Annotated in this window: 43 protein-coding genes and 1 other RNA gene (2 of these 44 running past the window's edge); 18 read left to right on the top strand and 26 right to left on the bottom strand. The window is 45.4% G+C overall.

All coding sequences use genetic code 11. The features are described from left to right. Nucleotides 1–5529 carry the 5' portion of a T9SS type A sorting domain-containing protein gene (locus ACEW9O_RS27195; protein WP_373553382.1) on the bottom strand. Its footprint begins 492 nt before the window's first position, so only the first 5529 of its 6021 coding nucleotides appear in the window; it begins with the start codon at nt 5527–5529; the stop codon falls past the left edge of the window. Between the two features lie 170 nt (nt 5530–5699). Between ACEW9O_RS27195 and ACEW9O_RS27190 the strand changes: the two genes are divergently transcribed. Together ACEW9O_RS27190 and ACEW9O_RS27185 are read left to right on the top strand one after the other, a co-directional pair. Continuing rightward, complete coding sequence (locus tag ACEW9O_RS27190) at nt 5700–6200, top strand: hypothetical protein (protein WP_373553381.1); 501 nt, start codon at nt 5700–5702, stop codon at nt 6198–6200. Between the two features lie 176 nt (nt 6201–6376). Beyond that, the gene (locus ACEW9O_RS27185) at nt 6377–9616 is read left to right on the top strand and encodes a hypothetical protein (RefSeq protein ID WP_373553380.1); all 3240 of its coding nucleotides are present in this window, start codon (nt 6377–6379) and stop codon (nt 9614–9616) included. A 162-nt stretch (nt 9617–9778) separates the two neighbouring features. Here ACEW9O_RS27185 and ACEW9O_RS27180 read toward each other — a convergent pair whose 3' ends face one another. From ACEW9O_RS27180 to ACEW9O_RS27140, 9 genes are all read right to left on the bottom strand, one after another. After that, the gene (locus ACEW9O_RS27180; RefSeq protein ID WP_373553379.1) at nt 9779–10495 is read right to left on the bottom strand and encodes a hypothetical protein; all 717 of its coding nucleotides are present in this window, start codon (nt 10493–10495) and stop codon (nt 9779–9781) included. A 124-nt stretch (nt 10496–10619) separates the two neighbouring features. Further along, nucleotides 10620–10865 (bottom strand): hypothetical protein, encoded by a 246-nt coding sequence (locus tag ACEW9O_RS27175; RefSeq protein ID WP_373553378.1) that lies wholly within the window; start codon nt 10863–10865, stop codon nt 10620–10622. 22 nt (nt 10866–10887) lie between these two features. Beyond that, complete coding sequence (locus ACEW9O_RS27170) at nt 10888–11307, bottom strand: HNH endonuclease (protein WP_373553377.1); 420 nt, start codon at nt 11305–11307, stop codon at nt 10888–10890. Further along, a complete protein-coding gene (locus ACEW9O_RS27165) occupies nt 11304–11540 on the bottom strand; it encodes a hypothetical protein (RefSeq protein ID WP_013763469.1) in 237 nt (78 codons plus the stop codon). Before ACEW9O_RS27165 ends, ACEW9O_RS27170 begins: the two co-directional genes overlap by 4 nt. A 127-nt stretch (nt 11541–11667) precedes the next feature. Next, nucleotides 11668–12081, bottom strand: a complete 414-nt coding sequence (locus tag ACEW9O_RS27160) for a hypothetical protein (protein WP_373553376.1) — start codon at nt 12079–12081, stop codon at nt 11668–11670. Between the two features lie 107 nt (nt 12082–12188). Beyond that, the gene (locus ACEW9O_RS27155) at nt 12189–12611 is read right to left on the bottom strand and encodes a PIN domain-containing protein (protein ID WP_373553375.1); all 423 of its coding nucleotides are present in this window, start codon (nt 12609–12611) and stop codon (nt 12189–12191) included. Beyond that, the gene (locus ACEW9O_RS27150; protein ID WP_373553374.1) at nt 12608–12853 is read right to left on the bottom strand and encodes a hypothetical protein; all 246 of its coding nucleotides are present in this window, start codon (nt 12851–12853) and stop codon (nt 12608–12610) included. The genes ACEW9O_RS27155 and ACEW9O_RS27150 overlap by 4 nt, the downstream gene beginning before the upstream one ends. 292 nt (nt 12854–13145) lie before the next feature. After that, nucleotides 13146–13661: a pyridoxamine 5'-phosphate oxidase family protein gene (locus ACEW9O_RS27145; protein ID WP_373553373.1), complete on the bottom strand. Its 516-nt coding sequence runs from the start codon at nt 13659–13661 to the stop codon at nt 13146–13148. Between the two features lie 191 nt (nt 13662–13852). Beyond that, nucleotides 13853–16729, bottom strand: a complete 2877-nt coding sequence (locus ACEW9O_RS27140; protein ID WP_373553372.1) for a leucine--tRNA ligase — start codon at nt 16727–16729, stop codon at nt 13853–13855. A gap of 299 nt (nt 16730–17028) precedes the next feature. On the opposite strand from ACEW9O_RS27140, the gene tnpA reads away from it, so the two are divergent. Further along, nucleotides 17029–17481: an IS200/IS605 family transposase gene (gene tnpA, locus ACEW9O_RS27135; protein ID WP_373553371.1), complete on the top strand. Its 453-nt coding sequence runs from the start codon at nt 17029–17031 to the stop codon at nt 17479–17481. A gap of 13 nt (nt 17482–17494) precedes the next feature. Here the strand turns inward: tnpA and ACEW9O_RS27130 are convergent, their stop codons facing one another. Beyond that, a complete protein-coding gene (locus ACEW9O_RS27130; RefSeq protein ID WP_373553370.1) occupies nt 17495–18784 on the bottom strand; it encodes an asparagine synthetase B in 1290 nt (429 codons plus the stop codon). Nucleotides 18785–18905: 121 nt separating this feature from the next. Here ACEW9O_RS27130 and ACEW9O_RS27125 point away from each other — a divergent pair, with 121 nt between their 5' ends. Next, nucleotides 18906–19229 (top strand): TfoX/Sxy family protein, encoded by a 324-nt coding sequence (locus tag ACEW9O_RS27125; protein ID WP_373553369.1) that lies wholly within the window; start codon nt 18906–18908, stop codon nt 19227–19229. Between the two features lie 76 nt (nt 19230–19305). Here ACEW9O_RS27125 and ssrA read toward each other — a convergent pair. Then, nucleotides 19306–19699: a transfer-messenger RNA gene (ssrA, locus tag ACEW9O_RS27120) on the bottom strand. 534 nt (nt 19700–20233) lie between these two features. Between ssrA and ACEW9O_RS27115 the strand changes: the two genes are divergently transcribed. Beyond that, on the top strand, nt 20234–21178 hold the full coding sequence (locus tag ACEW9O_RS27115) for an ARPP-1 family domain-containing protein (RefSeq protein ID WP_373553368.1): 945 nt from the start codon (nt 20234–20236) through the stop codon (nt 21176–21178). Nucleotides 21179–21223: 45 nt separating this feature from the next. Here the strand turns inward: ACEW9O_RS27115 and ACEW9O_RS27110 are convergent, their stop codons facing one another. Continuing rightward, nucleotides 21224–22459: a hypothetical protein gene (locus tag ACEW9O_RS27110; RefSeq protein WP_373553367.1), complete on the bottom strand. Its 1236-nt coding sequence runs from the start codon at nt 22457–22459 to the stop codon at nt 21224–21226. Nucleotides 22460–22776: 317 nt separating this feature from the next. Between ACEW9O_RS27110 and ACEW9O_RS27105 the strand changes: the two genes are divergently transcribed. Continuing rightward, nucleotides 22777–23982: an NAD(P)-dependent oxidoreductase gene (locus ACEW9O_RS27105; protein WP_373553366.1), complete on the top strand. Its 1206-nt coding sequence runs from the start codon at nt 22777–22779 to the stop codon at nt 23980–23982. An 86-nt stretch (nt 23983–24068) separates the two neighbouring features. Here the strand turns inward: ACEW9O_RS27105 and ACEW9O_RS27100 are convergent, their stop codons facing one another. Both ACEW9O_RS27100 and ACEW9O_RS27095 read right to left on the bottom strand, forming a co-directional pair. Next, nucleotides 24069–25016 (bottom strand): phosphoribosylaminoimidazolesuccinocarboxamide synthase, encoded by a 948-nt coding sequence (locus ACEW9O_RS27100; RefSeq protein ID WP_373553365.1) that lies wholly within the window; start codon nt 25014–25016, stop codon nt 24069–24071. Between the two features lie 146 nt (nt 25017–25162). Next, on the bottom strand, nt 25163–25570 hold the full coding sequence (locus tag ACEW9O_RS27095) for a pentapeptide repeat-containing protein (RefSeq protein ID WP_373553364.1): 408 nt from the start codon (nt 25568–25570) through the stop codon (nt 25163–25165). Between the two features lie 316 nt (nt 25571–25886). On the opposite strand from ACEW9O_RS27095, the gene ACEW9O_RS27090 reads away from it, so the two are divergent. Then, nucleotides 25887–27125, top strand: coding sequence for a sensor histidine kinase (locus tag ACEW9O_RS27090; RefSeq protein WP_373553363.1), 1239 nt, complete (start codon nt 25887–25889; stop codon nt 27123–27125). Between the two features lie 8 nt (nt 27126–27133). Next, nucleotides 27134–27826, top strand: a complete 693-nt coding sequence (locus ACEW9O_RS27085; protein WP_373553362.1) for a response regulator transcription factor — start codon at nt 27134–27136, stop codon at nt 27824–27826. A 4-nt stretch (nt 27827–27830) separates the two neighbouring features. Here the strand turns inward: ACEW9O_RS27085 and ACEW9O_RS27080 are convergent, their stop codons facing one another. Beyond that, nucleotides 27831–28385: a YqgE/AlgH family protein gene (locus ACEW9O_RS27080; protein WP_373553361.1), complete on the bottom strand. Its 555-nt coding sequence runs from the start codon at nt 28383–28385 to the stop codon at nt 27831–27833. A 74-nt stretch (nt 28386–28459) separates the two neighbouring features. Further along, nucleotides 28460–29341, bottom strand: coding sequence for an ACP S-malonyltransferase (gene fabD, locus ACEW9O_RS27075; protein ID WP_373553360.1), 882 nt, complete (start codon nt 29339–29341; stop codon nt 28460–28462). Nucleotides 29342–29442: 101 nt separating this feature from the next. Here fabD and ACEW9O_RS27070 point away from each other — a divergent pair, with 101 nt between their 5' ends. After that, a complete protein-coding gene (locus ACEW9O_RS27070; RefSeq protein WP_373553359.1) occupies nt 29443–30516 on the top strand; it encodes a sensor histidine kinase in 1074 nt (357 codons plus the stop codon). A 12-nt stretch (nt 30517–30528) separates the two neighbouring features. After that, nucleotides 30529–31269, top strand: coding sequence for a LytR/AlgR family response regulator transcription factor (locus ACEW9O_RS27065; RefSeq protein ID WP_373553358.1), 741 nt, complete (start codon nt 30529–30531; stop codon nt 31267–31269). A 445-nt stretch (nt 31270–31714) separates the two neighbouring features. Here ACEW9O_RS27065 and ACEW9O_RS27060 read toward each other — a convergent pair whose 3' ends face one another. Continuing rightward, nucleotides 31715–34264 (bottom strand): Ig-like domain-containing protein, encoded by a 2550-nt coding sequence (locus ACEW9O_RS27060; RefSeq protein ID WP_373553357.1) that lies wholly within the window; start codon nt 34262–34264, stop codon nt 31715–31717. A 216-nt stretch (nt 34265–34480) separates the two neighbouring features. On the opposite strand from ACEW9O_RS27060, the gene ACEW9O_RS27055 reads away from it, so the two are divergent. Next, on the top strand, nt 34481–35902 hold the full coding sequence (locus ACEW9O_RS27055) for a hypothetical protein (protein ID WP_373553356.1): 1422 nt from the start codon (nt 34481–34483) through the stop codon (nt 35900–35902). A 3-nt stretch (nt 35903–35905) separates the two neighbouring features. Here the strand turns inward: ACEW9O_RS27055 and ACEW9O_RS27050 are convergent, their stop codons facing one another. The 3 genes from ACEW9O_RS27050 to mutS form a co-directional block, all read right to left on the bottom strand. After that, on the bottom strand, nt 35906–36988 hold the full coding sequence (locus tag ACEW9O_RS27050) for an endonuclease/exonuclease/phosphatase family protein (protein WP_373553355.1): 1083 nt from the start codon (nt 36986–36988) through the stop codon (nt 35906–35908). Between the two features lie 28 nt (nt 36989–37016). Next, entirely contained in the window at nt 37017–37733 is a 717-nt protein-coding gene (gene dapB, locus ACEW9O_RS27045) for a 4-hydroxy-tetrahydrodipicolinate reductase (RefSeq protein ID WP_373553354.1), read from the bottom strand. A gap of 301 nt (nt 37734–38034) precedes the next feature. Next, nucleotides 38035–40656 carry a DNA mismatch repair protein MutS gene (gene mutS / locus ACEW9O_RS27040; RefSeq protein WP_373553353.1) on the bottom strand — a complete coding sequence of 874 codons (2622 nt, stop codon included), beginning with the start codon at nt 40654–40656 and terminating at the stop codon, nt 38035–38037. 356 nt (nt 40657–41012) lie between these two features. On the opposite strand from mutS, the gene ACEW9O_RS27035 reads away from it, so the two are divergent. Then, nucleotides 41013–41360 carry a 4Fe-4S dicluster domain-containing protein gene (locus ACEW9O_RS27035; protein ID WP_373553352.1) on the top strand — a complete coding sequence of 116 codons (348 nt, stop codon included), beginning with the start codon at nt 41013–41015 and terminating at the stop codon, nt 41358–41360. 72 nt (nt 41361–41432) lie between these two features. Then, entirely contained in the window at nt 41433–43385 is a 1953-nt protein-coding gene (locus ACEW9O_RS27030) for an ATP-binding protein (RefSeq protein ID WP_373553351.1), read from the top strand. Between the two features lie 70 nt (nt 43386–43455). Here ACEW9O_RS27030 and ACEW9O_RS27025 read toward each other — a convergent pair whose 3' ends face one another. From ACEW9O_RS27025 to treF, 5 genes are all read right to left on the bottom strand, one after another. Beyond that, a complete protein-coding gene (locus ACEW9O_RS27025; protein ID WP_373553350.1) occupies nt 43456–44859 on the bottom strand; it encodes a SulP family inorganic anion transporter in 1404 nt (467 codons plus the stop codon). Nucleotides 44860–44864: 5 nt separating this feature from the next. Continuing rightward, complete coding sequence (locus tag ACEW9O_RS27020; protein WP_373553349.1) at nt 44865–45347, bottom strand: universal stress protein; 483 nt, start codon at nt 45345–45347, stop codon at nt 44865–44867. A gap of 119 nt (nt 45348–45466) precedes the next feature. Continuing rightward, nucleotides 45467–46843, bottom strand: a complete 1377-nt coding sequence (locus tag ACEW9O_RS27015) for an ATP-binding protein (protein WP_373553348.1) — start codon at nt 46841–46843, stop codon at nt 45467–45469. Continuing rightward, complete coding sequence (locus ACEW9O_RS27010) at nt 46840–47529, bottom strand: response regulator transcription factor (RefSeq protein ID WP_373553347.1); 690 nt, start codon at nt 47527–47529, stop codon at nt 46840–46842. Before ACEW9O_RS27010 ends, ACEW9O_RS27015 begins: the two co-directional genes overlap by 4 nt. Nucleotides 47530–47539: 10 nt before the next feature. Next, the gene (gene treF, locus ACEW9O_RS27005) at nt 47540–49153 is read right to left on the bottom strand and encodes an alpha,alpha-trehalase TreF (protein WP_373553346.1); all 1614 of its coding nucleotides are present in this window, start codon (nt 49151–49153) and stop codon (nt 47540–47542) included. Between the two features lie 315 nt (nt 49154–49468). Between treF and ACEW9O_RS27000 the strand changes: the two genes are divergently transcribed. The 5 genes from ACEW9O_RS27000 to ACEW9O_RS26980 all read left to right on the top strand — a co-directional run. After that, the gene (locus tag ACEW9O_RS27000; RefSeq protein WP_373553345.1) at nt 49469–50617 is read left to right on the top strand and encodes an FIST signal transduction protein; all 1149 of its coding nucleotides are present in this window, start codon (nt 49469–49471) and stop codon (nt 50615–50617) included. Between the two features lie 18 nt (nt 50618–50635). After that, complete coding sequence (locus tag ACEW9O_RS26995) at nt 50636–52144, top strand: ATP-binding protein (protein WP_373553344.1); 1509 nt, start codon at nt 50636–50638, stop codon at nt 52142–52144. Between the two features lie 111 nt (nt 52145–52255). After that, a complete protein-coding gene (locus ACEW9O_RS26990) occupies nt 52256–55201 on the top strand; it encodes a SusC/RagA family TonB-linked outer membrane protein (RefSeq protein ID WP_373553343.1) in 2946 nt (981 codons plus the stop codon). An 18-nt stretch (nt 55202–55219) separates the two neighbouring features. Further along, complete coding sequence (locus ACEW9O_RS26985; RefSeq protein WP_373553342.1) at nt 55220–56785, top strand: RagB/SusD family nutrient uptake outer membrane protein; 1566 nt, start codon at nt 55220–55222, stop codon at nt 56783–56785. Between the two features lie 139 nt (nt 56786–56924). Then, nucleotides 56925–57671: the 5' portion of a SusE domain-containing protein gene (locus tag ACEW9O_RS26980; RefSeq protein WP_373553341.1), read on the top strand. It continues 420 nt past the right edge of the window; only the first 747 of its 1167 coding nucleotides appear in the window; its start codon is at nt 56925–56927; the stop codon falls past the right edge of the window.

Genomic DNA, 57671 nt, shown 5'->3' with positions numbered 1-57671 from the left:
GATCGGATCTGGCTGGGGTACGGCATAAGTGAAAAACAAGGAACAATTGTCCGCATCACTCACCAGCAGGGAATACTGCCCGGCGCGTAGGTTGTTGATTTTGCGTACATCCAATCCCAATACCTGCCCTTGAGCATTTTGCCAGGTCCAGCGGTAAGGGGCTAAGCCACCGCTCAGGCCAATGGTCAATGCGCCCGAAGCGCCACCATTGCATTGTACAGCGGTAATGGTGTCGGCTACTACTATTCCCTTAATTGGTTCTGAGACCGTAAAAGGCCCAAAACTGGCTTTACAACTGTCTGAATCACTCACCAGCAGGGTGTATTCTCCCGCTTTGAGGTTGTTGATGCTGCTGTTGCCCAGTCGATTGTTCCAGGTATATTTGTAGGGTGCCCGCCCGCCCTGGATGTCTACGGTAATGACCCCACTGGCCTCACCCCGACATTTCGGGTTGGTGATGTCCAATGTGGCAACTTTTAAGGGTGCGTTGCCCTGAATACTGGCTGGGGGCAGGGAATCCCGGCACAGCCGCGCATCGTGGACGATGGCGTAATACGAACCTCCACCCACCTGGGTCAAATCTTCGGTATTGGCAATCGGGAGTTTGGTCGTAAAGTCGTACCAGGTGTAACTGTATGGCCGATTCCCACCTGAGCTGGAAACGTACACCCCTCCCCCAATCAGATTGCCACACATGCTATTGCGAATGCTATCGCGGCGAATCCGCAAACGTGCGGGTTCACTAATCGATTTCAGGACGGAAGTAACTTGACAACCTTTGGCGTCAACCACCAGTACCTGATAATCATTGTCGGCGGGCAGGTTGCTGATTTTAACGGTTGTTTGGGAAGTGCTGATGGAATTCACCACATTGTTGAACACGAACAAATAAGGGGCCGTACCGCCCGTAATGCTGGCACTCACTTCCCCATCTTTTTTCCCAAAACAACTAATGTCCGTGGCCACAAAAGCCGTCAATTGGATGGGGTCACCCGCATTGCGCAATTTGATGGTCGTAGGTTCTACGGTACAGCCATTTCCATCCGTAACGGTCACGCTGTAATCGTCGGCGGGTTGATTCACAATGGCACTTGTGCGCGCCCCGGTACTCCACAAGTAGCTATAAGGCAAGGTGCCTCCACTCGCGGTGACGCTCAATACATTGGAGCGGTCGCCCTGGCACACACTGCCTACCTGCACTTTTGTTTCCGCGTTCAGTTTGCTCGGTTGGGTGAGATTGTATTCGAGGTTGAGCGGGCAGCCATTGTCGTCCAGCACAAAAAGGCGGTAATTGCCCGCTGGAAGGCGATAGGCGCTAGGCCCAGTAGAAGTGCTCCCGATCCAGGAGTATTTGTAGGGCTTATTGCCGCCACTGACGGCTAATTCAATAAAGCCAGTAGAGTCGCCATTGCAATTGATTTGCCCCAAAGCCATTACTTCGTGGCTCAGTTTTGGTGGCGTACTGAGCAAAATGGAATCCTCTTTCCAAATACAACCTAAGCGATCGGTAATGGTCACCGAAAACAAACCTGGAGCTAAGTCACGGCGCTCCTCTAAGGTAGAGCCGTCGTTCCATTTAAAGCTGATGCCTGGGTTTTCTACCCGCAGCATTTGTACATTAATAAAACCATCCCGGGAGCCAAAGCACAAGGGTGGTACTGCCGTGATACTCGCCAAAAGCGGTTGTTTTTCCGGCTGTAAAACAAAGCTGGTGTCAAAAATACAGCCTTGCCCATCCCGAATCCGCACTTTGTGCTGACCGACTCCGAGGTTGAGCACAAAATTGGTGGTATCCCCTTTCTCCCAGGTGTAGCGAAAAGGAGCAGCACCTCGGGGTACGATGGTGACAATCCCATTTTCCAAACCCAAACAAGTCGGCGCGTTAATCGTGGCCGTCAGGGCTATTTTTGAACTGGCATTTAGCGCTACGTTGAAAGTATCTGCGGTACAACCTTTGACATCGCGCACCAGCACTTTGTATTGGCCAACGCCTAAACTAAGTAGGTTTGCCGTGCTTTGCCCAGTATTCCAGGTATAGCGGTAGGGCGCAGTGCCCCCTATAATCAGCGTGGCAATCCTTCCGGTGGTATCGCCAAAACATTTGGGCGCAGTAATACTCCCCGCATTGACTTGTAATGCCGCCGGGCTGCCAACGGTAATCGTGAGGGTGCTGGTACAATTGTTGGCATCGGTAATGGTCACTTTGTAATTGCCCGCTGCCAGGTTGCGAATGACGGGCAAGGTGGCGCCCGTTTCCCAGTTGTAGCGGTAGGGTGCGGTGCCTCCCCGACCACTTACCCGAATCATGCCATTGCGGAAACCTGCACAGGTGACGGCCAAATTGGAGTCGATGCCCACCGTCAACAAGGCAGGCGAGCTCAAACTAAAAGTCCGGGTGTACAAACAACCCGCTCCATCGGTGATGGTTACTGCATGGGCACCTCGGGCTACCCGTTCCAGGTCTTCTTTGATCGAGTTGTTGGTCCAGCGGTACTGAAAGTTACCCGCACCGCCAAATACGCTCAAATCGATGCGGCCATCCAGGCTGGCGAAACAAAGGGGTTGGGTAAAAGTGGCCAGGACGCGTACCGAATCTGGCTCAGTTAACACCAGATTGTCCAACACCGTACTACAAGTTGCGCTGGTGATGGTTACGGCATAAGTTCCACCGGGCACTTTGCTCAAAATGGCTGTGGTATCCCCATTGCTCCATTTGAAGCGGGGATTGCCGCGCACATCCAGGTTGATTTGGCCGTCTTTGGCCCCGTGGCAAGTAACCGGTTGAATGTCGATGTTACGCACCTCTATCCCAGGCCCATTGATTAGGGCATTGCGCAGAATAAAGCGGCAGCCCCGGCTCGAATTGTCGGTAATGGTCACCCGGTAGGAGCCTTGCTGCAGTCCGGTTATTGTAAAAGCACCTGCTGGCACATTGCTGGAATCGCCCTGAATTCCCGCGCCATTCCAGGTGTAACTAAAAGGTGCCAGGCCATTGAGCGGTGTAATCGTAATGCTGCCATTGTTGCCATTGCACACACTGACATCGCTGGTGCTGCGGCGAATGGAGTCGATGCTGTTGGTCGTGGTGACCACTACTTTTCCGGTATTGCTACAAGCCTTGGCATCCGTGATGGTGAGTTGGTAGCGGGATTTAATCCCTTTTTCGGTGCCTGCGGTGATGCGAATGGCGGCAGTTTCTTCGCCCGTGCTCCACAAGTAGCGGAAGGCTCCAGTTCCGCCGCTGATGCTGGCCCCCAGTAATTGGGTAGATTCCAGGCACAAATTGAAGGAGTCGGAGGGACTGAAGGTTATGTTGGGTAAAGGGTTGACTTTTAAGGTAAAGTCTCCCGTTTTTTTACAGCCCAGCGGACTGGTCATTTCAAAAAAATACTTGGTGCTCACACCGGGGCTGACCAAGGGATTGTCGATGAGCGTGCTGGCGCTGGCGGGTAGGGCGCGGTAGAAAGCCAAACTGGCTTGGGTGAAATGGTCGTCCTGGAGTTTGACCCGATTGAGGTCAAAAATCTGCTGGGCGCAAATCTCAGGTTGTTCGGTCACTACTGGATTGGGCAATGGATTGACCACCACGAGGACTTCTGCTCTGGTGTTGGAAAAACAACGCAGCCGGTTGTCAACCGCTTCGGCATAATAGCGGTAGATTACTGGCGTAAGACCATTATTGGCAGGGATTTGGGGCAAAAATACCTGCCCTGAGCTTACGGCAGTGCCGCCAATAGGCTGGGTGTACCAAAAAATGAGCTCGCCTTGTACCGGAGTTGCGTTCAGATTGGGTACTTCGCCAGAACAGATGGTGTCTCCTTTGACATTGGGTGGCAGCAAGATGGTATCATCACCTGCACCGTTGCAGTTGTTGTCGATGTTGTCGCAGGGAACTTCGGGGCGCCCGGGGTTGATGTTGGCATTTTGGTCATTACAATCCGTTTTATTGGTCACGTAACCTGCGGGAGGCGTAGTGGCACAGCTGTAAATGAACACCGCAGCATTACCGTAACCATCTCGGTCAACATCGGCGTAAAAGGGTTGTTCTGGCCAGCCCAGGTAAGTTGAACCATGCAGGGCAATGTGATCCAAACCGATGTCGCCCAAAGAGCCGTTGCCCTTGATGCCCACAAAGCGGAATTGCATCAGAGTACCGTTGGTGTATTTGCGCAAACTCAAGGACTCCTTGATCCATTGGTTGCCCTTGCTGCCTTGACGGGTCCAGAGGATTTGCCAACTTAGCCCCCCATCTACGGAAACCTCTAAACGCAAAGTTCCAGTAGAACTACCGTACATGTGGTAATAAAAGGACAAATGGCAGGTGTCGGAATTCTTTTTGTCCAATAAAAAACAGCCCGATTGTAATACGGCTTGGCTGCCATTGGCGCATTGAAAGCCAGTGGTTTCGATGTAGGCATAGTGGCCATTTCCACTTACATCCTGATCAGGGCCAGTATCCGGCGTGGGGGTTGGGTCTTTGTAAATGAGCCAGTTGAAGGTGCTGCCAGGAGCGTTGCGCCATACCCCCGTTTGGGCACAAACAGCGTTGCAGATGGGGTCACAAATGAGTTGGTTGTTGAAGGTTTCCAGCGTAGTGGGCTTGGGCGGCAAACAGCCCGTTCGAACGCTGATGGGGCAGGAGTTGTCGGAAAAAGCGCCCCCATTGCAGGTTCGACGCACGTAAATATCGTAAGGGGTATCGGGTAAAAGTCCCTGCAAAGCATAGGGTGGGCAAGCGGTAAAAGGTACCACTCGGCCTTGGGCACCTGCCTGTGCGCCAATGCCCGGTACAAATCCAGGTGGGCCGTATTCGATGACAGAAACGCCAGCGCTACAGCCATCGGTGGGTGTCCAATTGAGGACAACGGTGGTGGTATCCTGCGAAACGATGTGCACAGATTGGGCAGGCAAACAGCTCAAAGGGGCAAAAATGAGCTCTACAAATTCCAAACGCCCGGTGTCTTGTTGGGAGTCATCACAAATCAACAATTGCCATTCGCCGTTCGCGCTGGTCTTGTTGTCGTTAAAATTGAGGAAGGATTCCTGTGGCAAATAAGGCCTATCAATGAATGGCGCTTCACCTTGGTCAATCGGCGTACAAGCGCTGGTGGTAAAACGCACATAACCCTGACAATTGGCACTGTCAGGCACGCCATAGTTGTCTTCCCCCCCACCATTGTTCATGCTCAAAATAACCCGGGTGCCATTGGGTGAAATCAGGCGAATGGCCAAGTCGGCGGCCCATTGGTGTTGGATGCGCAAACGTACTTCTTTGAGGTAAACGTCCCGCCCTAAGACCGTTCCAGGTGCGTTGTTCACCCGAATGTTGAAGAGATTGGCCAAAAAAAAGCCGTTGTTGTCGGGGCAGGTAAAATCCCTGATCGCCCAGGCCGTGTCGCAGCGAGAGGGGTTGCTTAAAGTGGGTGTGACGGTTTGGCTATAACCCCAGGTGATGCTGCATAAAAATAGCGCTGCTACCTGCAGCAAAGTATAAATGGATGTTGCCTGGTTTGGGTTCATGTTGTGCATAATCGTGTTTTGGGAAAAATCTGGGGCTAAAAGTACGGATTTTGGGGGCATTGACAAACGCAAAAATTGTCTTTAGGTTTGCGGAAGAGAAGGTTGGTGCAATAAGTGTTTTGAAATATGTCTCGTCATCAACACCTATCCCAATCAATATCTTTTAAAAAAATAAAGTCATGAGATGCAGACTTTTGTTCACAATGCTAATCTTCGTTGAACTAATTTGTTCTTGCGATAAACCCTATTCATCAAAAGAGCGCCGATGGAATACGTTGGATGAAGTAAAACTCGATTTTTACGCCGTGAATGCGGATAAATTTGGAGTAAGGTATGACAGTAGAGGTAAACCGAATAGAAATGACAGTGTAGCATTGTTGTCATGTAATGCTGTTCTCGTTAAAGACTATTCATTTATTTCAAAAGATACCTCGCGTTATTTTTTTAAATGGCAAGACAAAGAAGGTAAACCGCTCTCGGGTCTTGCAAGAGATTGGTTTTTTAGCGGACTTGTCTATAAAAACGATACACTTATAGGGGCATCATTTGAAAACATAACAGTAGACTTCAAAGGCTATAGTTGCGAAGAAAATGTAGCGTTTAAAGAGGGCTTGAAGCAGAACAAACGGCATTTGAACAGATGGTTATACTGGTATGCAAAGCACAAGAAACTGCTGTAGAACTTATGTTAACATTAAAAATTTCAGCGTATTGGAAAATCAATACACTTTCTTTATCTTTATCAAGTCAGTGCAAAAAGTGCGCATATTTTCATGACAGGCACAGGCCTAATTGAGTTCCGCGCGTAAAATCAAAATTTTTCATATTAGACAAACATATACAAGCCAGAAAATAAATGAGAAACGCGTACAGTGGCTACACATATCAAAAACAAGTAACTTTACTGCTATTATCAATTATGGATGGTGAACGCAACATCTCTAAAATTGAGATAGAGGCCAAGACTCCTGATAATTTTGACGATTTAATCCTTACCACTAATTCAGAAAGTTTTCAACTTCAAATAAAGGACTTTGAGGATGTATCAATTGAAGATTTAACGATAAAGGAAAATGAAATTTTCATCAAAGAAAAACCGCATAAACTATCGATAAATCAAAATATAATCTTCTTCAAACATATACCTATTAAACCAAACGAAAAGTTTTTGAATTTTGAGAGCTACAAACTTGATAAAAATGTTTCCATAGTTTCTTTGTCAAGAGTTCAAATTGACAGAATAATAGAGAAAATTTATGAAAAAGATCCACAAAGAAAAAATGAAATCGATAGTTTTTTTAGTTCAATCCTAGACAATAGAATATGGAATATACCTATTGAATCATTGCCTCAACTCAAAATATTCATAACTAAATTACAAGAGAAATCTATTTTAATAAGTCACAAACTGCTTGAATTTGAAAATATCCTACTAATTGAAGGTAAACCTGGTGTTGGGAAAAGTCATTTTGTAAACACATTAGAAAGTAAGTATAAAAAAAATATAATTTATCGATTTTGGATTGGTAATCAAGATAATGATTACAAAGAAAGATTAAAGTTTGAAAATTTTATTCGGGATTTAAGTTATAAACTTTTTTGCGACCAGAAAACAAGAGAAATTGAAGAAATTTTTATAAAACTAAAGTCCGAAGAAAAAATTTTCATGATTGATGGTCTTGACCATATTGAAAACTATAATGAACAAGACTTTGAGCGCTTTATCAATTTCATCAATAAAGCAAAGGATTATTGCAAAATAATTGTTTTGTCAAGACCTTTAGTAAATGAAACAAATTGGAAAAAACATATTCTTGACAATTGGAGTTTAAACCAAACTAAAGAAATTCTCAAAACATTATTCCATTTATCAGATTATCCAATTATTTACAAAATCTATAAAATTTCTCAGGGATACCCAATAATTGTTAAATACTTGGCAGAACACTACAAGATTCACAAAACAATCCCTAAAATCGAAAAGGTTGAGAATATAGATTCCTATTATAAAAACATTATAGCTAACGAAAAAGGTAAACATAGTTTATCATTTTTTTTATGCGCTATGTCTTATATCATGAAATCAGAAGTAGTTTTATTTATCGGAGATGAAAAAGATTATGTTGAAGAATTCATCAAGGAGCATCCCTATTTATTTGATATCAAGCTAAATAGAATTTCACTACTGCACGATAGCTTTAATACTTTTTTAAGAAAGCAGGTTAAGTACGAAACCAAATCAGAAAAAATTGGTGAAATTGTTAGTGAATCTATTTTAAACCTTGAAAAAAGATTTTTATCCAGGTTTAAGTTTTTTCAACTTTCTATGGAACAGAAAAAGAAAATTTTGATCAAGTATGCATCAATGGAAACGTTTGAAAAAATTTTAGAAAATTCTGTTGACTTTGAATCAATAAAATCTTTCTATACTCAATTGAGAGAAACCCTAGTTGAATGTCCTCCAAACATACTAAGCGTTAATAACTATTACGAATTATCTTTAATATTTAATTTAATCACTCGAGACCATCTAGCCACAATCAATACATTTTATTACGCATATGTTAGGTCTTTGATTGCAAATGGGATAACTGATGAAGACATTACTAGTTCTGATTATCTTTTTGGAATGTATTATTATGTAAAAACTAAAAACACTACAATTCTTTTAAATAGAACCGCCAAGGATCATTATGGAGTTGAACATTTTTATGAAAAACTAGAACAGGATATCTATGAAGAAGAAATATACATAGAAAAGCACTCTACAAAGGTAGGCGAAAAAAATATTGACAAAAAATTAAGAGATAAGATAAGATTCAGGGAGCATATAACTTATATCATTGAGAATGTTTTCATTCATAAATCAAACATAAAAGGCTATGAAATACTAAAATCTACCTTTGAGGAATATCTAAATGGTAATACTTCCGAAGCTGATTACAAACTTGAGCAATTTTTAATCAAAAAATATGATGCCCCTCACTATGATCGAAAATGGATTTTGCAAGGTGTATTTAATAATTTAATTTCTTATGGGTATAGAATTGACAATGGAAAAAATGAGAATCAAGATTTAACGTTGAAGGAGCTTATCTACAAGTATAGTGATTTGGGTAGCTTTGGTCTTGGCGATAAAATACACAGATACATTCGATTAGCACTGCTGGAAAACAGAAAAATTGATATCTCTAGTATTTATCTGTATTGGACAAAGTACTACCAAAGGAAAGATTACACTTTGCACGGGTTGCCAATAGCTTTAAAGACACTACAAAGTAGAAATCTAATTTCACTAGAAGAATCGATTCGATTAATTAATGAGCTGCAAGAAATGACTGAAAAGGGAGTTAGGCATTTACTTTCAGAGTTTATTAAATTATATGCACCATCCAAAATAATATCTTGTTTGGAAGAAAAATTCGAACCTGAAGATTTAGAAATTGAATGGTTCAAACTTCCGCCAAAATATATAAATAAGATAAGTGAACGAACATACAAAATTGAAGAAAGTAGACTAATTAGACATCACCGAACACTTTCGATTCCGCTAGATGAAATCGAAAATGTTCTTAACTCTAATAAGAATGAAAGACTTATATCCACCCTTAATTATTCAAGAGCAAAAATCAGCTTTAAGAGAAGTCAAAATAAAGTAGCTTTGAAATTTAAACAGGCTGGATTAAGATTTGAAGAGCGAACAGAACAGAATGATTATAATAAATACAAGCAAAATAGCCAAGAACGGTTAGATAGTGGTATTCTCACACTCCAAGATATAAGGCTAATTAAGAGGAAAAACTTGAAATCCTATGAAATCGCTAAGTATTCTGATGGCTACTACACTTCATTACCTGAAATAGAAATCTTTAAAATTTTTGAAAAAAAACAAATAAGTCAAGACTTCGAACAGATTTTATATAATTCACTAACTAATAAAACACGGAGCATAGATTATTTTTATTCATTATACTATCATCCGGGAAATATTCTTAAAATGATAAAGCTTTATAGGGGGGATGAAGAATTTAAACGTGCTACTACGAGTTTTGAAAGGTTTATCAACTTATCTATGTTCAAACTAAAACTAAAATAGAAAAACATCTACACCAAAGCGCAACGCTGGTGCATGGTCTTACACTTCATGACTTTGCACCCATTATCTCCGCGTTTTCAAGACGCAGCGTATGCACGATGCTATAGAAGCGCCACCCAAAAACAAGTTGATTTCGTCAAATACTTTCTGTGAGAACACCCTTTAAAACTCATTTTTGAAAGCTCTACTAGTTTTATCTTGAGTGTCCAGATATTTTGATGCCAACCTATCGGGAATAAAGAGCAAGGAGTGAATAAATCTAATCAAAGCATAAATGCCAACAAGTAAAATAAAATTGATAATAGTACTGACAATCAACTTGTCACTATCTATCATTAAGAATACGTTGTAGGACATTAAAGCAAAAAGCAGAAGGGAAGTAAATAGATTAACCCAGAACCATGTTCTTGGTTCAGTTTGCAGTATCCTGCCTGTCTCTGAAATTCTCCCTTTAAATTCGATTTCACCACTATGTTCAATTTCCAAAACAAATGCATCGCCAGAATCCAAATAGTCAAAATTCAATATGATCTTACCATCTTTCGCTAGTGGTTTCAAATGGCCTTCACCCTTTATTACACGAAAATTTTTGATCATTTTGAGCGCCGAGCTTATTTCAAGATGACTGACTTCTTTTTTTGTTAGTGTTTTCCTACCGTTATTGCAAACCAAAATCCTTGAGCTAAGGATGTTGTTTTCATTTTTCCAGTCATTAATACTTTCACACAATTTGCATACTCTAGCTGATGAATAGGTCAACCTAAAAAAAGTTTTAAAGTAAAAATAAAACCCTAGAAAAGTCCCAAGAATGAACAGAAAAATTGATAGTGCGTTACCTGCACCTAGATAAGATATAAAGTCGTTTAATAAGTTGATCATATTTTAAGTTTTGTTTACCGAAACAGCCTGATTATGGGTTCCATTTAGTTTGTTTCAGGCCTACGCGTCACATAAGTATCTAGTACATGGGCCACTATAATATTGGTATCCAGCAAGCCTATCATTAGTCAAAGCTTGGAATTTCCCAATCAAGCAATCTCCCCTCCCTAACGAACTGTGCTAAATTCTCATCCGTATCTCGCCATGCACCAAACAAACCCTTCCAGGGCTCATCTTTTTCAGGAATACCTTCTACATATTCCTTTCTGAGGCTATTGGTCAATTGCATGATCAGGCGCAGCTTCAAATCAGAACTGAGGTGGTTTAGCATGGCCATGTAGTCCAAAATAATTCGATCTTCACTGGTCATGATCCTGGAATTTTTGATTCAACTATTTAAAACCCCTAATGAATCCTCCCTCAATCAAAAGCTTACGTTCCAAAATTCGTTCTACCTCATTGAATTTGAAAATTTTGATGGTTGCCTCCCCAATGATTGTATGGTGATGAATCATGCCTTCTATCAATTCAAAATGATCGAACCACTGGTCAGTACGAGGATTGAAAAAGCGGATGATGGTTTCGGGGTTTTTCAAAAAAGTGCCCAAGTCGGACCCTTTATTTGAATTGCAAATGCCGCAGCAATAGGCAAGATTATCAAAGTGAGTAATCCCTCCGTGCTTAAGGCTGATCACGTGATCAATATGGAAAGTGAATAAGGAAAAGCGTTCTGGCATTAAGCAGTATTCACAACAACCTTTAGCTCTTTGAGCGATAGCCTTACGTTGCCGCTTAGAAATGTACTCACTCATTGCGCCATCTGAATCGCAGCACGTATTTTAACCAAGCGGAAAATATGCTCCAACATAAAATAGTGTTCCAACTCCGATGCCTCTTCAGCGCTGAGCGTTTGCTCCTTTTTCTTCCATACCAGGTCATCAAAACGATGTTGTGTCGCTTCTGAAGGCCGATAAGCCAATATTTGCACAGGAGCAGATTGTGCTAAAAAAGTGGCCACCTCATCATATATCTTGATGTTCTCCATATTTGCGGATGCATTTTTAAATTCAACTTTTCAAAGTTAGGTCATTTTTTTGACTTATTCAATGTCTTTAAAGGAATTGATGAAGAAGAGTTCATGATAAAACAAATCTATTGATTCGGTTGGCCACTTAGTTGATTGAGTACCGTTCTACTGCCATGGGGCCAATGCCCAATTCATCCATCAATGCCTCTAAAGGTTTATTTTGCAATACCGCCAACTCCACCAAGGCCTCCATCCGCTGGGCATGGGCAAGATCAATCGAATCGGTCAACTCAATTAATTCAGCCAATTCAGTATCAGTGATGGTATGATGTTCCCTCTTTTGAACCAAGCTATAAAAACGACTCCAGACTTCGGTTGGCAACCCACGATTGATCAGCTGTAACAAAGCGATGCTCTTGGATTTTTCTTGGCTGGGTTGACCCTGCACATTTTTTTCCAACAGGCGTAAAATATAGGCATCAACATTTTGCCCCGCAGCGGATGCGGTTGCGCGTAATTTTTGTTCCAGGTCTTGTGGCAAGTCAAGTACAATAGACATGTTGATTGATTTGTGCTGGTAAAGATAAGTTTTTCAAGAGAGAGTGGCAAGTGGAGTGAAAACTCGGCAGATCCGCCCCTTCTTTCTCCACTGGAACAACGTAACCCCTACACAAATTGTCCAGGGGCAGATAAGGTCCAGTCCTCTACTTCCAGGCCTTCATAAACTACAAAATGCCTGGTATTGTTGGTCACCACCACAAGGTCATAAACCAATGCTGTTGCAGCAATTAAAACGTCAAAATGATCGTGCATGGGTGTTCCTGCTTTGTTTAGGCGAACTTTCTCAAATGCGAATACATCAAGTACCTTAGAGATGGGTAAAACGGTCACCGTTTCAGTCAATAAATTGATCAGTGCATGATTTTTTGCTGGGTCTGCGCTACTTTCAGCCCCAATTTTTAGTTCAGCTAATGTTATCTCGGAAACAAAACAATTTTGAAGCCCAACAGAGGCCATTTTTTCTTGAACCTGATATTTCTGTCTAAACAAAAAGATGACAATATTGGTATCGAGAAGATATTTATTCATAGTGCCTCAATACTCCGGTTAAACACTCTTGCTTCTTTAATTTCTGCAATAATTTGCTCTGCAGTGCGGTCATCTGACCATGCACCAGCTAAGGCATTCAGCTTATTTAATTTTTCTCGTTCATCTTGTTCAGACACCGCCTCACGTTCTACTTTTTTTACCTCGATATAATTCAAGGTCTTTAAAAAAAGCAGCAACGTAGAAAGATGTGCATTGTCTACATCTAAAGTAATACGTGTCATTTTTCGCCTTTGATTTCAACAAATTTAATTCATTTAGCAGAAAGGCGCAATTTTAATTTACGCCTGGGGACTAGTTGGCCTACTAGGATAAGATAAAGCTTGAGCCGACAAAGTAAAAGAGTTTCGCCTCAAAACCACAAAGGCCCCAAGAGAAATCCCCTCAGAGCCTTTGTGTATTAGGACAAAGTTTCCAAACCTACCCCTGGGATGCGAACCTGAGACCTACTGATTAGCTTACCTGCTGGAACAAGTCTCTCCCCTGGCGGCATTTATTTTCATACGTTACGTTTTATTACTTAGTCAGGCTCAAATTTCCTTCGATACTGTCATCCATAGTCTGACCAGTAATCAAGGAAGACATTCTTTTCAGAAAAGATACCATTTTGCCATTTTTGGTATCCCAGTAAAACCCATCTTGGGGAGTTACTTTTAAAAGGCGAAGTTTTGGATCATCTACGCCATCTGGAAACCATACTTTAACATAGGGATTCCACAATTCTTCTATTTTTTTCCGATCACTAGAAATTTCCGCTTTTCCAGACAGCACCAGGTAGGAGGAATCACCATTGTCAGCATAAATCAACTGAACACGGTTATCACGGTTGATTTCATCAATATGTTGATGGCTTACGGTGGTGAAAAACCAAATTACGCCCGTTTCTTCCTCCACCTTTTGGGTTGCCATTGGGCAACAGGAAAAGGGAACATTGGTCAAATTTGAACAAAGCATAGCTATGCGAGAGTCTTCGATTAAATCCCGTAATTTTTCAATGGCGTCTTGGTGCGCCAAGTTTTGTACATCACTCATGGTTTTAATTTTTACTTAGAGGTAAAAATTCAAGCCAGCGAAGTTGTGTACAAATACAAGGTTTTTTTTCTACACTTTGGGTAAAAGTAGGGCTAGAACTCCCAGTGCCTTTTTGGTGAATGAAAACCACAAAGGCCCCAAGAGAAAATCCCCTCAGAGCCTTTGTACCTTAGTAACGAAGCGGTTCAAACCTACCCCGCCACCACAATATTGATCATCCTTTTCGGAACAACAATCACTTTTTTCACTTCCTTACCTTCGGTCCATTTTTGTACCGCTTCCAGCTCCAAAATGGCTTTTTCCAAAACCTGTGGAGGCGTATCCGCAGCAAAAGCAGCCGTCATGCGCAATTTGCCGTTGATTTGAACAGGGTATTCGATGGTATCTTCGACCAAATAAGCCTCGTTCAAAATCGGGAAATTGGCGTGGTGCACCGAGCCGGATTTCCCCAAGCCCTGCCACAATTCCTCCGCCAAATGCGGCGCAAAGGGCGCGATCAACTGCACCAATTCTTCCAAAATCGCCACTTTGTTGCAGCCTGCTTTTTGCAAGTCGTTGGTGGCGATCATGAAGGTACTCACGCAGGTGTTGAAGGAATAGCGCTCCACATCGTCGGTGATCCGTTTGATGGCGGTGTGCAGGATTTTCCATTCCTCACGGGTAGGTTCGGCATCTGAAACGGTCCATTTGCCCTGTTTGTCAAAAAACAAACCCCAGAATTTGCGCAAGAAGTTGTACACCCCGCTGATGCCTTTGGTGTCCCAGGGTTTGGCTTGTTCGATTGGCCCCAGGAACATCTCGTACATGCGGAAACAGTCTGCACCGTATTGCTCAACGACATCGTCGGGATTGATCACGTTGTACAAAGACTTCGACATTTTGCCGACCTCCGATTGGGTCATCAACTGGAAAGCACCGGTTTTGCCAGCTTTAGCCGTAACCACTCCGTTTTGGAAAATGGCATCCGTACCTTCAAAGATGGCCTCGGCATAATCGGGGCGCCAGGCGATGAACTGTTTCACCCCCACCTCATTCAAGTGGGAAGCAGGCAGGCCATAATCCGCCACATAATCCACCAATACGGGCAGTTTGGTGAACTTATGGCCCTTGGCTTCCTCTTCGGCCAACAAGGAGGCACAAATGAAGCGGTTTACGCCATTCACCTTATCCTTTTGCATGTACAGGTTTTCCACAACGCCCTGGATCATGCCCTGGTTGATCAACTTTTTGAAGGGTTCAACCGTAGGCACCAATCCTTTGTCGTACAAAAACTTGTGCCACATTCGGGAGTACATCAAGTGGCCCACCGCGTGTTCGGTGCCCCCAATGTACAAGTCCACATCCCGCCAATAGTTCACCGCATCCTGACTGGCAAACTCCTGGTCATTCTGCGGATCCATGTAGCGCAGAAAATACCAAGACGAACCGGCAGAGCCGGGCATGGTATCGGTTTCCCGCGTCATGCCATTGGGCAAATTCACCCAGTCCGTTGCCCGCGCCAAAGGTGCCTGGCCGCCAGTGCTGGGTTTAAAATCGTCCATATCGGGCAATTCCAAAGGCAAGTCCGCAGGCGCCATTGCCTCAGCAATGCCATCGGCATCATAAGTCACGGGGAAAGGTTCACCCCAGTAACGTTGGCGACTGAACAAGGCATCGCGCAATTTGTAATTGACCTGGCGTTTGCCCAAGTCCATACCTTCAATGCGGTTCAACATTTCATCAATGGCCGCAGGCACTTCCATGCCATTCAAAAAGCCGGAATTGATGATGATGCCCTCTTTATCGTGGCGGGTGGAGCCGGGGTAATTGGACTTGTCGACTACATCGATGATTTGTAAGCCAAACTTACGGGCAAAAGCATCATCGCGGTCGTCGTCGCTGGGTACGGCCATGATGGCCCCGGTACCATAATCTTTCAACACATATTCGCCAATCCAAATTGGAATTTGTTCTTCGGTAAATGGATTGATGGCGTAAGAGCCCAAAAAGGCCCCGGTTACTTCTTTCACATCGGCCATGCGCTCGCGTTCGGAGCGGGCTTTGGCATAGCTCAGGTAAGTTTCAACTTTTTCCTTTTGATCAGGGGTGGTCAACTCCGGCACCAAATCGTGCTCGGGTGCCAACACCATATAAGTCGCGCCAAAAATGGTGTCTGGGCGCGTGGTGAATATTTCGATTTTTTGCTCAGAGCCTGCAATCGGAAAGAATAGTTGTGCACCTACCGAACGGCCAATCCAGTTGCCTTGCATGCGCTTCATGGCATCCGACCAATCGATGTTGTCCAAATCGTACAACAAACGATCGGCATAGGCTGTAATGCGCAAAGACCATTGCATCATGGCCCGGCGTTCTACGGGGTGGCCGCCGCGTTCGGATACGCCGTCTTTCACCTCATCGTTGGCCAATACGGTACCCAAGGCTTCACACCAGTTGACGTAAGAAGCTTTTTTATAGGCCAGGCGGTAGTTCATCAGTACGTCAGCCTGCTCCTTTTTATTCATGCCCTGCCAATCGGCAGCGCTAAAGGTTTTGTCTTGAGAGTTAGCAGCGTTGACCTGGGTGTTGCCTTCTTTTTCAAAACGAGCCACCAGGGTTTCGATGGGCATCGCCTTGTTCAGGGCTTTATCGTAATAGTGATTGAACAACTCCGCAAAAATCCACTGGGTCCACTTGTAGTAGGAAGGCTCACAGGTGCGTACTTCCCGATCCCAATCGAAACTGAAGCCCAAATTGTCCAACTGCTCGCGGTAACGGGCAATATTGGCTGCGGTGGACTTCGCAGGGTGTACTCCGGTCGTAATGGCGTACTGCTCCGCGGGCAAACCAAAGGCATCGTAACCCATGGGGTGCAACACGTTGAACCCTTTCAAACGCTTGTACCGCGCGTAAATGTCCGAAGCGATGTAGCCGAGGGGGTGCCCCACGTGCAATCCGGCTCCCGATGGGTAAGGGAACATGTCCAAGACGTAAAACTTCGGGCGGTCGCTCTGGTGGCTTACTTTGTAGACCTTGTGCTCATCCCAGTAGGCTTTCCACTTTTTTTCGATTTCGCGTGGTTTGTATTCCATATGCGTAGCGTTGTTCGGGTATTAACGTTAGTTGGGGTGATTTTGTCCCCACGGGCGGGGATTTTTTAGGAATTGGGGGCAAAGGTAAGAAAAAAGAATGTAGGATTGGGCCTATATTTGCGATAGGGCTTGGCCATTTTGATTTAATAGGGCTATGCCCTATCTTATGATATATCGCCCTTTCAGGGCTTTTATGATGGTGGCCCTGAAGGGGCGATATCTCGTAACGATGGGTGCAGCCCATCGGTAGCGGCATGTAATCTCTTAACGATGAGTGTAGCCCATCTCACTAGACACACATGGGACAATCTCTCGTCAAAAACTACATCCACATCGTGTTCAGCACCAAATACCGCCAGCAGCTGATCTACCCACCCTATGAGCAGGAGTTACACAGCTACTTGGGCGGGACTTGCAATGAGTTGGGCTGTCAAGCCATCATCGTGGGAGGGTATACCGATCATGTGCATATTCTGTGCCTCTTATCAAAAAAGATAGCGCTCATGGACTTGGTAGAAAAGGTAAAAGCCAATTCTTCGAAGTGGTTCAAAACGAGGCATGAATCGCTAAAAAACTTTTACTGGCAAGATGGATATGGGGCATTTTCGGTAAATCCCAAGCAGGTAGACATTGTAATCCGATACATAGCCAATCAACACGAACACCATCGAAAGAAAGACTTCCAAATGGAATATAGGGCTTTTTTGAAAAAGTACAAAGTGGAGTATGATGAGCGGTATGTTTGGGATTAATCTTACGGTTTCATCAAGTTTTCCGTTCTTTTTTCTTTGCTGCGGGAAAAAGGATGTTGTTCAAAATCAAGCGGTACCCTGGAGAATCGGGGTGCAAACTCAGGTCGGTGTCCGGGTCTTCGACTCTGTGCAGGTAATCTTCGGGATCGTGCCCCCCGTAAAAGGTCCAGAACCCTTTACCAAAAATGCCGTGGATGTAACGCGCCTCGTTTTGAGCTTTGTTTTCACCCAAAATCAATACATTGGTTTTCAGGTATTGTTTTCTAAATGCGGTGGTTTGCCCAATAAACCCCTTGACTGTTCGGGTATGGCACTGGGTAAGGATGGAAGGAACGGGATCCCATTTGGCCGAAAAATCAAACAAGGTAAAATAATCCTGCTGGGGTGATACGTTTCGCGACCATCCGCGACCAACATCAATGGTAGAAAAATTATGCCCGGAAGGGCCATCTGCCAGAATAAAATTTTTAAAGGCAAAGGTTTTATTAAAATCCAATTTTGACTGCGCATTGGGATCTGTAGGATCTCCGTCAAAAATTTCATGGCAAATATCTATCCCATCTGCTGCCAGTGCTATGTCGTAAGTTTCGGTGGCCGAACACATGGCAAACATAAAACCGCCACCAGCTACCCATTCCCGGATTTTTTTGACTACTGCCAGTTTGGAATGTGATACTTTTTTGTACCCCAGGCTATGGGCCAAATCCTCAGATCTTGTCTTGTATTCTTCATACCAGGAAGCGTTTCGATACCCGCGAGTGTTGCGTCCAAGCTGCCCGGTAAAATCTTCGTGGTGCAGGTGTAGCCAGTCGTATTGAGGCAATTTATCCTGGAGCACTTCCCGATCATACAACATATCAAAGGGAATTTCCGCATAGGTGAGTACAAGGGTGACCGCATCCTCCCAGGGTTGTATGGCCTTGCCTTTTCCGTCCACTTCCGGGGTGTATACCGCAATTTTGGGTGCTTTTTCCAGTTTCATGGCTTCCATGTTCACCTCTGGATTGGCGATTTGATCGAGTATATTTTTGAATTGGGCATCGGGGACGATTTCGTACGATACCCCTCTGGTCAGACATTCTTTTTCAAAAAGCTTATTGTATTCAAAGGCAAAGCTGCCCCCCCGGTAATTGAGTAGCCACCAGGCTTCCACTCCGTTATTCAACACCCAATACGTAACCCCATAAGCCTTCAGGTGGTCCTTCTGCTTGTCGGGGTCCATTGGCAGCAGGATATAGGCTGCTTTTAGCTGCCCAACAACCGCAGCGATCAGCACCATCATCAATAAACCTTTCTTAATCATCTCCAATTTATTTAGCTTTGTTGATTGGAATAACAGAGGAAAATCAGATCATTTCATGGGGTAATGGAACGGTTAAACTTCCATTCCTCCAAGTTAAACTTTTTTCAACAAAAACAATACCATGGCCTCTGATCAAACATTCGTTGACTTCATTGTAGACCAAATCGAAAATGCTGGAGAGATAACAGCCAAAAAGATGTTTGGAGAATACGCGCTGTATTCCGGGGAGAAACTGTTCGGCTTGATCTGTGACAACAAGTTGTTCATTAAACCCACCCAAGTCGGACGAGCATTTATAGGGGATGTGGTGGAAGCGCCACCATATCCAGGTGCAAAACCGAGTTTTTTGATTGAAGAAAAGGTTGAAGACAGGACTTGGTTAAGTGAGTTGGTGAGGATTTCAGTAGCCGAATTGCCCCTGCCAAAGCCAAAAAAGAAGAAGTAACCGTTTGAATAACTCGAAATTCGGTGAGGTAAAAAAGAAGCGCTGAAAATCTTTAAAAATTTGATTTTCAGCGCTTTAGTGGAGGCGGCGAGAGTCGAACTCGCGTCCAGAGAAAGCACTCATTAGCCTTCTACATGCTTAGTTGCTTATTTTGGTCTCAGCACAAGGGTAGGTCCAGCAACGCACCAGTCTTGTACCCAGCCCGTAATCTCAAACAATGACGCGGGCCGCATCATTGTTCCAGCCTAGCGTTGGTTGATGTACGGGTGCGGGCCGGTTAGGCAAAGGCCGAAGCTCCGAAGAGCTGTGCACCGTCGTACAATGACTTTCTAATTCCTAGAATTAGGCAGCCATGGCGTAGTTAGATTCGCCATTTATGGTTTAATGATTATTTTTTATACGGAGTAAACCATCATTCTCCGGCATGCTTACAAATCAGTCGACAATCCTGTCGATACCATTACGCCCCCATTTTCAAAGATCTTGGTTATTGTGCTGAATTCAAACCGACACTTCGACTACGCTCAGTGACCAGTTTGAACTCAGCACAATAACCCGCCAAAGGTATTAAAAGTTCCAGTAGTCGCCAATAAAAAATTGCGTGATCTCCAACAAGGGCGATCACGCAATGGTAATGTGGTCATAAAGACCTCTTTGTGTGTTTTCTCATAGTTATGTTCTCCAGCTCAGTTGTGGAGATTAAAGCATGGGATTATGCAAAAATTGCCTATTGGAGGCTTTCGGTTCTTGGATTATTTGTCAGCAGTTTGGTCGTTTCTTCGTGCTTTATACTCTTTCAGACGGGGTACTATTTAAAAGTCACTTATACGCGAAAAAAAAATTTAAAAAATTTTGTCTTTCGTGAAACTTTCCAAATCATGGGCAGGTTAACATTGCTTGTACTATTCTAATCAACCGGAACAAATCATAACTTAAGTAGGGAAAATTTAAACGCAGGCCTCTGCGTCTGAATCTGTTATTTTTTCACAAAAAATTAAAAGCCGATGACAGCCACAAACAAACAAGTTGCCTTTTTAGATTTCCGGCTGGGTAAACCCCAAGTGTTTAGAAATCTTTGTGTGATCCCAATTTTTGGCACCGAGCTACCACATCAGCTATATACCAGTTTGACTGATGCACTGGCCAAAGGGGATGTAGAAGTTACGGAGATTGGAGAGGGAGGTTCAGTACCCGAACTCAAGGTGATCAACAAGGGAGAATTGCCGGTGATCATTGTTGATGGAGAGGAGCTAATCGGGGCCAAGCAAAACCGCATTGTCAATACCAGTATTCTGCTGGCGGCACATTCAGAACTGATGATTCCGGTAAGTTGTACAGAATCGGGGCGCTGGCAGTACAATTCCCGGTCTTTTTCCCATTCCGACCACGTGATGGCCTCAAAGGCCCGCATCAGTAAAAATTCACGGCTTTACAACAATATTGCCGCTTACAAATCTTATGATGCTGGCCAAAGAGAGGTGTGGAATGATGTTGAGCGCTTGCATCAAAAGTTGGGTACCTCTTCTCCATCACGAGCGATGTCTGATGCTTTTGAACAAAAAAAGGTGGACATTGAAGCCTATCAGGAAGCATTTCCTTGCGAAGAAGGGCAAAAAGGAATCATTACCTTTTTGAACGGAAAATTACTGACTGGTGATTTTTTATCCCGCCACGATGTATATCAAAAAGTACACGCCAAATTGTTGCGTAGTGCTGCTGCTGATGCCATTGTCGAAACAGACATTGCTATGGATACAGCTGCATTGTATGAGGAAGCCAATCAATTGTTAGAAAACATTGCACAGGCTGAACCTCAACAAAAAAATGCGGCAGTAGGCCTGGGTGAAGATTTTCGTTATGATTTAGGTGAAATTGGTGGTGCCGCCCTGGTTTATCAGGACGAAATGGTGCACCAACACCTGTTCCGCAAAGCGGCAGCGATGGAATAAATAAATGTTGAGGCACGGTAATAGAACTACCGTGCCTCAACACTTTTACAAACGGGTGTTCACCACATTGTTGTACAAAGCCCCGAAAGTATAACGCACCCCAAAATTGACATTGGAATTGTAAGCTGTCGCCAATTGTTTTTGGCCCAATAAAATATCTTCTAAAGTTGTATCACCACGGGGCAAAGTAATTTGATCATTCACAATGCGGAAGGTGCCGCCCATGTTGAAGGTCATCCCTTTAAAAACCCGCAACCCTACCCTACCGTTGATCGACAAGTGATTGCGCGACCAATCGTTGAGAAAACAGCTGCCTTGCATAAACATGGTGACGTCGCCCCACTGCCGCCGCAAATGCAAATTGACATCCATTACATGGCTGTATACCTCGTCTTCCATTTTCAGGAAAATGGTTTCTTCAAAATAACGATTGTGCAAGCGGCCAATGTGATAGGCTACCGTGAATTCTCGGGTAACGACATCGGAGTAGGGTAAAATACTGTATTCTATCGCTGGGGCGAGCCACATTCCAAACTTGACATTGTTATAGGTGTTGGAATAAATATTGTTGAAAACCCCTACCGACCAATGATCGCCAAAACTTTTGACCACTTTGGCATTGTACCCGTTCTGGCGGCGGTAAGAGCGGATTTCTTCTTCATCGGTGCGCACGACCCTTTCCTGAAAATAAAAATTGGGATCGATTCGAATCCGCCATTCTGGAGTCACATACTCCACGTGCATCCCATAGCGCAAATCAAAGGTGCTCCGCAAGGATTCTTTGTCCCAATTGAAATTGGAAAACACTTCAAAAAGCCAGGAATCCAGCATTTTTTTGCCTTTGCCCACGGGAATCGTCTCTTTGGGTTTCTCCTGATTCTTCACCTCCAAATCCATACTCGATACCATTGGGGTTTGGGCTACAAAAGGGACCAAACCCAGCTTGAGGGTGCGCACCAGCCCTTGCTGTTTTTCCAGGTCAGTCATGGTAGGTTCGGCTTGGAATTTCAAGGTAAATTTGTCATCGTCAAAACCTTCCTTACCCAAAAACTCAAGCTGGTGAACGGCACCACTGCTGCCGGTGGTTTGAGTGCTGACCAAGATGTGTACCTGTGCCCGCAGAGGGTCGTTGGCATAGTTGACAAACTTGATTTCGTTCTTGACGTAGTTGAGGTCACAGCCCGGGCAATCCAGGTAAACATTTATTTGATCTTCAGTGGTTTGAGCAAAAGTTGTACCGCCTGCAATCAAAACAAAAAACAGGATAAGGATCCGACACATAGCAGTTGTGAATTTAATGGGTTATGGTTCATTAGGGACGGAAATAAAATAAAGTTCCAATCTGGCTGACTCTTTTTTGATTTTGCTGCGTTACTCCTCAGTTGCGTAGGTTTACTATGCGCCTTCGTCGTGCCTTGCCAAATCAAAAAATAGTTGAGCCAACTTTGCAACTTTATTTTATTTCCGTCCCTCAAAAATGTTGAATAAATCCAAACATCGAAATTACATTTATGCCCTGATTCGTCATGTTCAAAGGAGACGAGTAACCTTTTTTTGACGTAATATTGCAGGATATATACCCTAACCAGAAATAGTTTATGTTAAAAATTGGCATCATCCGGGAAGGTAAAGTGCCACCAGACGCACGGGTTCCACTGAATCCGAGTCATTGTGCGTTGGCACAGAAGGAGTTCCCGGTAAACATCCTTGTTCAGCCCTCTGAGGGGCGTTGTTTTGCTGATGGAGAATACCTGCATGCGGGTATCGAGTTGGCCGAAGACTTGCATTCCTGCGACCTATTGATGGGCGTCAAAGAAGTCCCCGTCGACCTATTGATACCCGAAAAAACCTACTTTATTTTCTCTCATACCATCAAGGAACAAACCTACAATCGAAAATTGTTGCAAGCCGTTTTGGCCAAAAACATCCGCCTGATCGACTACGAAGTGTTGACCGATGAACAAGGGCAACGCCTGATTGCTTTTGGCAAATTTGCGGGGATGGTCGGTGCCCACAATGCTTTGTGGACTTATGCTCAACGCACTGGTAAGTTCCAGCTCAAGCGCATGAAAGATTGTAAAGATTACGCTGAAGCCATTGACCTCTACAAAAACACCCCCTGGCCTCCAATCAAAATTGTGCTCACGGGAAGTGGCCGAGTCGGTATTGGTGCGGCGGTCGTTTTGCGCGATATGGGCATCCGGGAAGTGGATCCCATCGAGTTTTTGATGGAGGAGTTTAAAGAACCCGTGTTTACCATCCTGCATTCGGAAGATTATGCCGGGCGAAAGGATCGGCATCATTTTGACAAACCTCGTTTTCACAGTCACCCCGAGGAGTACCGCAGCATCTTTGAGCCCTATTTCCAAGCGGCGGATGTGATGATCAACGGGATTTTTTGGAACAGCCGGGCTCCGGCATTTTTTACAAAAGAAGACCTGCGCAGGCCAGATTTCCGCATTCGGGTGATTGCAGATATAACCTGCGATCTTGCGCCGATTTCTTCCATCCCAGCTACCCTGAAAGCGTCAACCATTGCCGATCCCGTTTTTGGCTACGATCCTTTTACTGAAGCGGAATGTGTACCCTATCAGGAGCATTGTATTGATGTAATGAGCATCGACAACTTGCCGAATGAATTGCCCCGGGATGCTTCAACGGCTTTTGGATCGATGTTTATTTATCGGATCTTGCCAGAGTTGTTGAAGGAAAAAAGTGAGGTATTGGAGCGGGCGACGATTGCTGAGGGAGGGAAATTGACGCCGAGGTATGGTTATTTGCAAGGGTATTTGGAAGGGTATTGATTTCGGATGGCTGATTTCGGGTTTCGGCAGCCTTTTATCCAAAACCCGAAATCTGTCATCAATGAGCTCAATTTTGTCCTGCACTCTCAATTGAGCCAATTCAAAATATTCCGCTCAATGCGTTCCTGAATATCCTCCGTATCCGCCTTCACAAAATCCGTTCCCGTAATCCGCTCGTACAACTCGATGTAGCGATTCGAAATTTCCCAGACAAATTCATCGGACATGTCCGGTATAGTCTGCCCTTCCTTACCTTGGAAGCCATTTTCAATCAGCCATTCGCGGACAAATTCTTTGGAGAGTTGTTTTTGACGTTCACCTTTGGCCTGCCGTTCGGCATAACCATCCAGGTAAAAATAGCGGGAGCTATCGGGGGTATGGATTTCGTCGATGACGTAAATTTTGCCATCCTTTTTGCCAAATTCATATTTGGTATCAACCAGAATCAAACCTTGTTTGGCGGCCATTTCGGTGCCTCTTTGAAAGAGTGCCCGGGTATATGCTTCTAACTGGAGGTAGTCTTCTTCACTCACAATTCCTTTGGCCATGATGTCTTCTCGGCTGATGTCTTCATCGTGGCCCTCTTCTGCCTTGGTTGCGGGGGTGATGATGGGTTGGGGAAAGCGGTCATTTTCATGCAGGCCCTCCGGCAGGGATACCCCGCACAGGCTTCGTTCACCGCTCGCATAAACCCTCGCAGAATGCCCTACCAAGTAGGCGCGGATCACCATTTCTACCCGAAAAGGTTCACAAGCATACCCCACTGCTACATTTGGATCGGGGGTAGCAATCAACCAATTGGGGACAATGTCTGCGGTGGCTTTTAAAAAATGGTCGGCAATTTGGTTCAACACCTGGCCCTTGTAAGGAATGGGTCGCGGGAGGACGTAATCAAAAGCAGAAATACGATCGGAGGCGATCATCAACAATTGATCAGTAAGGGTATATACATCACGTACCTTGCCCCGATAAAATGCGGTTTGGCCAGGTAGTTGAAAATTGCTTTCGCGAATGGCGTGTTGTTCAGGCAGCATACTTTGTAAGTTCGAAGGTTTCAGAGTTACTGAGTTCCAGGGTTCGGGGCAAAAGTACAATTCCAGCCTGATTCGGCCAAAATAATTGCATAAACCCTTAAATCCTCAACCCATTAATTCCTGGCACCTTCGAACTTTCAAGATCACTACAACGCTGCCGTGGCTTTTGTAGTTTTCGCTGCAGCTTTAGTAGTAGAAGCTTTCATCGCTCCGGATGGTAGACATTTGGTAAGGTCACACTTGCTCAGGTCGCACTTGCTTAAGTCACAATTGCTTGGATCACAATCCACAGCCATTGTTTTGGCGTTTACACCACCACTAACAAAAGTAGCAATGCTAGCTGGCGTTTTGGCAGCAGTGCTGGCCGACTCGCTGCAATGACTAGTGGACGCAGTGCTGGCAGTTGCTTTAGCCATATCACAGCCGCTTTTCTTTTCAGAAACACTGGCAGTAGAAGTGGTGCTAGCCTTGGTTTTGTCGCAGCAAGTTTGAGCATTAAGGGCATTCATACCCATGAACATCAGCGCGAAGAGGATTAAAAATGAGTAACGCATGAGATTTGGTTAAAAAATGATTCACCCAGATCCGCTGGGTTGCCGGTATTGTTCGCTTTGAACAGTGCAAAAGTAAGTCGCCAGGATCGATCGAGGTGTTTTATGCCTGTTATTCACTTGTTAAGCGCCTGTTAAAATGACCTAGCTTTGGTTTTTTTCCTGTTTTTTTGTAGCAGATTACATGTTTTAAGCCTATGTAGTGGGCAAAAATAAGTGTTCATTTTTCCTAAGCCAAAGGATTAGATAAGACACTTAAAATGGAACGTTTACTTATCTAATCCTTTGGCAAAATGAACACTTATTTTTTTATCGCCCTATGAGAACGAATCGAATAAAAATAGTCATTGCTGCTTCCTGCCTTGCGCTGCTGGGTTTAATTGCCATCCAGGTGCGTTGGATGAATTATTCACGGGTGTTGCTGGACGAACAATTTGAGCATCGGGTAGACATGGCCCTCTGCAATGCCGTACAAACTACCGCCGAGGAGCCGCTAAAAAGTACCGTAGGCATGACCTGTGCCAACAGCAAAGAAGGCTGTTGTGCCGACGCGGTCTCCGAAAGTATGATCCTCAGCGACGTACAATTGCGCAAAAATCTGGATCGTTCCCTGGCTTTTTACGACATCAACCTGCCCTATAACGTAAATGTAATCAATCCTGATCAAAATAATGGCTCCAAGGCTAAAGCTTATTCCTGCGCCCTGGATCCCTTGGTCGTGGATGATACCCGCAGGTTAGAGCTGAGTTTCCCCACCAAACAAAGTTACCTCTTGGGGCAATTGAATGTGATGATTGGCAGTTCCGTCCTGATCCTGAGTGTCATCCTGCTGGTATTTTTTGCAGCCAGTTATTACTTGCTGAAGCAAAAGCGCTTGTTCGATCAAAACATCGATTTTTTCAACCACATGGCGCATGAATTTAAAACACCTCTGACCAATATTAAGTTAGCCGCCAATTTGTTGGCCCGCAAAAAACCGGAACTCAAAGACGATCAAATATTACAAGTCATTGGCAAAGAAAGCAATCAATTGATTCATCAAATTGAGCGTTTTTTACAAATGGCCAGTTTGGAGTTCAACAAAAATCCATTACAACGACATAGTCTGGATTTAGAGCTTTTGATCCGCGAAGTCATTGAAGACCTGACCCCTCTGATCCGCGAAAAAGAGGCCGTAGTGGAACTGGAAGTGAAAGGTGCTTTGCCGCCCATGACTGGCGATGCATTGCACCTGCGCAATGCTTTCCGCAACCTGATTGACAATGCCTTGAAATACTGCGAGGTCAAACCCAATATTCAGGTAGCCTTGGAAGTTGTCAAAAATGAGCATATCCAGGTGGCCATTCGCGACAATGGCCTGGGTATTTGCGAAAGTGATTTGTCTAGCATTTTTAAGGACTTCAACCGCGGGGAAGAAGCAACAGCCAAACGTTTTAGTGGGTTTGGCCTGGGCCTGGCTTACGTCAAAAAAATTGTCGACCTTCACAATGGGGCCATAGCTGTAGATTGCACCCAAAAACAAGGCACTTGTTTTTCAATGAGTTTTCCTACTAAATAAAAGGGGTTATGGCCGTCAAAGGAAATATTCTGCTGGTTGAAGACGACTTGAATCTAGGTTTTTTACTAATGGAATTGCTGGAGTCTGAAGGACATACCGTAAAGTTGGCGCGGAATGGCGAAAATGGACTAGATCACTTCAAAAAAAATAGCTTTGACCTCTGTATTCTGGATGTGATGTTGGGCGATACTGATGGTTTTCAGGTGGCCAAACAAATCCGCCTGGAAAACGAGCACATTCCCTTCCTTTTCCTGACTGCCCGCGTTTTAAAAGAAGACCGCCTTAAAGGCTATGCACTGGGCGCAGAGGACTACATCAGCAAACCCTTTGACGAAGAAGAGTTGTTGTGCAAAATAGCCGTTATCTTGCGCCGAAATCAACAACAAGTCAGTACTGAATTGCCCGTACAATTCCAGATTGGGGATTATTCTTTTGACTACAAGCGCCAGGAATTGGTGTACGGTGATCAGGTAGAACGCATCACGGAAAAGGAAAACGAGGTATTGCGCCTGCTCTGCCTGCACCAAAACAACATCTTGCGCCGCGACGATGCAGTAGAAAGGATTTATGGTGAAAAAGATTATTTTTTAGGCCGGAGCTTTGATGTGTTCATTTCTCGCCTGCGGAAGATGCTGCGCCACGACCCGCGCATCAGCATTGAAAATGTCTTTAAAGTGGGTTTTATCCTAAAAATAAAATAATGCATTAGTTCCAATTTGCCGAATCTGGCATTTGGGCAATGACGGTATACGTTCTTCCTTTATTCTTCATGATCTCCTGCCATAGTTCGGTTGGATCCATTTTGAACAAATAATTGGCATCGGTATCGGCAATCACCCAGGAACCCGTAGTTATTTCTTCGTGCAGTTGCCCCTCGCCCCAACCAGTATAGCCCAAAAAGAAACGAATGTTGCTTGGTTCAATCAGTTCTGAAGAGATCAGAAATTTGAGCTTTTCGAAATCCCCGCCCCAGTACAACCCATTGGAAACCTTGATGCTTCCTTCCAAAAGGTCACCTACATTGTGCAGGTAATGAAGGGTAGTTTCAGATTCTACCGGGCCACCAAAAAAAACTTCAGCATCAAATTCCGGAAAATCCTCCAGAATGGCGTTGATCCGGTGGTTCAAGGGGCGATTGATGACAAAGCCAATGCTACCATCATCCCCATGATCACAGAGCAATACAGCGGCCCTTTTGAAGTTTGGATCCAACATAAAGGGTTCCGCTAACAGAATTTTACCAGCTTTTAGCGCCTTCATAGGAAAATAGTTGCCCGGTAGCCCACGGATAGCCCACGGATAAATCCATGGGTTGGTCGTGGGTTAATCGTCGTTTATAATGCGCTTGTCGGAAAAGCACGATCAATCTTTTTCACTAAGCCTTGCAATACCTTTCCAGTACCACCCACCTCTACAAACTCCGTTACACCTGCCTGGATCATGTTTTGCATGGTTTGGGTCCAGCGCACCGGAGCCGTCAATTGTTCAATCAACTTTGCTTTAATCTTTTCGGGATCGGTTTCTGCCTGAGCATTCACGTTTTGGTAAATGGGGCAAAGCGGTGCAGCGAACACGGTTGCATGAATCGCCGCAGCCAATTCTTCCTGGGCAGGTTGCATCAAGGGAGAATGGAATGCCCCCCCTACTGGCAACAAAATTGCTCTGAGTGCTCCCGCTTCTTTGCACAAATTTACTGCTTTTTCTACGCCGGAAATGGTGCCAGAAATCACCAACTGACCGGGGCAATTGTAATTAGCAGGTACGACCAGGTCATCGCTGATGGAAGCACAGATTTCTTCAACTTTTTCGTCGGACAAACCCAGCACAGCTGCCATGGTACTTGGCTGAATTTCGCAAGCCTTTTGCATGGCCATAGCACGTTTGTACACCAGTATCAGTGCTGCTTCAAACGACAATGCTTTGGCGGCAACCAGTGCCGAAAATTCACCCAGGGAGTGCCCCGCCACTGTATCGGGCTGAAAGGTATCTCCTGCCAAATGTGCTTTGACGATAGAGTGTAAAAATATGGACGGTTGGGTGATTTTGGTTTGTTTGAGGTCTTCCTCGCTCCCTTCAAACATTACATCCGTGAGCGAAAAACCCAAGATTTCATTGGCTTGATTAAAAAGGGATTTTGCGCTCGCGTCGCTCTCGTATAAGTCTTTTCCCATTCCCACAAACTGGGAACCTTGTCCAGGAAAAATGTAAGCTTTCATGCAGTACTACTTTTTTCGCTACAAAAGTACTATTTTGTTGATTAGTTTATCCTATAATTTGGAGGCGCTTGATCCTACTAGGCGTCGCCAACAATTCAACTATGGAAACGGTTATCAGAAACCCTTTAAAATCAGGTGAAAGAATCACCGATCTTATTTTTTCTGCCCGAGGAGCATACCACATGCTTTTTTGGGCCATCGTATTGTTGATCCTCACCATCATGGAAGGTACGCAGCATGGGTTCTTTTTTACCATCACCAATGAGTTGATCACGATTTTTTTTTCGGTGTTGATTGTGTACATTAATCTATTGTACCTCATTCCGAATTACCTCACACAAAACCGCTTTTTGACCTATGCCTTGTTGCTTGTAGTCGTCGTCTTGGTCCTTACACCCATTAAGACCTTGATTTTTTACTTCAAATTTGCCCAGTACCCCGTCGAGCAGGAAAGAATTCAACAGACCCAATTGGCCTTTTTTTTGTTTCACTTTTTATTTGCAACTGGCTCAACGATATTCAAAATTGTCACCGATTGGTTTTATTACTTGCGCGAAAAACAAGTGCTGGAAACCGAAACCATGCAATCTGAACTGCGTTTTTTAAAATCGCAGATCAATCCGCATTTTTTATTCAACACCCTCAACAACTTATACGCGCTGACCCTTAAAAAATCGGACCGGGCACCCGAGATTGTCATCAAACTTTCGGAAATGATGCGCTACATGCTCTATGATTGCAACGAAAAGCGTGTACTTTTGAGCAAAGAAGTGGCATATCTGCAAAATTACCTCGATTTGGAAAAGTTGCGGCAAGGCAATACTGTGAACATCAGCTTCACCGTAGAGGGGCAGATCAGTGAACAAAAGATTGCGCCACTGCTGTTTATCCCTTTTTTGGAAAATAGCTTCAAACACGGATTAAATAGCTATATTACCAACGGAGGATTTGTAAACGTGCTCCTGCAGGCGGATCAACAAACGGTGTATTTTTCGATTGAAAACAGCAAACCCGAAAAAGTACCCATTGCAGACCCGAACCGACGCAGTGGCGGGATTGGTTTGGTCAACGTACACCGCAGACTTAACCTCATGTATCCCAACCATTACGAACTTAAAATCGACAATAACCCTAAAACGTACATTGTCGATTTGATGATTGAATTAGACGAATAACCCAATAAGGTCATGATCAAAGTAATCATCGTAGATGACGAACCGTTGGCTCAAGATGTATTAGAAACTTATGTAGAAAAGTTTCCTGAGCTGAGTCTGGTCCAAAAATGCAACAATGCCCTAGAGGCCAACGAAGTCCTAAAAAATCAAGACATTGACTTGATGTTCCTGGACATTCAGATGCCCCAATTGACCGGGATTGATTTTTTAAAAACCCTTACCCGGCCACCTTTGGTCATTTTTACCACGGCCTATCCCAATTATGCATTGGAGGGCTTTGAGTTGAATGCCCTGGATTACCTGCTCAAACCCATCTCACTGGAGCGATTCATCAAAGCCGTCAATAAGGCCGTGGAGCAGATCAAACTCCAGCGCAACGAACCTGGTGCAGCCAGTTCTAATGCTACTGAAAGCACGGATCATCCTGATTACATCTTTGTCAAGGCCGACAAAAAACTGATCAAGGTCAATTACCACGATATCATTTACATTGAAGGTTTAAAAGACTACGTCATCATTCGCATGGAAAACCAACGAGTGATCACCTTACAAACCATGAAGAGTTTGGAGGACAAACTGCCTTCAGTACGTTTCAAACGCATTCACCGCTCCTACATCATCAACATCGATAAGATCAATGCCATTGTGGGCAATATGGTAGAAGTAATGGAAAAGAATCTGCCCAAACATTTGCCGATTGGGAAAAACTATCGGGATGAGCTGAATGATATGATCGAGAAGAACAAGTTATAAAAGCTTTTAGACCAAAAGGCCATGTCGCAATTGACATGGCCGTACGATAATTATAATCCCATGAACATATCCAAATTTGAGGGGAGAGCGCCTACTCTTCCAGACTTGCACTATAGCTTTTCCTGCCATTCGTAGTCCTTACCACCTTTCACTTTAGTGCAATACAAATATTTCACTTTCTTTTGGAGAAAACAAGTGTCAATGACATTTTTATTACAATTTCTACTTTCAACACCTTGAAGGAAGAAATTGTTGCAAACAAAAAAAGCCGCGCATCAGACTGCACGGCTCTCACTAGCAATGATTATAATTCCACGAATAATAAGCTTAGTAGTGGGGCGAAAATAAGTGTTCACTTTTATCGCCCTTTGCTGAAGGAAACGCAGCCGAGGCTACGATTATTACACATGCGAGAAAAAATAAATTATGCCACTGGTTTAAGGCTTTATTTTAAAACCTCAAATTTCTCGCTGTATACTCCTTTGTCGGTAAACACCTTGGCTACGTACATTCCTTCGATCCAGTGGCTTACGCCAATTTCTGCATAAGGATTGCCATTACCTAGGCTATTGTGTACCATTTGCCCCAGGGCATTGAATATTTGCAGTCGTTGCAAGGTTGCGCCATTGCGCAGGTCTAAACGCACTACATTCGAAGCCGGGTTGGGGAACAAACGAACCGAAGGTTGTTTTTGCTCCAATGGTCGGCCCAAGTTTGGAATAGTTGGTTTGGTTCCCGTCTTTTTGAATTTCAATTCAAAAGGCGCTACCCGGATGCCAAAGGTTTGACCGGTGCTGGAGATACCTGTGCCAGTACCACCTTCAAAGCGGATAACTGTTTCACCATCGCCATCATCAGGCAAACTAAAGCCGTCGATTGCATCAATCACCACACCTTTACCTTTGCCGATCCGACCATACCCACTCACCAAAACTTTATTGGTTCGGGTGTAGGCCATTTCCAGCAAGCCCTTATTGTTGTCTCGGGTCATACTCAATACAGGTGAGTTGTAGCCCAACCAACTGTCTTCATTGAAACTGACCGTAAAAGAATTCGGTTTAAACAACTTGGAATTGTATGGCAACGCAAAAGTAAAGCCATACAAATCCACTACCGGATTTTTTTGATCCCCAATTACCAAATCAAATTCAAATGGTTTACCCGGTTCCAATTCCTGATTGGACACGATTCGAATCTCATAGTTGTAAAAGGGAATGGCAGTAGGGACAAAGGAGTGGGTATTGCCATAAAACTTGCTGATGGCCAGGGTATCCCGATCCATGATCAGGCTGTCTCCATCCGTATCAAGGTGTTTGAGGTCATAACCGGTCACAAACGGATTGTTCCAATCGCTGCCATGCTGGCCGTACCATTCATTCAAATCAGCATTACCACGGGCAACACCAACTTCACCCATGTGGAGGCCGAGTGGCAACAAATCATTCAGGTCTACAATTCCATCCTGATTGGTATCACCTGCCCATACACAATCATCGATACAAGATGGCAAAATGGGACTGCCCACATTGAGCACATCTACTTCCACCTTGATGCTCTTGCGGTTTTTGCAATCTTTGCTATCCGCTGGGCAATAAGAGACTTCGAAAGCGTCCAGGCCGGTGTAACCAAGGTTGGGCACATACAGCAGAAGGTTGTAACCCAAAATCCGGCGACCAGCAATAATCTGGTCAACTGAACCTGGGAAGAAAAGCACCTTGCCTTGTTTGGCCTGGGCTACGATATTGAAGGTATAATTTTCAATTGGCACATTGTACGCAATGACCAAGGGGGTGGACTTTGCCGTGCTCATCAAAAATTTGGGATAAGCTGGTTCGTAATTGCTCACGTAGACGTATACCGTAGCTTCTTCAGCTACCCCACCACATCCAGGAGGATAACTTTTATAAGTAAACTGATCGACCCCAATAAAACCATTGGGTGCCTTGTAGGTAAAAATTCCTTTGTTGCGGCTGTCATAACTAACCTGACCATATTTGGGTTGAACATATTCAATACAACCAGCACCGTAGACGTACCCGTCGTTTTGCAAAACATCAACTTCCACGTTTTTGCCCGGCAATACGTCGGCACGATCATCAACCGCAAATTTGTTGCGTACCTGATCCAAGACTTCTATCTCGGCTACAATTTTTGCATTGCCGTCTTCAAAGGTCAGATAATCCAGCCCTTTGAAGTTTGGATTAGGCGTATACACTGGAACATCCAGTTCGCCATTAAAAAAGCCATGCTGAGGATCTATCGTAACCCCATATACTGCTGGAATCAGTACGGGTGCACTTTCATTTTTGAGCGTAAATATTTTAACGGTATCCGGCTTGGAGCGGTCGTTGCGGTCCACAAAAATACTTACGGAAGCTTGATCACAAGAGCCCACTTTATCACATACCGTATAAATCAATTTTGCTGTACCGAAAAAGCCAGGTTTGGCCTGGAATTCGATATTGGGATCACCTTTGGTGATTTTGGATGTGCCATTGTTGATCGTGGATACACTGACAATTTCCAGTCCTCCTACATTCGAAATATCGTTGGTTAGTACATTCAACTTTACGGGTGTCGCAGCAGAAGGAATGTAGTACAAATCAGGATACGCATCAACTTTTGATAGTTTAATGGTCACTGCTACCGTCACTTCTTTAAAACAGTTGTTGCCTGCTGTACAGGTTCTTACAAAATAGGTAAAAGTATCCAGACCGATATATCCAGGATTTGGTCGATAAATTAAAGTGAAGATTTTAGACCCGTTTGCACCGTCTACGGTCATCGAGCCATCCAGGAAAGCTTGCCCATGATTGGGAGCAGCAATTACACCAGAGCTACTTACCCCTTCATAAATCACTTTGGAAGGAGTATCCTGAAGGGTGACCAAAGAATCGAGTTGTTTAAGTTGGGCTGATAACATCAAGGGTACTAACAAGAACAGAAATACCCTACAAAGGGTATACAATACAGTTTTTGGTAGAAATACATTCATGGTTTCATGGATTTACATCATTGCTAAAAAACGCGACACAATACTTTGGGGCTAAGATACGACACTCTACTGAATTGTCTAAAAAATGTCAAAGGAAAAAAAAGAAAAGTTTCCTTATTTTGCCCCCTCGAACAGGTGGTCGCAAAAACCGTACCAGTATTAATTTTTATGCGACAATCAAGCATTCATTCTTATCTGTAAATCAAATGTTAAGGGATGCAAACTTTTAAACTTTTCCAAATACTGACCCACTTTGATAAGTTGGAACAAAACCGCATCCGCAAGTTCATCAGCTCACCTTATTTCAACAAAGACAAGGTGGTGCTTGCTCTTTTTGAGTTGATGGCTGAAGAAATCAATGATCCTACCAACAAAGTTTGGACCAAAGAAAAAATCTGGGATACCTTGGTCCCTGAACTTCCTTATGACGATGCCAGGTTGAGAAAGTATCAGTCTGATTTGTTAAAATTAATTGAGCAGTATTTGATTCAGCAGGAATTCGAATCTGACACACTAGCTGCTCAGACCTATCTATTGCGCTCTATCAAAAAAAAGAAATTAAAAAAACTGCACAATTCGACTTTAAAAACCGTCAAGGATATTCCCAACAAAACCCCTTATCGAGACGGCAACTATTTTTTAGGTCAGTTCTTGATAGAGACCGCCTATGATGATTTATCCAGTGACTTTGAAGAAAAAAAGACAGATAAAACAAACCACGAGCATATTTCAAAATTATTGGATTTTTTTTATATTGGAGAAAAACTAAAAATATATTGTGAAGTGCTGTCCCGTAAAAAAGTAGCAAAACATGAGTATGAAATATCCTTGATTGAAAAGGTAATCAACTTTGCAGAATTAGATGACTATCAATCCATTCCATTCGTCTCGATCTATTACCAGATCTTAAAAATGTATGTTGATCCACAAGAGTTAAATCATTATTACAAGTTTTTGGAATTATTAAAGGATTCATCCCATTTTTTTCCAAAAAACCAGGAAAAAAGCTTTTATGACTCAGCTCAAAATTATTGTGTAGCCCAAATTAATCAAGGCAATAGTGAATTTCTTAAAGAACTTTTTAGTGTATACAAAACGCTTATTGATAAAAACTTTTTTGAGCATCAAGGTAGTTTGGAATCTTGGGAATTCAGAAATATTGTGGTGGTTGGCCTACGTAGTGGAGAATATGAATGGACTGAAAAGTTCATCAATACATACATAAATATTTTACCTAAAGAAATCAGGGAAAATGTATTGTCATTTAACCTTTCCCAGCTTTATTTATATCAAAAAAAATATCCCAAGGTGATCAGTATTCTTCAGGAAGTTGAATACAATGACTACATTACTAACCTTGCTGCCAAATCAACACTCATTGGAGCCTACTATGAAGTAGGTGAACTAGATCCACTTTCCTCTCTGCTGGAAAGCTTCAGGGTATACTTAAATCGAAACAATGAAATTCCCATCCCCAGGAAAATTTTGTATAAAAACCTGATCAAGTTCACCAAAAAATTGATCAGCTTGCCCCCATCTGACAATAAGAAATTGTTGGTACTCAAACAAGAGGTAGAATCAACCAAAAACATAGCCTCCCGCGATTGGCTCCTCGAAAAAATCGCCGAACTAGTGTAGCCCTCAACGGGTTAATTCCACCTCCATCCACACCGCCTGATGATCCGAAAACCGGAAGTTTTGATTGATCCCCTTGATTTTTTTCACCTGTAGATTCGGCGAAACCAGGAAATAATCAATCAAGGTTACATAAGTTTTGTATTGCTGATATGGTCGGTCATTGTTGCGGTTGGTCGGCACCGTCGGGTCATATATCCAATGCCAATCGCTGGGGAATAGCCCAGGGTCCATGTTTTGCCCCTTGTCTTTAGCCTTTTTGTCCTTCATAAATACATCGTGGGCCAAATAGGGCGGGCAGGTATTCCAATCGCCCCCGGCGATGACATAGTTCCCCTTTTGGTATTCGCGCAGCGCCAGATCACGCAGGTAAGCCTCCTGCTGTTTTTTGATGCCTCCTTTGTCAAAGGCTTCATTGTGGATGTTGATCACCACCAGGTCTTTGCCAAAACTGGTTTTGTAGCGCGTATAACCCAGGCAACGATCCAGCATAAACAGACGTTTGGGCCAGCCAAATTTGCCAGGCAATTGCAAACGTTGGGCCTCGGCAGGCTCATACTTGGAAAAGGTTACCAAACCACTGTTTACGGCGCCGTAAGCATTCCAGGGCTCCAATACAGGCACGGGCACCCGTTGGGCGATGTAATTCGGAAAGTAGGCCGCAAAAAAGCCAGGAACTTTTTGCTGCATGGCTGTAAACTGGTTCCGGTAATAACTGCGCTTGGAGGCATAATCCACTTCTTGAAACAGGTAGAAATCGGCTTGATAGGTGTTGACCGCCGCCGTAGTGCCCGCAAAGTACTGATCGACGAGCTGTTTGGGTGGGCGCACCATCCGGCCTCGGGACGTAAAAAAACCACCGCCCTGGTAAAAAAAGTCAGCTTCAGCACCTAAGCCTGCGTACCCCTGGTTCCAGATGAGCAAGGAAATCACACTGTCTGCCAGCACTTTTTCTTTGGCGTGGGCTTTAACCTCAGCGGGCAAAATGGGTTCCGGTTGGTAATCCGTCAAGGTTCCATGCAGCATGATCCCCCCAAAGTACAAGGCAAATATCAGGGGCAATAGGGCCAGCCAGCGCAATTTTTTCATTATCCTGTTTTTAGAGCTTGTTTGAGTGTTAGAAGCCCAAAAGATCGGTCATGCCGAAAACTCCTTTTTTTCCTACCAACCAGGCTGCGGCCTGCACAGCACCGCTGGCAAATCCTTCCCGTGAATGGGCAGTATGGCGGATTTCGATGCTATCGATCGCCGATTCGTAATAAATCTCGTGGGTACCCGGAGCTGGATCAACGCGGTAAGACAATATGCTCAACTCATCACCACCTTCCGATTTGTGATTGACCCATTGCTTTTTGCGACCAATTTGTTCCATGATCCCCTCCGCCAAGGTGATCGCCGTACCACTGGGCGCATCCAGTTTTTGGGTATGGTGGGTTTCGGCCATCCGTACTTCGTACTGGGGGTGTGCGCTCATCATTTGAGCCAAATAACGATTCACTGCAAAAAAGATGTTGACTCCAATGCTGTAATTGGAGGAATGGAACAAGGCGCCATTGTATTGGGCGCAGCAGGCTTTTGCCTCTTCCAGATGCTGTACCCATCCCGTCGTACCCACTACCACGGGAGTACCCGCTTCGAGGCACTTTTTGAGGTTTTCAAACGCCGTTTCGGGCCTTGTGAACTCAATGGCTACGTCTGCCTTACGCAGGTTTTCCAGTGTAAAGTCTGCAGTATTGTTCACATCGATGCGCAGTACCACCTCGTGTCCTTGTTGCTGGGCAATTTGTTCGATGGCCTTGCCCATTTTGCCGTAGCCAATTAATGCAATTTTCATGAAAAAAATTTTCTGTTTGTGACTTTAGCAATTGCCGCCGTCAAAAGATTAAATATCCCAAAAGCTGAACACACTACACTAAATATTCATTCCCCAGTGTACTAAATCCCAGGGCCCCAGGCCCCCAGTTTTTTTCCCTTTCTATTCCCCAATACTCCAAAAACCAAACTTCTAGGGGGCAGCCTTCGGGCTGCTTTTTTTGTTGGGGCAACCCTGCGTGGCTGCCCTTGCCGTTGGGGCAACCCTGCGTGGTTGCCCTTGCCGTTGGGCAGCCACGCAGGGCAGCCACGCAGGGCTGCCACTACTCGATCATGCCTTTTAATTCCCGCAATTTCAGCATACAATCAATCGGCGTCATCGTATTGATGTCCACCTCTTGCAACAGGGCTTTGATTTGACCTGCCATAGGATCCACCGTTTCAAAGATGCTCAGTTGGAGGGCTTCGGTATTGATTTGTTTGGTTTTGGGTTTTTCGACATTGGGGCCATCAGCGTGCATACTTTCCTGATTTATGGATTTTTGCTCCAGTTGTTCCAGGATGTGATTGGCCCGTTCCACGATCATTTTGGGCATACCCGCCATTTTCGCCACATGGATGCCAAAACTATGCTGGCTCCCACCAGCGGTCAATTTTCGCAAAAAAATCACCTTTTGCCCGACTTCTTTAGTCGCCACATGGTAGTTTTTGATGCGGGAAAATTTTTCCGACAACTCATTTAACTCGTGGTAGTGGGTAGCAAATAGCGTTTTGGGCCGCGCCAAAGGGTTGTTGTGCAAGTATTCCGCTATCGACCAGGCGATAGAAATCCCATCATAAGTACTGGTACCCCGCCCAATTTCGTCCAACAAAATCAAACTGCGGTCCGAAATGTTGTTCATGATGCTGGCCGTTTCGTTCATCTCCACCATGAAGGTCGACTCCCCAGAGGAAATGTTGTCTGAAGCGCCAACCCGGGTGAACACCTTGTCCAAAATCCCCAGATGTGCCGACTTGGCGGGCACATATGCCCCCATTTGTGCCATGAGACAGATGAGGGCGGTTTGGCGCAGCAAAGCGGATTTACCAGCCATGTTGGGCCCGGTGATCATCAGAATTTGTTGGTGTTCGTGGTCAAGGTACACGTCGTTGGGTACGTACAGTTCTCCCAGGGGCAATTGTTGTTCAATCACTGGGTGACGCCCCTCCCGAATATCGATTTCAAGGCCTTCGCTGAGCTGGGGGCGGCAATACTGGTGCCGGGTTGCTACTTTGGCAAAGGCGATTATACAATCTAGTCGCGCCAGCAGCGTAGCGTTGTGTTGTACAGGCTGGATGTAGTCATTGAGGTCGAGTACCAGTTCCTGGAACAAACGATCTTCCAGGTCTAAAATGCGTTCTTCTGCGCCCAGAATTTTGGCTTCCAGTGCCTTAAGTTCTTCTGTGATGAAACGTTCAGCGTTGGCCAGGGTCTGTTTGCGCATCCATTCGGGTGGGGTCTGGTTTTTGTATTTGTTGGTCACTTCCATATAATACCCAAACACACTATTGAAGCCGATTTTGAGGCTGGGAATGCCACTGCGTTCGATTTCTGCTTCCTGGATGCCCTGGAGCAATTCTTTGGCGTGGGTGATGACGTGGCGCAGTTCATCCAATTCCGTAGAAAATCCATCGGCAATAACCCCACCTTTGCTCAGGTTGACGGGAGGTTCATCCACGATCTGCTTGGCAATCCGCTCTACCAAACCAGGACATGGATTTAGTCCATCGGCAATTTTTGCCAGTTCATCATGGCCGGTACTCGTCAGCATTGCGCGCAAGGGCGCCACGGCCATTAAGGCTTTTTTGAGCTGTACCAACTCTCGTGGGTTGACTTTGCCGAGGGGGACTTTTGAAATTAGGCGTTCCAAATCCCCCATTTGCCGCAGGTATTGCTCTACTGTGCGGGCATTTTCATCATTTTCCAAAAAATAAGCCACCATTTCCAGGCGGGAGTCGATAGCCGTTTTGGACTTGAGGGGAAGTACCATCCATTTTTTGAGCAAACGCGCGCCCATCGGCGATACGGTTTGATCCAGAATTTTCAGTAGCGAGACCCCGGTTTCGTGGGGACTGGACAACAACTCCAGGTTCCGAATCGTAAAGCGATCCAACCACACATAGCGATCCTGGTGGATGCGGGTGATGGCTGAGATGTGTTTGAGGTTTTTATTTTCGGTGCTCTCCAGGTAATGCAAGGCAGCACCGGCAGCGATTTGCCCCAGCTCCATGTCTTCCACCCCAAAACCTTTGAGGTTCTGCACTTCGAAGTGTTTGAGCAACTTTTCGCGGGCGTAATCCGTGGTAAAAACCCATTCATCGAGGGTATAGAGGTAAAATTTTTCGCCAAAACGAGCTTCGAACTGCTTGCGGCGGTCTTTGGAAAAAATGACTTCGGAAGGATTGAAGCCTTGCAACAACTTATCAATGTAAGTCCAATCTCCTTCGCTGACCAAAAACTCTCCAGTGGATATGTCCAAGAAGGCTATCCCAAAATCGTCTTTGCGTCCAAAATACAAAGCAGCCAGAAAGTTATTGGAGCGATGATCGAGCAGTTTGTCATCCACGGCTACCCCCGGAGTAATCACTTCGGTGACTCCGCGACGGACGATTTTTTTGAGTGGAGAAGGTTTTTCCAGTTGTTCACAAATGGCCACCCGATAGCCCGCGCGCACCAGGCGGGGCAAATATAAATCGAGCGAATGATAGGGAAAACCAGCCAATTCAGTGTCGTTGCCCCCGTTGTTGCGGCTGGTGAGCACGATGCCCAATACCTTGGACGCAGTCACCGCATCACTGCCAAAGGTTTCATAAAAGTCCCCTACTCTGAACAAGAGGATTGCATCAGGGTACTTATTTTTCACCTTGTTGTACTGATCCATTAAAGGCGTCACTTTCTCTGACATAGCGTGGAATGGTTTGGGGGACGATTTGCAAGCGCGCAAAGATAAGTACCAGATTATAATTAATGACACTTTTTGATGGACTAGTCCTTTCCTCAAATTAAATAGACTAAATAAAATCGAATTGGGGCGACAAAAAAATAAGTGCTTCATTTTGTCAAAGGATTAGATAAATAAACGGTTCATTTTAAGTTTTTTATCTAATCCTTTGACTCAGAAAAAATGAATACTTATTTTTTGCCCACTACATTGGTAGATTTTATGAAATTAATGCGAACTCCTTTTATTTTTGCGCCTAAATTTTAATCAACTGAACCAGGGCACGTTTCTGGTCGTTTACATTGAAAATTCTCTGACCCATGGCAATAATGATTACCGATGATTGCATCAACTGCGGTGCATGCGAACCCGAATGCCCCAATAATGCAATCTACGAGGGTGGTGTAGAGTGGGCCATTTCCGATGGCACCAGCATTTCCGACGATTACACGCTGGAAGATGGTAGTGTAGTGGATGCAAGCGACAAGCAAAATCCAGTTTCGGATGAATTTTATTATATTGTACCCGATAAATGTACAGAATGTGTAGGCTTCCATGAGGAACCACAGTGTGCCGCAGTATGTCCGGTTGACTGTTGTGTGGCTGATCCTGAGCGTGAGGAAGAGGAAGTAGTGCTTCTGGCTCGTAAAGAACGCTTACACCTGTAAAGCTTTGAGCGATTGCGCCTGAAATGATCCGGGAGCAATCGCTTGTATTGTTCACTCAATATTGAACTCAAATTGGCCTTCAGAACGCTGCTTGGTATTGTGTTTTGTTGCCTGTATCTTGGATTATGGGCTGGGGAAAATGATGTTCAGCCCCCAGTCAATACGACTCCAACCATTGATAGCCTGTTGGCAATCCTGCCTAAATCTGCGCCCGATACCCACAAAGTTTTGATGTACGCAGCGCTTTGTTGGCAATACCGCAACCTGGATATGCTCTCCGCCGTAAAGTATGGTCAAAGGGGCATTGCACTAGCAAAAAAACTAAACTACAAAAAGGGGGAAGCCGAAATCTGCCGCTTCATCGGGTTGACTTACCGCCACTATTTTTTATTTTCCGAGTCCCTTACCTGGTACTTCAAGGCGCTGAATCTCTCCACCCAAATCAATGATGTTGTTGGCATTGGCTTTTGTTACGACAACCTCGGAGTGGTTCGTTTCAACCAAAAACAATTCGACGATGCGCTCAAGTATTTCAACAAGGCCAAAGATCATTTTGAAAAAGCGAATCACCAGGAGGGCCTAAGTTATGCGTACAACCACATCTCCTGGGTCTTGGTGGAAAAAAAACAGTACACATCGGCTTTAGATTACATTCAGGAAGCGCTATTCATTCGTAGAAAAATCAAGGCCACTCCAGAACAGATCAGCAATACCCTTGGCGATGTAGCCATCGTGCAGGTCGCTTTAAAAAAATACACCGCCGCCAAGATTACCATAAAAGAAGGGATTCAGTTGGCGCGCAAAATGAACAAACCCATCATTGTTGCAGTACACCAACTGACGCTAGCTTCTTTGTACCTAAACAACAATCAACTGGATGAAGCCATTGCCATTGCCCAATCCAGCTATCAAATTGCCAGAGAAGCCAACAACAGCTTACAACGCATGAAATGTGCCAGTACCTTGGCCAAAATTTACCAAAAGCAACAAAAATACGACCTGGCCTACCCCTACCTGATCGAGCAATATGCCTTAAAAGACAGTCTTTTTAATGAGGAGATCAACAACAAAACGGCCAATTTAGAAGCCAAATACCAATTTGACCTCAAAGAGCGACAATTACTCGAACTTCAAAAACGCGAAGAATTGGAGAACAAACGTAACCTTGACCGAGAGCGTTTTTTAAGTTCTTCGCTGTTTGCCGCGCTCTTGTTTGTAGGTATTTTGACTTATTTTATTTACCAAAAACGCAAGCAGGATAAATTTATCAACGAGGAATTGGTGCAAAAAAATGCCGAAATCAGTCGGCAAAACCAGGAAATCCAGGAACAAACCGTGCAGTTGGCTGAAAACAACCGCTTTAAGGACCGCCTGTTTTCCATCATCTCCCACGATTTGCGCAGTCCGGTAGTTGGTTTGGTCGGAAGCCTGGATTTGGTAAACGAGGGATTGTTGTCGGAAGCTGAATTCCGCAGTATGCTCCCCGATTTGGCGCACAACATCAACAGCATTCAAAGTTTGTTGGACAACCTCCTGGCCTGGGCGCGAACCCAGATGAAAGGCATCGCCGTGCTGCCCGAAGCATTCCACATTCAGGAATTGCTGGATGAAAAAACCAACATGTTTAAGAAACAAATCCAGGCCAAAGAGATTACCATCATCAATCACATCGAAGAAGATTTACAGGTGCTTGCCGATAAAAACATGATTGATCTGGTGGCCCGCAACTTGTTGTCGAATGCCATCAAGTTTTCCCGACAAGGGGGCACGATTACACTGACTAGTATCCGCCAAAAGGGCTTTTCCCAAATTTGTATCGCCGATAATGGTATCGGCATTTCGGTCGAAAACCTGAACAAGTTATTCGATGCGCAGACCGTCTCCACCAAAGGCACTGCGGGTGAAATGGGTACCGGTTTGGGGCTCTTGCTTTCCAAGGAGTTTATTGAGCAAAACGGGGGGAAGATTTGGGGGGAAAGCGTAATTGGTCAGGGGAGTAAGTTTTATTTTACCATTCCCGAGTAAAAAATATAGGGAGCCAAAATAGCCCCCTATTTCAAGGTTTCCCTTGGTAAAACTGCGATAGATCTGGTTTTCAATTGCTTGTTTGGACACTATTGGCTCTTTGCCGACGGCGCTTAAAGGCCATTTTAACTACAAAATAAATCACCAAAGCAGACAACACCCCGGTTAAAAAATCGGTTAGTGGCACCATCACTGCGGTATACACCATCATCGAAAATTCAAATTTTCCGTGTTGTTTGACTTCCTTAATCTCCGATACTTTGATCATGTTACTGGCTACCCAAACCAGAATCCCTCCAATACATGCCATGGGAATCAGTTCGAGATACTGCGCCAGGTAGAACGCCATGGTGAGTTTCAAAATGGCTTTAAAATACCCCGCCAAAGGTGTGGCTGCCCCTGCTTTTATGCTTGTAGCCGTGCGCGCCAATGCTCCTGTACAAGGAAAACCCTGAACAAGTGGGGTAATGATTTGCACCATCCCTTGCCCAAAAAACTCCTTGTCGGGGTTGAATGGAGTCCTATCGTTCTTCGCCAACTTATCCGCCATGGTAGAACACAAAATACTTTCCACGCCAGACACAAAAACGATCGCCCCAACGAAATAAATAATATCAAAGATCACACTGGCGCTAAGGCCAGGCAATGCAGGAGCCGTAAACACAAAGAAATTATTGGGGATCGAGCCATACACATCCTTAACCAGAATAATTCCTTTATCCGCCAATACTGTTGCCGACAACAAAGTCGCCAATCCCATTGCAATGACTGGGCCGGGAATAAAAATCGAAATGCGCAACAACCCTTTGGTAAGGCCAAAAGTAAGGAGGCCCAAAAAGATCGACCACACATTGATTTTGTGTAAATTGTCTAGTGCGTTGAAATAATTGTGGATAAATCCTCCCTTGATGTCTTCATCCTGGCCAAGTAAATCATTAAAAGATTCGATGCCCAAAATGTCTTCAAAATTGGTGAGGGCAATGGCAACCGCAATACCGATGGTGAATCCAACAATAATGGAGTTGGGAACCAATTTTGCATACCGCCCAAACCCAAAAAGGCCCATGATCATCAGTACGATCCCCGCAAGAATGGATACCAATACCAAAAAGCTGTGCGCCGTTGCAAAATCACCACCATTTGCTGGTCCATACTTCATAATCAAGGCCGCGATGATGGGAATGAATGCCGCAGTGGGGCCATATACCTGGTATTTTGAACCGCCAAAAGTACGGCCAACTACACAAGCCAAGGCACCGGCAATGATGCCATGTTCGGGACGCATCCCCATCGCCATCGCAAAACCCATGGCCATCGGGATGGCGGTCATGGCTACAATTAGGCCCGCGCTGAAATCTCGGTACACTATTTTGGCCCAGCCTTCTTTGGTTAAATCTTCCCAACGAGAGTCAAAAAACGTAAAGAATAGCTTCAGCCTACTGAGTGGAGTGGCAGGTAAGGATGTTTTTTTCATAACCATCAATTGTTGAAAAGTAATTGTAATTGGTTTTCCTCGAAATAGGTCCCTTGATCCTTCCATGCCAAAAACTGGATGGGAAACTTGCTCTTTTTGATCAGCGGAATGGGGTCAAATCCACGCTTGGCGGGTTTAAATGGGTAATCCTGGAGGACAAAAACCTGGTCGATTTGATTGGCTTCTGCAAAATTGTGGAAGGCTCTGGTGTTGTAGCCATGAAACAGCTCGATTCGGATGCTGTTGATCCGATTTTCGAAGCGGTTCTGTAAAATCATCAGGGCTTCTTCAAACACTTCTGACTTAAGGCTTTCAATCCGTTTTTTGGGAGAATAAAAGAGTAGTTCAGAAATCGAGTCGTCTAACCACTCCGCATACATCAACACCACATCAACGGGCTGATCGTGCTGCCGCTGCTCCAATGCAAGGCGCAAGGCGTTGAGGGACGTAATACTAAAATCTGTGGGTACAAGTAAGGTCTTTTGCATACTCAATCTTAGTTGTGAATTGGTAGTGCAAAAGTGGAATAAGCAGATTAGGGAAATTTAAGAATGAAATTAGAGGCAGATTAGAATGAAGAAGGTGAGATTAGAAATGGATTAGAATTTTACGCAACAATACTGGCGATAGGCAATTTGATTTGTACGGTAGTGCCTACATTGACCTCGGAAGAAACCGTGAGTGTGCCCTCGTGCAGCTTGACAATGTTGCGCGCCAAAGGCAGGCCAATGCCATACCCTTCAAACAATTGGGTGTTAGAAGCCCTGAAAAATGGGTCGTAGATGAACGGCATTTCCGCCTCTGGAATCCCCACTCCCTGGTCTTTGACGACAATAATTACCTGATCATTACTCGAAGCGATGTACACAATCACTGGCCGATTGTGTGAATATTTGCAGGCATTGTTGAAAATATTGGCCAATGCAAGCTGCAATAATTGGCGATTGCCGTTGACTTTAAGCTTTTTGTGGTCTTCAGGGAGAAGATTTAAATCCAGCGTAATTTGATTCTGAGGATTCATCCGATCAATCAAAGTCTTGACCTCCCAAAGCACCTCATCCATACGGACTATTTCAAAAATGATTTTTTTACCTTTGTACCCGGTTTGCGCCAGGAACAACAAGGACTTCGTAATCTGATCCAAACGTTCGGCTTGCAGCAGAATATTTTGCAATACAGCTTGATAATCCTCTACTTTCCTTTCCTTAATCAAAGCTACATCAGCCTCCCCGATGATCGCGGTCAGCGGTGTGCTGAGCTCATGCGAAGCGTTGCTGATAAAATTCTTTTGCGTTTCAAAAGCAGTTTCAATGCGATTGAGCAGGTCGTTAAAAGTGGCCGTTAGTGCACTGATTTCGTTGTTGTTGTCTTGCTCTTCCAACCTCAAGTGAATGTTTTCCGTACTGATCAGCCTAACCTTATGGGTAATTTGTTTGATCGGGTCAAATACGTGCCGGGAAAAATAGATGGACAGCAATATGGTAATCAAAACGATTAAAAAAACACCTCCAAAGAGAATATTGCGCAAAAAAGAAAGGTGATGGGTAGCATAATAATTTTCGGCAGAAACGACTACCAAGTGAGTTGTACCATTCTGCTGGTGTTTTATTCCGGCATAAAAAGTATTGCCTTGGTTGCTGGTGGATTTGCCCCTTTGAAGTACATCTTTTAAAAAATAAAGCGGCAGTTGGTAATTGTCAGCGGCTTGATTGAGCGCAGCTGCATCAACAATTTCCAGCACATATTCCTGTTCTTGCTCCAGTTTTTCAAAGTATTGTTCACGGATCGTTTTAAAAGCTTCGGCATTGAGCGTATCATGTTCCAGTTTGTATTTTGCAGTAATAATTGCCCTGGTTTGTAATCTTTTATAAAAATCAACAAAAGAGTATTTGTTGAAAAAATAGTAAACCCCTGACCCAAATATCAATACGATAATCAGGTTACAGAAAAACAACAACAAAGCGATTTTCGACTGTGTTTTCATGCTTCTTTTAGTACATAGCCCATTCCTACGACTGTATGAATGAGTTTGTTGTTCGTGTCTGCGTCGATTTTTTTTCGTAAATAGTTGATGTACACATCTACCACATTGGTACTCAAGTTAAAATTGATGTCCCAGGCGCTTTCCAACAAATCCAGGCGAGAAAGGACACGTCCTTTGTTTTTGATCAAAACCAAAAGTAACCGGTATTCAGTAGCCGTCAAGACAATAAAAGTCTGATTGCGCTCTACGGTTTTAGCGTCATCGTCCACTTTCAGGTCAGCAATACTGAAAATATTATGGGGCTTATTGAGTTGCTCCAAAGGGCCTGTCCTGCGCAAAAGCGCCTTAATCCGTGCGTTCAACTCAATAAATTTGAATGGTTTGACCAGATAGTCATCCCCACCAATGTCCAAGCCCAAGGCTACATTTTCGGAAGTGCCCAAAGCCGTCAAAAAAAGAATCGGTGTTTGAATCTGGTTGCTACGTATTGCTTTACAAATTTCGAGTCCATTTGTATCATGCAACATAATGTCCAAAATAATCAAATCAAAATTTCCCTCCAGTGCCATCTTCAACCCCGAATTCCCATCAAACGCTACTGACACTTCATAGTTTTCCTCTACCAGGCCTTTTCGGATGAAACTTACCACACTTACCTCATCATCAACCAACAAAATTTTTTTCATGGAATAGGAATTAATTTTTCAAGGGCGCCTCGCCAAGCAATCCTCGCAACACCCCATTGGTCCAACCAAAACCATCCTGCACCGGGTACTCGCCGCCACCCGCTTTCAAGGTAATATCGCTGACATTGTATTTTTCCACCATCTTACCGGTTGCCCTGTAGGTTTTTACATTGAGCTTGACCCAGCGCGATTTGATGGTTTCAGCTAGCTTGTCCTGCTCGTAATGCCGGAGCCCCTGGATACTGACCCATTGTAAGGGCGCCCAACCATTGGGCGCGTCCCATTGTTGGCCATTGAGGTTGGCGGTACAAACCAGGCCGCCGGGTTTGAGGAAGTTTTTTTCCAAAACCTTAGCCGCGCTGGCGGCTTGGGCTGGAGTGGCCAGCTTGTAAAACAATGGAAACATCCCAGCTAAGGAAAGAACACCCGTTGGGCTGCCTTTAACCCAGTCGTAATCCACAAAATAGCCCGCCTTGGCATCCCAGCAATATTTTTGGATTGCCTTGTTCCGAGCTTCAGCCAGGGCTTGATATTCCTGAAATTTCTTTTGATTCTTATTGATTTGATGCGCTTTGGCAATGGTCATTTCCAAGTTGTACAGCAGCGCGTTGAGGTCGACGGGGATGATCCAAGTGGTGCGAATGGTGTTGAGTTTCATGGGATCGGTCAACCAGCGGCTGCTGAAATCCCAACCCGATTCACAGGCCGAGCGCAAATCCCGGTACAACTCTCCCGGTGGGCGTTTGGTGGTATTGGACAACTCTACATCAGCCGCGTACATTTCAGCCCGCGGACTGGCGCTGTTGTCGTAATAACGGTTGAGCACCGAGCCATCCTCCATGCGCACCACCTTCAATTCGGCTTTGTTTTCGGCACTCAATTTCTCCTGGCCTTTCATCCAGTATTGGTACTCCTTCTCCATTTGGGGCAAATATTTGACATAAATGTCTTCCCCTTTTTCTTCCGCCAAAATTTTCACCATCCCCGCAAAAAATGGCGGCTGCGAGCGGGATAAAAAGTACGTGCGGTTGCCATTGGGGATAAATCCGATGGTATCAATCAGGAAAGCAAAATTGTCAATCATGTTGTTGATCAGATCGGCGCGGCCATCTTTTTGCAAACCCAACATCGTGAAATAACTGTCCCAATAATATACCTCTCCGAAGCGCCCACCGGGAACAACATAGGGATTGGGCAGCGGAATCAAGGTACCCCGGTGCCGTTCATCGGGATTGCGGGTCAGTACATCCCACAAGGCTTGAATGTGTTTTTCGGGGGCCTGGCTGGTATCCGATTTGAAGCCACTGGAATAGGCATGGGGCATTTCAAAACGATCGAGCACAAATTGCTTGAGATTGAAGTTGGGTTCCTTGCGCAACTCTACATAGTCTGCCATGATTTGATCAACGCTGACCTTAGGCGTACAATCTGGAAAGGTTTTGCCATCGGGAAATATTTTGCCCAACTGCACATCAATAAACAATTGCCCCAGGCGCTGCGCAGGATCGTACAGGAATGGTTCACTAGCATTGGCAGCACTCGTCGAGCCTCCTTGAGAAGTGGATTGACGACATGCTGTGGTTAATAAAATCAGCGCTAAAGGCATGATGGTGCTCAATTTCATGCGGTAAAGAATTGGTTATAGCCCAATGTAGAAATACATAGGCTTGCGGTTTCCGATGGGTTAAATAGTCGGGCAAAATAGGTAAATTGATGGGGAAGTACAAAAAAGGGGGAAATTTTGTTGGCTATCCGTCGCTTTTTTAAAATTTATTATTTGCATTTTAGCTTGTTGTCCTATTTTTTGTAGCTTAATGGCGGCTAAATTTCTCTCAGATCAAACCAAATCAATTGTATCATCTCAAAAAAATCTCCCTATATTTGCTTCTCTCCTATTCTACAGAACACTTCGTTCAAATTTTAGCAATTTTTGTACCCTATGGTCATCCAGCAATCCATTTATGCTCAACAGCAATGGACCGACCTGCCCGCCGAGGGCAGTGTAGGGATGGATGGGCATAGCCAATTGGTGTTGATTTTTGGGGCCAAAACCCACATTGCCAATATAGACCTACGCACCCAAATCCGTACCCGTTATCCCCGTGCTGATTTGGTATTTGCTTCCACCGCTGGTGAAATTTTCGACAATCAGGTGCTCGACGATACCCTCTGCACCATTGCCATTACCTTTGCCAACACTCCCACCCGCTGTGTAATCAGCAATATCCGGGATTATCCCAGCAGTCATGCCATGGGGCAATGCCTGTTCCAACGTTTAAACCAGCCCGATCTCAACAGCATCTTTTTGGTGTCTGATGGTACTTTGGTCAACGGCAGTGACCTGATTGCCGGCTTGAATGCAGAAAATCGACAAGGAGTGTCCATCAGCGGCGGATTGGCTGGTGATGGGGACCAATTTGTGAATACCCTGGTCGGTTTGAATGATCACGTGGGGATGGGCAAGGTGGTTGCCATTGGGTTTTATGGTGATGCTTTACAGGTTTACCACAGCTCCCTGGGCGGCTGGGACGAATTTGGTCGCGACCGCATCATCACCAAATCGGACAAAAACGTACTGCACGAACTGGACGGCAAAAACGCCCTGGACTTGTACAAGGAATACCTGGGGCCATTCTCCGCCGAACTGCCTGGCTCTGCACTCCTTTTTCCCATTTCCATCAAAACTGCGGAAAGTGAACAGAAACTGGTCCGCACCATCCTGACCATCGACGAAACGCAAAAAAGTATGACCTTTGCCGGAAACATGCCCGAAGGTGCCACCGTACGGTTGATGAAAGCCAATTTTGATAAACTGACCGGAGCCTCCGCTGAGTCAGCGCGGCAAATCATGCAATATGCCGATCACCGCAACCTCGAATTGGCCATTCTGATCAGTTGTGTCGGGCGCAAATTGGTACTGCAAGCCCGCACCGAGGAAGAAGTATGGGCAGCCAAACATATATTGGGAGAGAAGACTGCCATTGCAGGTTTCTACTCTTACGGCGAGTTGTCGCCTTACAACCCCAGTGGTCGTTGTGAATTGCACAACCAGACCATGACCATCACCGGATTTTGTGAAAAATGCTAAACGTCTTGTATTAGAACCATGGATATACACCCTACGCTAATTGCCCAAATCAAAAAACACCTCTCTGAATTTGCCCAGCATGATCCTGGGGCACTGGCTTTGTGGCAATCCATTTCGCACCACTATTACTCCATGGAGCGCGACAAAAGGTTGACCGAACACGCCTTTGAAGTAAGCGAAAAAGAATACCAAGAGCTGTTGAATGACCTGCGGCGGGAAAACGACCTCAAGCAACAATCCATCTCTAAAATCAAAGCCGTTACGTTGGCTCTGGACGCCAATTCCAGTACCGAACACCGCGAAGGAGAAGACCTGCTGGACGTGATTCAGTTTTTGGAGCGCCAAATTGTCAAGACCAAAATCCTGGAAGAAGAACTGCTGCAAGCCAAAGAAATCGCGGAGTCTTCCTCCAAAGCCAAAAGTAATTTCCTCTCGGTGATGAGTCACGAGATTCGGACGCCGTTGAATGCCATTATCGGGTTCATCCATTTGATGTCGACCGAGCCCTCTTTACCTACTCAGGAGGATTACATCAAAGCCATCAATATTTCTTCACAAAACCTCTTGAACCTGGTCAACGACATCCTCGATTTTTCCGAAATTGAAGAGGGTAAAATTGAGTTCCTCTACTCCAAAATCAACATCCGCACCCTCATCCACGAAATCAAACTGGCCAATACTTTCCGCGCCAACGAACGGGAAAACCGCATCACCGTGATGTTGGACGAGGAATTGCCTACTTATGTCCTGGGTGACGAAGTGCGTTTGAGCCAGATCCTCAACAACCTGATTTCCAACGCCATAAAATTCACCCACCGCGGGCACATCCGCATCGAGATCCACAAATTCGCGGAGGGTGAAAACCACCAACAAATCCAGTTTGTGGTCAAAGATACCGGAGTAGGCATTGCGCCCGAATCTAAAACCCTCATTTTTGAACGCTTTACCCAGGCAAACTCCGAAATCGACCGGCAATACGGCGGCTCAGGACTAGGCTTGTCTATTGTCAAAAAATTGCTGGAGTTGCAAGGCAAAGACATTTCCGTAGAAAGTGAACCCGACAAGGGTTCCACCTTTACCTTTTATATGGATTTTGGGAAATGTCCTGAAGAAGAAATCACCTTATCACCCAACGAAGACAGAAGCAGCCAGCACCTCGCCGGAGTCAAAATACTCCTCGTTGAAGACGTGTACATCAACAGCGTGATGGCCAAAACCATGCTCAAAAACTGGAAAGCGGAAGTAGACCTGGCCGAAAATGGGCAAATCGCCATCGAGATGTGCCTGCAAAAAAACTACGACGTCATTTTGATGGACCTCCAAATGCCCGTGATGGACGGCATCACCGCCACGACCAAAATCCGGGAATTTGATCCCCATATCCCCATCATCGCCCTCACGGCCTCCTCTTCGTACGAAACCCAAAACGACATCAAAGCCTGTGGCATGGATGATTTTATCGCGAAGCCATTTAATCCGTATGTGTTGTTTGAGACGATTAAGAAGCGGGTGATGAGGGTGGTGTAGCTGCTATTCTGACGATTTGCACCAAAACTATGACGATCTGCACAAAACCCCTTCCCCCACTCCAGCTAAATTTGTACTAGTTCAGCGTGAACACACTTAACTAGTTACATCATGAAAATCAGATCGCATCACATTGGCTTGCTCTTGCTCGCCATGCTCTTCAGCGTGGTAGCCTGGGGCCAGCAAGTCACCCTCAGCGGGCGGGTAGTCGACACCGCCAAAGAACCCTTGCCCGGCGCAACGGTGTTCAGCAAAGCCAAACAAACCGGAACAGTAACCGATGAAAATGGAGCATTCAGTCTCGTCGCCGAAGTAGGTGATGTACTCGAAATCTCCTTCACCGGCTTCAAAGCACATTTCGAAACAGTCGGAACGGCAACCGTTTTGAACATCATTTTGGAAGAATCCAAAAATTACCTCGAAGAATTGGTGGTAGTCGGATATGGTACCGCTAAGAAAAAAGACCTGACCGGCTCGGTAGCCACCGTTACGGCCAACAACTTTCAAAAAGGGCAAATTTCCACCCCCGAACAATTGATTGCCGGTAAAGTAGCCGGGGTACAAATCACCCCGGGCAGTGGTGCACCAGGTTCGGGTAGCCGCATCCGCATTCGGGGGGGTAGCTCCTTGAATGCCAGCAATTCGCCACTAATCGTCATCGACGGAGTGCCTGTCGATAACGGCGGCATTTCCGGCGTAGCCAACCCACTTGCCCTGCTCAACGCCAACGACATCGAAAGTTTCAACATCCTGAAAGACGCCTCCGCTGCCGCCATTTACGGTTCACGGGCCGCCAATGGGGTCATCCTGATCACCACCAAAAGTGGAGGAGCAGGTCAGTTCAAAGTCAATTTCTCAACCCTCAACTCCGTAGGTTTCAAAACGGGTGCGGTCGATGTATTGACTGGGGATGAGTTCCGTTCAGTCGTCAACGGTTACACGGGCACTATCGCTTCTTCCGCTGATCGCCTCTTGGTCGGCACGGGCAACACCAACTGGCAGGAAGAAATTTACCGGGGCGCGTTCACCACCGACAACAACATCTCTTTCAGCGGTGGCATCAAACGCCTGCCTTATCGCCTGTCGGTGGGTTATTTGAACCAAAACGGGATTTTGCTGCGCGACAACCTGCAACGGACTTCGGTGGCCTTGAACCTCTCGCCCAGCTTTTTGGACAACCACCTTTCGGTCAAAGTCAATTCCAAATACGCACAAACCAACAGCTTCTTCGCCAATCAAGGCGCTGTGGGTGCAGCGGTTTATTTTGACCCCACTCAGCCCATCTATTCCGGCGAGCAACCTTTTGGCGGCTACTTTGAGTGGCTTAACGGTGCTCAACCCAACTTCAATGCTGCCCGCAACCCCCTCGGTTTGCTGTACATGCGGGAAGACAAGGGCAACTCCGACCGTTTGATCGGCAATGTGCAGTTGGATTACAAAATGCACTTTTTGCCCGAACTGCGTGCCAATTTGAACCTCGGGATGGATCAAAGCTGGGGCTCTGGGACCGTTTTTGTACCCGCTGAAGCCGCTTCACAAGCCAATCGCGGTGGTACCAACAACCAATACAAACAAACCCGCAGCAACAAACTGCTCGAGTTTTACCTCAACTATGCCAAGGAATTCGAGGCGATTAAAAGCCGCCTGGACTTCATCGCCGGGTATTCCTGGCAAGACTGGAAAACCGAATCCCCCAGCTTTCCTGACCTACGCGCCGATGGCACCGAGTTTGAACCCGCCGGGATTGATTTTGCCACCCAAAATACCCTGGTCTCTTTCTATGGCCGTTTGAACTACAGCGCCTTGGATCGTTACCTCTTTACCTTTACGCTACGCCGGGACGGCTCTTCCCGTTTCAACCCAGATGCGCGTTGGGGCAATTTCCCCTCCGCAGCCCTGGCTTGGCGCATCAGCAATGAAGCATTTTTGAGAGGCAGCAAAGTAGTCTCCGACCTGAAACTCCGCCTGGGTTGGGGTACCATCGGCCAACAGGATGGAATCGCCGACTACGGCTATCAGGCCAACTATTTCTATGGCGATGCTGCTGCGCAATACCAGTTTGGCAATGAGTTTGTGACTGTCGTTCGGCCACAAGGTTATGACGCCAACTTGCAGTGGGAAAAAACCGAAACCCAAAACATCGGTTTAGACTTGGGGCTTTTTGACAGCAAACTCAGCTTCAGTGCCGACTTTTTCATCAAAAATACCCGCGATTTGTTGGCAATAGTTCCTGTAGCAGCGGGTACCAACTTTACCAATAACTTGCTGACCAATGTTGGCTCGATTCGCAATCAGGGTTTGGAATTGGCCCTCAATACCAAGGTAGTCAGCAACGCCAAATTCAGCCTCGATCTGGGTGTCAACGCCACCTTTATCCTGCAAAATGAAATTACCAAACTGCAACTCATCAGCGACCCCAATTTCCTGGGTGCAGATGTCGGTGCAACGGGTTTCAACTTTGTACAAAAACACAGCGTGGGTTACCGCCCCAGTACTTTTTTCTTGTACAAAACGGTCTATGACGAGCAGGGCAACCCCATCGAAGGACTCTACAAAGACCTGGATGGCAGTGGTACCTTGGGCGAAACAGACAAACGTTGGTACAAAAACCCGGAACCCAACGCCTATTTTGGTTTTACCTTGAGTGGTTCCTACGAAAAGCTCAGCTTTGGTTGTGTGATGCGCTCCAACGTGGGCAACTACATGTACAATGCCGTAAAAGCTGGCGCGGGTATTTACCAGAGCATTTTCCCCAACCAGGGTTACCTGAGCAATGCGCACCGCGACATCCTGAACACCCGCTTCGACAATCGCCAAACCTGGGCGGACTATTATCTGGAAGATGCCTCCTTCCTGCGCATGGACAACCTTTACTTTGGCTACGACCTGGGTGCAATGGGCAAGTCGGGAATGACCGCCCGCCTCAATGCCAGTGTACAAAATGTATTTGTGGTGACAAAGTACAGTGGCCTGGATCCCGAAATTGCTGGCGGCATCGACAATGCCATTTATCCACGTCCACGGGTATTCGCAATCGGCGTTAACCTTGAGTTTTAACCTCGCAAAAAAAGAAGCATGAACAATTTAAAATTCAGCCTCCTCATAATTTGTGCAGTCTTTTTGGTGGACTGTACCAAAGACCTCGATCGTACGCCGGAGAATGGCCTTACTGCCGATAAACTGTTTGCCAACGAAGCGGGTTACCGCAGCTCGCTGGCCAAAATTTACGGCGGGCTCTCCCTCACTGGCAACAACGGCCCCGATGGCAGTGGCGACCTGGGTGGCATCGACGAAGGTTTTTCCTCCTACCTCCGCAATTACTGGAACCTCCAGGAATTGTGTACCGATGAAGCCGTGATTGGATGGAACGACCAAACCATCAAGGATTTTCACGAAATGGACTGGACTCCTGCCGACAACTTCCTGCGGGCCATGTACAGCCGTTTGTTTTACCAAATTGCCCTGGCCAACTCCTTCATCCGCGAGTCGGAAGATGGCGTGTTGAGCAGCCGTGGGATCAGTGGAAGCGATGCGGATAAAGTGCGCGCTTACAAAGTGGAGGCTCGTTTCTTGCGCGCCCTGAGCTACTGGCATGCCCTGGATTTGTTTGGGAATGTATCCTTCGTTACCGAAGAAGACGCGATTGGCGCGTTTTTGCCCGAACAAATTTCCCGCGCTGACCTGTTCAGCTACATCGAGAGTGAATGCAAAGCCATCGAAGCGGAGTTGCCCGCGCCCAAGCAGAACGAATACGGTCGCGCCGATAAAGCCGCCGTATGGATGCTTCTGGCCAACTTGTACCTGAATGCACAAGTGTATACGGGCCAAGCCAAATACACCGAAGCCATCACCTACAGCAAAAAAGTAATCGCCGAAGGAGGTTATGCCTTGCAGGGCAATTACCGCCACCTGTTTCTGGCTGACAACCATAAATCTACCGAGATGATTTTTGCGGCCACTTTTGATGGGGTCAAAACCCGCACCTGGGGCGGCACCACTTACTTGGTACATGCGCCGATTGGCGGTGACATGCAGGCCGCTGATTTTGGGGTAGACAATCCCTGGGGTGGCTTACGTACTACGAGTGCGCTGGTCGACAAATTCAGCGCTGGTGACCAACGCGCCAATTTCCAGGAAGCTGGCCAGAAAAAGGACATTGAAGACATCGGCAATTTCCGCGATGGTTTTTCCATCAAAAAATGGTCGAACAAAACCACTACGGGTGCCAATGGCTCTAACCTGACCTGGGTGGACAATGATTTTCCCATTTTCCGCCTCGCCGAAGCCCATCTGATCTATGCCGAAGCCGTTGTGCGCGGTGGTACCGGGGGGAGCACGAATGAGGCCTTGGGTTATGTGAATGCGCTGCGTCGCCGGGCTTTTGGCAACAACAACAATGACCTGGCTACGCTCACTTTGCCAAGCATCATTGATGAACGCGCCCGGGAGTTCCATTGGGAGGGCAAACGCCGCACCGATCTCATTCGTTTCAACCAATTCACCACGGCTGACTACCTCTGGCCCTGGAAAGGCAACGTGAAAGATGGTCGGGCCGTGGAAAGTTTCCGCACCATTTTCCCCATTCCTGCACCGGAGATCAATACGAATCCGAATTTGCAGCAGAATCCGGGGTATAATTAAAAGGATTGAGAAGGTTTAGGGAGGTTTAGGAAGGTTTAGGCTACCGCAGCGATTTTGACGTCGATAATGTCTAAGTCGCTGCGGTAGCCTAAACCTCCCTCAACCTTTCTCAACCTCCCTAAACATCAAAAAAACAGTTATGAAAAAGAACTTTCGTTTCATCAATATATTTTTTCTGGCAGGTCTGGCCCTGAGCTCTTGCAGCAAAGAGGACATCGATTCCGTATTCACAGATGGGGTGGCACCTACGCTGTCCAGTTCGGTCAATCGTGTCAATCTGGTGCCTGCCGATTCCTCCAAAAACGTCATCACCTTCAACTGGTCGGACCCCAATTACCAAATCGATGGGGAAAAATCCAGCCACAACGTGACTTACACTTTGGAGATTGACTCTTTGGGGAAAAACTTCGCCAAACCACAACGTTTAACCGTAACGAATGCGGTGAACAGTCTGGTGAATGGCAAGGATTTCAACCGCATACTGGCCAACCTGGGGATTGCCGACAGCGCCCGGAATTACAGTCTGGCCATTCGTTTAAAAGCAGCCTTGTATTTGCCTAGCACCGAGTTGGTTTCAAACACCCTCAACTTGACGGTGAGCCCCTACTCTACTGAGCCAATTGCGCTGTATCCGGTGCCTGACAACCTGTTCATCGTCGGTGATGCAACGCAAGGCGGTTGGAACAATCCCGTACCAGTGCCCACCCAAAAGTTTACCAGATTGGATAAGTTCACTTTTGGCGGCATTTTCCAATTGACGGGGGGCAACAAATACCTCTTCCTGCCCACCAATGGCGACTGGGGGCATAAATACGCGGTGGCCAATGCTGGTGCAGCGGGGATGCGCGAAGGTGGCGATTTCATTGTGGATTCCGGTCAGGACATC

It is taken from the genome of Haliscomenobacter sp. (assembly GCF_041740695.1).
Taxonomy (GTDB): Bacteria; Bacteroidota; Bacteroidia; order Chitinophagales; family Saprospiraceae; genus Haliscomenobacter.
Note: the sequence above shows the minus strand (reverse complement) of the source record. Positions and strands in the feature narration are given on the sequence as shown.

Excerpts from the sequence above, each read along its gene's own strand:
- ACEW9O_RS27080 (WP_373553361.1), bottom strand. The coding sequence starts at position 28,385 with ATGAAGGCGCTAAAAGCTGGTAAAATTCTGTTAGCGGAACCCTTTATG.
- ACEW9O_RS27190 (WP_373553381.1), top strand. The coding sequence starts at position 5,700 with ATGAGATGCAGACTTTTGTTCACAATGCTAATCTTCGTTGAACTAATT.
- ACEW9O_RS27060 (WP_373553357.1), bottom strand. The coding sequence starts at position 34,264 with ATGAATGTATTTCTACCAAAAACTGTATTGTATACCCTTTGTAGGGTA.
- ACEW9O_RS27160 (WP_373553376.1), bottom strand. The coding sequence starts at position 12,081 with ATGTCTATTGTACTTGACTTGCCACAAGACCTGGAACAAAAATTACGC.
- ACEW9O_RS27130 (WP_373553370.1), bottom strand. The coding sequence starts at position 18,784 with ATGATTAAGAAAGGTTTATTGATGATGGTGCTGATCGCTGCGGTTGTT.
- ACEW9O_RS27165 (WP_013763469.1), bottom strand. The coding sequence starts at position 11,540 with ATGGAGAACATCAAGATATATGATGAGGTGGCCACTTTTTTAGCACAA.
- tnpA (WP_373553371.1), top strand. The coding sequence starts at position 17,029 with ATGGGACAATCTCTCGTCAAAAACTACATCCACATCGTGTTCAGCACC.
- ACEW9O_RS27010 (WP_373553347.1), bottom strand. The coding sequence starts at position 47,529 with ATGAAAAAAATTTTGTTGGTTGATGATGAGGTAAGTGTGGTAAGTTTC.
- ACEW9O_RS27150 (WP_373553374.1), bottom strand. The coding sequence starts at position 12,853 with ATGACACGTATTACTTTAGATGTAGACAATGCACATCTTTCTACGTTG.
- ACEW9O_RS27015 (WP_373553348.1), bottom strand. The coding sequence starts at position 46,843 with ATGAAAACACAGTCGAAAATCGCTTTGTTGTTGTTTTTCTGTAACCTG.
- fabD (WP_373553360.1), bottom strand. The coding sequence starts at position 29,341 with ATGAAAGCTTACATTTTTCCTGGACAAGGTTCCCAGTTTGTGGGAATG.
- ACEW9O_RS27065 (WP_373553358.1), top strand. The coding sequence starts at position 30,529 with ATGATCAAAGTAATCATCGTAGATGACGAACCGTTGGCTCAAGATGTA.
- ACEW9O_RS27175 (WP_373553378.1), bottom strand. The coding sequence starts at position 10,865 with ATGACCAGTGAAGATCGAATTATTTTGGACTACATGGCCATGCTAAAC.
- ACEW9O_RS27085 (WP_373553362.1), top strand. The coding sequence starts at position 27,134 with ATGGCCGTCAAAGGAAATATTCTGCTGGTTGAAGACGACTTGAATCTA.
- ACEW9O_RS27100 (WP_373553365.1), bottom strand. The coding sequence starts at position 25,016 with ATGCTGCCTGAACAACACGCCATTCGCGAAAGCAATTTTCAACTACCT.
- ACEW9O_RS27090 (WP_373553363.1), top strand. The coding sequence starts at position 25,887 with ATGAGAACGAATCGAATAAAAATAGTCATTGCTGCTTCCTGCCTTGCG.
- ACEW9O_RS27020 (WP_373553349.1), bottom strand. The coding sequence starts at position 45,347 with ATGCAAAAGACCTTACTTGTACCCACAGATTTTAGTATTACGTCCCTC.
- ACEW9O_RS27180 (WP_373553379.1), bottom strand. The coding sequence starts at position 10,495 with ATGATCAACTTATTAAACGACTTTATATCTTATCTAGGTGCAGGTAAC.
- ACEW9O_RS27170 (WP_373553377.1), bottom strand. The coding sequence starts at position 11,307 with ATGAGTGAGTACATTTCTAAGCGGCAACGTAAGGCTATCGCTCAAAGA.
- ACEW9O_RS27140 (WP_373553372.1), bottom strand. The coding sequence starts at position 16,729 with ATGGAATACAAACCACGCGAAATCGAAAAAAAGTGGAAAGCCTACTGG.
- dapB (WP_373553354.1), bottom strand. The coding sequence starts at position 37,733 with ATGAAAATTGCATTAATTGGCTACGGCAAAATGGGCAAGGCCATCGAA.
- ACEW9O_RS27185 (WP_373553380.1), top strand. The coding sequence starts at position 6,377 with ATGAGAAACGCGTACAGTGGCTACACATATCAAAAACAAGTAACTTTA.
- ACEW9O_RS27115 (WP_373553368.1), top strand. The coding sequence starts at position 20,234 with ATGACAGCCACAAACAAACAAGTTGCCTTTTTAGATTTCCGGCTGGGT.
- ACEW9O_RS27000 (WP_373553345.1), top strand. The coding sequence starts at position 49,469 with ATGGTCATCCAGCAATCCATTTATGCTCAACAGCAATGGACCGACCTG.
- ACEW9O_RS27105 (WP_373553366.1), top strand. The coding sequence starts at position 22,777 with ATGTTAAAAATTGGCATCATCCGGGAAGGTAAAGTGCCACCAGACGCA.
- ACEW9O_RS27050 (WP_373553355.1), bottom strand. The coding sequence starts at position 36,988 with ATGAAAAAATTGCGCTGGCTGGCCCTATTGCCCCTGATATTTGCCTTG.
- treF (WP_373553346.1), bottom strand. The coding sequence starts at position 49,153 with ATGAAATTGAGCACCATCATGCCTTTAGCGCTGATTTTATTAACCACA.
- ACEW9O_RS26990 (WP_373553343.1), top strand. The coding sequence starts at position 52,256 with ATGAAAATCAGATCGCATCACATTGGCTTGCTCTTGCTCGCCATGCTC.
- ACEW9O_RS27110 (WP_373553367.1), bottom strand. The coding sequence starts at position 22,459 with ATGTGTCGGATCCTTATCCTGTTTTTTGTTTTGATTGCAGGCGGTACA.
- ACEW9O_RS26995 (WP_373553344.1), top strand. The coding sequence starts at position 50,636 with ATGGATATACACCCTACGCTAATTGCCCAAATCAAAAAACACCTCTCT.
- ACEW9O_RS27125 (WP_373553369.1), top strand. The coding sequence starts at position 18,906 with ATGGCCTCTGATCAAACATTCGTTGACTTCATTGTAGACCAAATCGAA.
- ACEW9O_RS26985 (WP_373553342.1), top strand. The coding sequence starts at position 55,220 with ATGAACAATTTAAAATTCAGCCTCCTCATAATTTGTGCAGTCTTTTTG.
- mutS (WP_373553353.1), bottom strand. The coding sequence starts at position 40,656 with ATGTCAGAGAAAGTGACGCCTTTAATGGATCAGTACAACAAGGTGAAA.
- ACEW9O_RS27055 (WP_373553356.1), top strand. The coding sequence starts at position 34,481 with ATGCAAACTTTTAAACTTTTCCAAATACTGACCCACTTTGATAAGTTG.
- ACEW9O_RS27095 (WP_373553364.1), bottom strand. The coding sequence starts at position 25,570 with ATGCGTTACTCATTTTTAATCCTCTTCGCGCTGATGTTCATGGGTATG.
- ACEW9O_RS27035 (WP_373553352.1), top strand. The coding sequence starts at position 41,013 with ATGGCAATAATGATTACCGATGATTGCATCAACTGCGGTGCATGCGAA.
- ACEW9O_RS27025 (WP_373553350.1), bottom strand. The coding sequence starts at position 44,859 with ATGAAAAAAACATCCTTACCTGCCACTCCACTCAGTAGGCTGAAGCTA.
- ACEW9O_RS27145 (WP_373553373.1), bottom strand. The coding sequence starts at position 13,661 with ATGAGTGATGTACAAAACTTGGCGCACCAAGACGCCATTGAAAAATTA.
- ACEW9O_RS27155 (WP_373553375.1), bottom strand. The coding sequence starts at position 12,611 with ATGAATAAATATCTTCTCGATACCAATATTGTCATCTTTTTGTTTAGA.
- ACEW9O_RS27070 (WP_373553359.1), top strand. The coding sequence starts at position 29,443 with ATGGAAACGGTTATCAGAAACCCTTTAAAATCAGGTGAAAGAATCACC.